General features: G+C 60.5%; 52 protein-coding genes (1 of these 52 only partly in view). 23 read left to right on the plus strand and 29 right to left on the minus strand.

Annotation, left to right across the window (positions count from 1 at the left end; all coding sequences use genetic code 11):
• Window positions 1–318: the 3' portion of a catalase HPII gene (gene katE / locus BT119_RS06660; RefSeq protein ID WP_072365151.1), read on the plus strand. 1,833 nt of this gene lie to the left of the window's left edge; 318 of the gene's 2,151 nt are visible here — the last part of the coding sequence; the start codon falls outside the window, past its left edge; the stop codon is at window positions 316–318.
• Window positions 319–469: 151 nt separating this feature from the next.
• Here the strand turns inward: katE and BT119_RS06665 are convergent, their stop codons facing one another.
• Genes BT119_RS06665 through BT119_RS06680 form a run of 4 tightly spaced genes read right to left on the minus strand, consistent with a single transcriptional unit; the run spans window position 470 to window position 3,276 of the window.
• Window positions 470–1,186 carry a PA5502 family lipoprotein gene (locus BT119_RS06665; protein WP_054081227.1) on the minus strand — a complete coding sequence of 239 codons (717 nt, stop codon included), beginning with the start codon at window positions 1,184–1,186 and terminating at the stop codon, window positions 470–472.
• Window positions 1,187–1,224: 38 nt separating this feature from the next.
• Window positions 1,225–2,013 carry a zinc ABC transporter permease subunit ZnuB gene (znuB, locus tag BT119_RS06670; protein WP_003432227.1) on the minus strand — a complete coding sequence of 263 codons (789 nt, stop codon included), beginning with the start codon at window positions 2,011–2,013 and terminating at the stop codon, window positions 1,225–1,227.
• The gene (gene znuC / locus BT119_RS06675) at window positions 2,006–2,794 is read right to left on the minus strand and encodes a zinc ABC transporter ATP-binding protein ZnuC (RefSeq protein WP_044309706.1); all 789 of its coding nucleotides are present in this window, start codon (window positions 2,792–2,794) and stop codon (window positions 2,006–2,008) included. Before znuC ends, znuB begins: the two co-directional genes overlap by 8 nt.
• A complete protein-coding gene (locus BT119_RS06680) occupies window positions 2,794–3,276 on the minus strand; it encodes a Fur family transcriptional regulator (protein ID WP_003425978.1) in 483 nt (160 codons plus the stop codon). The genes znuC and BT119_RS06680 overlap by 1 nt, the downstream gene beginning before the upstream one ends.
• Before the next feature lie 67 nt (window positions 3,277–3,343).
• Here BT119_RS06680 and znuA point away from each other — a divergent pair, with 67 nt between their 5' ends.
• Window positions 3,344–4,285 carry a zinc ABC transporter substrate-binding protein ZnuA gene (gene znuA, locus BT119_RS06685; RefSeq protein ID WP_072365153.1) on the plus strand — a complete coding sequence of 314 codons (942 nt, stop codon included), beginning with the start codon at window positions 3,344–3,346 and terminating at the stop codon, window positions 4,283–4,285.
• A gap of 239 nt (window positions 4,286–4,524) precedes the next feature.
• Here znuA and BT119_RS06690 read toward each other — a convergent pair whose 3' ends face one another.
• Window positions 4,525–5,475 (minus strand): homoserine kinase, encoded by a 951-nt coding sequence (locus BT119_RS06690; protein ID WP_003367386.1) that lies wholly within the window; start codon window positions 5,473–5,475, stop codon window positions 4,525–4,527.
• A gap of 36 nt (window positions 5,476–5,511) precedes the next feature.
• Complete coding sequence (locus tag BT119_RS06695) at window positions 5,512–5,799, minus strand: DUF2782 domain-containing protein (protein ID WP_003367388.1); 288 nt, start codon at window positions 5,797–5,799, stop codon at window positions 5,512–5,514.
• 74 nt (window positions 5,800–5,873) lie between these two features.
• On the opposite strand from BT119_RS06695, the gene polA reads away from it, so the two are divergent.
• On the plus strand, window positions 5,874–8,639 hold the full coding sequence (gene polA, locus BT119_RS06700) for a DNA polymerase I (protein WP_044309703.1): 2,766 nt from the start codon (window positions 5,874–5,876) through the stop codon (window positions 8,637–8,639).
• A gap of 241 nt (window positions 8,640–8,880) precedes the next feature.
• Here the strand turns inward: polA and yihA are convergent, their stop codons facing one another.
• Window positions 8,881–9,516 carry a ribosome biogenesis GTP-binding protein YihA/YsxC gene (yihA, locus tag BT119_RS06705; protein WP_003341625.1) on the minus strand — a complete coding sequence of 212 codons (636 nt, stop codon included), beginning with the start codon at window positions 9,514–9,516 and terminating at the stop codon, window positions 8,881–8,883.
• Between the two features lie 294 nt (window positions 9,517–9,810).
• Between yihA and BT119_RS06710 the strand changes: the two genes are divergently transcribed.
• From BT119_RS06710 to BT119_RS06725, 4 genes are all read left to right on the plus strand, one after another.
• Window positions 9,811–10,455: a thiol:disulfide interchange protein DsbA/DsbL gene (locus BT119_RS06710; RefSeq protein WP_003432225.1), complete on the plus strand. Its 645-nt coding sequence runs from the start codon at window positions 9,811–9,813 to the stop codon at window positions 10,453–10,455.
• A gap of 9 nt (window positions 10,456–10,464) precedes the next feature.
• Window positions 10,465–11,340: an endonuclease/exonuclease/phosphatase family protein gene (locus BT119_RS06715; RefSeq protein ID WP_003367393.1), complete on the plus strand. Its 876-nt coding sequence runs from the start codon at window positions 10,465–10,467 to the stop codon at window positions 11,338–11,340.
• Complete coding sequence (locus BT119_RS06720) at window positions 11,337–13,409, plus strand: GGDEF domain-containing protein (protein ID WP_072365155.1); 2,073 nt, start codon at window positions 11,337–11,339, stop codon at window positions 13,407–13,409. The genes BT119_RS06715 and BT119_RS06720 overlap by 4 nt, the downstream gene beginning before the upstream one ends.
• 95 nt (window positions 13,410–13,504) lie before the next feature.
• Window positions 13,505–14,284, plus strand: coding sequence for an N-acetylmuramoyl-L-alanine amidase (locus BT119_RS06725; RefSeq protein ID WP_003367397.1), 780 nt, complete (start codon window positions 13,505–13,507; stop codon window positions 14,282–14,284).
• A gap of 53 nt (window positions 14,285–14,337) precedes the next feature.
• Here BT119_RS06725 and BT119_RS06730 read toward each other — a convergent pair whose 3' ends face one another.
• Together BT119_RS06730 and algB are read right to left on the minus strand one after the other, a co-directional pair.
• Window positions 14,338–16,125 (minus strand): KinB sensor domain-containing domain, encoded by a 1,788-nt coding sequence (locus BT119_RS06730; protein WP_003367399.1) that lies wholly within the window; start codon window positions 16,123–16,125, stop codon window positions 14,338–14,340.
• Window positions 16,126–16,135: 10 nt separating this feature from the next.
• A complete protein-coding gene (algB, locus tag BT119_RS06735; protein ID WP_003367401.1) occupies window positions 16,136–17,482 on the minus strand; it encodes a sigma-54-dependent response regulator transcription factor AlgB in 1,347 nt (448 codons plus the stop codon).
• A 197-nt stretch (window positions 17,483–17,679) separates the two neighbouring features.
• Here algB and BT119_RS06740 point away from each other — a divergent pair, with 197 nt between their 5' ends.
• The 4 genes from BT119_RS06740 to BT119_RS06755 all read left to right on the plus strand — a co-directional run bounded on the left by BT119_RS06740 (window position 17,680) and on the right by BT119_RS06755 (window position 19,726).
• Complete coding sequence (locus BT119_RS06740) at window positions 17,680–18,519, plus strand: BON domain-containing protein (protein WP_003367404.1); 840 nt, start codon at window positions 17,680–17,682, stop codon at window positions 18,517–18,519.
• Between the two features lie 229 nt (window positions 18,520–18,748).
• The gene (locus BT119_RS06745) at window positions 18,749–19,036 is read left to right on the plus strand and encodes a hypothetical protein (RefSeq protein ID WP_057457162.1); all 288 of its coding nucleotides are present in this window, start codon (window positions 18,749–18,751) and stop codon (window positions 19,034–19,036) included.
• 55 nt (window positions 19,037–19,091) lie between these two features.
• Window positions 19,092–19,256, plus strand: coding sequence for a DUF1328 domain-containing protein (locus BT119_RS06750; protein WP_002555679.1), 165 nt, complete (start codon window positions 19,092–19,094; stop codon window positions 19,254–19,256).
• Window positions 19,257–19,258: 2 nt separating this feature from the next.
• Window positions 19,259–19,726: an inhibitor of vertebrate lysozyme family protein gene (locus tag BT119_RS06755; RefSeq protein WP_003367410.1), complete on the plus strand. Its 468-nt coding sequence runs from the start codon at window positions 19,259–19,261 to the stop codon at window positions 19,724–19,726.
• Between the two features lie 253 nt (window positions 19,727–19,979).
• On the opposite strand, the gene BT119_RS06760 is transcribed toward BT119_RS06755, so the two are convergent.
• Both BT119_RS06760 and ompR read right to left on the minus strand, forming a co-directional pair.
• The gene (locus BT119_RS06760) at window positions 19,980–21,290 is read right to left on the minus strand and encodes an ATP-binding protein (protein ID WP_003432212.1); all 1,311 of its coding nucleotides are present in this window, start codon (window positions 21,288–21,290) and stop codon (window positions 19,980–19,982) included.
• Between the two features lie 163 nt (window positions 21,291–21,453).
• Window positions 21,454–22,194 (minus strand): osmolarity response regulator transcription factor OmpR, encoded by a 741-nt coding sequence (ompR, locus tag BT119_RS06765; RefSeq protein ID WP_003318889.1) that lies wholly within the window; start codon window positions 22,192–22,194, stop codon window positions 21,454–21,456.
• A 299-nt stretch (window positions 22,195–22,493) separates the two neighbouring features.
• On the opposite strand from ompR, the gene BT119_RS06770 reads away from it, so the two are divergent.
• The 3 genes from BT119_RS06770 to gshA all read left to right on the plus strand — a co-directional run bounded on the left by BT119_RS06770 (window position 22,494) and on the right by gshA (window position 27,030).
• Window positions 22,494–24,812, plus strand: coding sequence for a Tex family protein (locus BT119_RS06770; RefSeq protein WP_003367415.1), 2,319 nt, complete (start codon window positions 22,494–22,496; stop codon window positions 24,810–24,812).
• On the plus strand, window positions 24,812–25,195 hold the full coding sequence (locus BT119_RS06775; RefSeq protein ID WP_003367417.1) for a PaaI family thioesterase: 384 nt from the start codon (window positions 24,812–24,814) through the stop codon (window positions 25,193–25,195). Before BT119_RS06770 ends, BT119_RS06775 begins: the two co-directional genes overlap by 1 nt.
• A 242-nt stretch (window positions 25,196–25,437) precedes the next feature.
• Window positions 25,438–27,030 (plus strand): glutamate--cysteine ligase, encoded by a 1,593-nt coding sequence (gene gshA / locus BT119_RS06780; RefSeq protein WP_003432210.1) that lies wholly within the window; start codon window positions 25,438–25,440, stop codon window positions 27,028–27,030.
• A gap of 330 nt (window positions 27,031–27,360) precedes the next feature.
• Here the strand turns inward: gshA and argA are convergent, their stop codons facing one another.
• Window positions 27,361–28,659, minus strand: coding sequence for an amino-acid N-acetyltransferase (gene argA, locus BT119_RS06785; protein ID WP_003367421.1), 1,299 nt, complete (start codon window positions 28,657–28,659; stop codon window positions 27,361–27,363).
• A 140-nt stretch (window positions 28,660–28,799) separates the two neighbouring features.
• A complete protein-coding gene (gene argE / locus BT119_RS06790; RefSeq protein WP_003367423.1) occupies window positions 28,800–29,948 on the minus strand; it encodes an acetylornithine deacetylase in 1,149 nt (382 codons plus the stop codon).
• Window positions 29,949–30,111: 163 nt separating this feature from the next.
• On the opposite strand from argE, the gene BT119_RS06795 reads away from it, so the two are divergent.
• Complete coding sequence (locus BT119_RS06795) at window positions 30,112–31,479, plus strand: CYTH domain-containing protein (RefSeq protein ID WP_003367425.1); 1,368 nt, start codon at window positions 30,112–30,114, stop codon at window positions 31,477–31,479.
• Window positions 31,480–31,785: 306 nt separating this feature from the next.
• Here BT119_RS06795 and BT119_RS06805 read toward each other — a convergent pair whose 3' ends face one another.
• Window positions 31,786–32,265 (minus strand): Lrp/AsnC family transcriptional regulator, encoded by a 480-nt coding sequence (locus BT119_RS06805; RefSeq protein WP_003432206.1) that lies wholly within the window; start codon window positions 32,263–32,265, stop codon window positions 31,786–31,788.
• Window positions 32,266–32,390: 125 nt separating this feature from the next.
• Here BT119_RS06805 and BT119_RS06810 point away from each other — a divergent pair, with 125 nt between their 5' ends.
• From BT119_RS06810 to BT119_RS06820, 3 genes are all read left to right on the plus strand, one after another.
• Window positions 32,391–32,738 (plus strand): hypothetical protein, encoded by a 348-nt coding sequence (locus tag BT119_RS06810; protein WP_003367427.1) that lies wholly within the window; start codon window positions 32,391–32,393, stop codon window positions 32,736–32,738.
• A 110-nt stretch (window positions 32,739–32,848) separates the two neighbouring features.
• Window positions 32,849–34,633 carry a type IV pilus assembly ATPase TfpB gene (locus tag BT119_RS06815; RefSeq protein WP_003432204.1) on the plus strand — a complete coding sequence of 595 codons (1,785 nt, stop codon included), beginning with the start codon at window positions 32,849–32,851 and terminating at the stop codon, window positions 34,631–34,633.
• 140 nt (window positions 34,634–34,773) lie between these two features.
• Window positions 34,774–35,094 (plus strand): DUF2388 domain-containing protein, encoded by a 321-nt coding sequence (locus BT119_RS06820; RefSeq protein WP_002551535.1) that lies wholly within the window; start codon window positions 34,774–34,776, stop codon window positions 35,092–35,094.
• Window positions 35,095–35,163: 69 nt separating this feature from the next.
• Here BT119_RS06820 and gcvH read toward each other — a convergent pair whose 3' ends face one another.
• The 5 genes from gcvH to BT119_RS06845 form a co-directional block, all read right to left on the minus strand.
• Complete coding sequence (gene gcvH / locus BT119_RS06825; RefSeq protein ID WP_003367432.1) at window positions 35,164–35,550, minus strand: glycine cleavage system protein GcvH; 387 nt, start codon at window positions 35,548–35,550, stop codon at window positions 35,164–35,166.
• Window positions 35,551–35,594: 44 nt separating this feature from the next.
• Window positions 35,595–36,677 (minus strand): glycine cleavage system aminomethyltransferase GcvT, encoded by a 1,083-nt coding sequence (gene gcvT, locus BT119_RS06830; RefSeq protein ID WP_003367434.1) that lies wholly within the window; start codon window positions 36,675–36,677, stop codon window positions 35,595–35,597.
• A 154-nt stretch (window positions 36,678–36,831) separates the two neighbouring features.
• Window positions 36,832–38,448, minus strand: a complete 1,617-nt coding sequence (locus BT119_RS06835) for an ABC transporter permease (protein WP_003367436.1) — start codon at window positions 38,446–38,448, stop codon at window positions 36,832–36,834.
• Between the two features lie 261 nt (window positions 38,449–38,709).
• A complete protein-coding gene (locus BT119_RS06840; protein ID WP_003432198.1) occupies window positions 38,710–39,711 on the minus strand; it encodes an extracellular solute-binding protein in 1,002 nt (333 codons plus the stop codon).
• A 116-nt stretch (window positions 39,712–39,827) separates the two neighbouring features.
• On the minus strand, window positions 39,828–40,538 hold the full coding sequence (locus BT119_RS06845) for a Crp/Fnr family transcriptional regulator (protein ID WP_072365164.1): 711 nt from the start codon (window positions 40,536–40,538) through the stop codon (window positions 39,828–39,830).
• A gap of 81 nt (window positions 40,539–40,619) precedes the next feature.
• Here BT119_RS06845 and BT119_RS06850 point away from each other — a divergent pair, with 81 nt between their 5' ends.
• Complete coding sequence (locus BT119_RS06850; RefSeq protein WP_003432196.1) at window positions 40,620–41,144, plus strand: Mpo1 family 2-hydroxy fatty acid dioxygenase; 525 nt, start codon at window positions 40,620–40,622, stop codon at window positions 41,142–41,144.
• A gap of 54 nt (window positions 41,145–41,198) precedes the next feature.
• Here BT119_RS06850 and BT119_RS06855 read toward each other — a convergent pair whose 3' ends face one another.
• From BT119_RS06855 to dadA, 6 genes are all read right to left on the minus strand, one after another.
• Complete coding sequence (locus BT119_RS06855) at window positions 41,199–43,130, minus strand: acetyl-CoA hydrolase/transferase C-terminal domain-containing protein (RefSeq protein ID WP_003432195.1); 1,932 nt, start codon at window positions 43,128–43,130, stop codon at window positions 41,199–41,201.
• Between the two features lie 301 nt (window positions 43,131–43,431).
• The gene (locus BT119_RS06860) at window positions 43,432–43,755 is read right to left on the minus strand and encodes a c-type cytochrome (protein WP_072365166.1); all 324 of its coding nucleotides are present in this window, start codon (window positions 43,753–43,755) and stop codon (window positions 43,432–43,434) included.
• Window positions 43,756–43,779: 24 nt separating this feature from the next.
• Complete coding sequence (locus BT119_RS06865) at window positions 43,780–44,328, minus strand: cupin domain-containing protein (protein ID WP_003314015.1); 549 nt, start codon at window positions 44,326–44,328, stop codon at window positions 43,780–43,782.
• A gap of 125 nt (window positions 44,329–44,453) precedes the next feature.
• A complete protein-coding gene (gene alr, locus BT119_RS06875) occupies window positions 44,454–45,527 on the minus strand; it encodes an alanine racemase (protein WP_072365171.1) in 1,074 nt (357 codons plus the stop codon).
• Window positions 45,528–45,601: 74 nt separating this feature from the next.
• Window positions 45,602–45,955, minus strand: coding sequence for a RidA family protein (locus BT119_RS06880; protein ID WP_072365173.1), 354 nt, complete (start codon window positions 45,953–45,955; stop codon window positions 45,602–45,604).
• The gene (dadA, locus tag BT119_RS06885) at window positions 45,927–47,228 is read right to left on the minus strand and encodes a D-amino acid dehydrogenase (RefSeq protein WP_072365176.1); all 1,302 of its coding nucleotides are present in this window, start codon (window positions 47,226–47,228) and stop codon (window positions 45,927–45,929) included. The genes BT119_RS06880 and dadA overlap by 29 nt, the downstream gene beginning before the upstream one ends.
• Before the next feature lie 157 nt (window positions 47,229–47,385).
• Between dadA and dadR the strand changes: the two genes are divergently transcribed.
• Window positions 47,386–47,874, plus strand: a complete 489-nt coding sequence (gene dadR, locus BT119_RS06890) for a transcriptional regulator DadR (RefSeq protein WP_003314011.1) — start codon at window positions 47,386–47,388, stop codon at window positions 47,872–47,874.
• Between the two features lie 7 nt (window positions 47,875–47,881).
• On the opposite strand, the gene BT119_RS06895 is transcribed toward dadR, so the two are convergent.
• Entirely contained in the window at window positions 47,882–48,235 is a 354-nt protein-coding gene (locus BT119_RS06895) for a YkgJ family cysteine cluster protein (protein ID WP_003314010.1), read from the minus strand.
• Window positions 48,236–48,340: 105 nt separating this feature from the next.
• On the opposite strand from BT119_RS06895, the gene BT119_RS06900 reads away from it, so the two are divergent.
• Complete coding sequence (locus BT119_RS06900) at window positions 48,341–49,654, plus strand: NAD(P)/FAD-dependent oxidoreductase (protein ID WP_024663330.1); 1,314 nt, start codon at window positions 48,341–48,343, stop codon at window positions 49,652–49,654.
• Between the two features lie 2 nt (window positions 49,655–49,656).
• Here the strand turns inward: BT119_RS06900 and BT119_RS06905 are convergent, their stop codons facing one another.
• Entirely contained in the window at window positions 49,657–49,908 is a 252-nt protein-coding gene (locus BT119_RS06905) for a DUF1127 domain-containing protein (protein ID WP_054081215.1), read from the minus strand.
• A gap of 175 nt (window positions 49,909–50,083) precedes the next feature.
• On the opposite strand from BT119_RS06905, the gene BT119_RS06910 reads away from it, so the two are divergent.
• Both BT119_RS06910 and BT119_RS06915 read left to right on the plus strand, forming a co-directional pair.
• Window positions 50,084–51,505: an aminotransferase-like domain-containing protein gene (locus BT119_RS06910; RefSeq protein WP_003367460.1), complete on the plus strand. Its 1,422-nt coding sequence runs from the start codon at window positions 50,084–50,086 to the stop codon at window positions 51,503–51,505.
• Between the two features lie 72 nt (window positions 51,506–51,577).
• Window positions 51,578–53,158, plus strand: a complete 1,581-nt coding sequence (locus BT119_RS06915) for a phospholipase D family protein (protein WP_003367462.1) — start codon at window positions 51,578–51,580, stop codon at window positions 53,156–53,158.
• Here the strand turns inward: BT119_RS06915 and BT119_RS06920 are convergent.
• Both BT119_RS06920 and BT119_RS06930 read right to left on the minus strand, forming a co-directional pair.
• Entirely contained in the window at window positions 53,155–54,303 is a 1,149-nt protein-coding gene (locus BT119_RS06920; protein ID WP_003367465.1) for an MFS transporter, read from the minus strand. The genes BT119_RS06915 and BT119_RS06920 overlap by 4 nt on opposite strands.
• 377 nt (window positions 54,304–54,680) lie before the next feature.
• On the minus strand, window positions 54,681–56,174 hold the full coding sequence (locus BT119_RS06930; RefSeq protein ID WP_003367467.1) for an aldehyde dehydrogenase: 1,494 nt from the start codon (window positions 56,172–56,174) through the stop codon (window positions 54,681–54,683).
• Window positions 56,175–56,387: the final 213 nt, after the last annotated feature.

Below are 56,387 nucleotides of genomic sequence, written 5' to 3' on the forward strand. Positions count from 1 at the left end.
AGCCTGCCAGTGGACGCATCGGCTGAAGGCCTGCCTTCGGTAGCGTTCGACGCAGTGTTCGTGCCGAGTGGCAAGGCTTCGATCGAAGCCCTGAAAGGCGACGGCGTGGCATTGCACTTCATCCTGGAAGCCTACAAGCACCTCAAGGCCATCTCCTTTGCCGGGGAAGCCAAAGAGCTGTTTAGCCTGCTACGCCTGGAAGAAGATGCCGGGCTGCTTGAAGTGTCCGATAGCAAATCGTTCAAAGCGTTCTTCAACGCGATTGCTCAGCACCGTGTGTGGGATCGTGAAGTGAAAGCCAAGGCTGTTCCGGCTTGATCTGACGCTGCTACATCGCTCCCACGCTCCGGCGTGGGAGCGCCTTTCTGAACGTTCTCGCCCCCACATAGACTCCCCAACACTTCTCGTTCCTCACGCTCCGCGTGGGAATGCAGTTCTGGACGCTCTGCGTCCGCTTTGGAGGATCGACTCAGGGCTTCGCTGGCGTCAGGATGATCTGCGCTTTTTCATTGCGCTCGATCTGGCGACGCAATTGCAGCTCGAAATCCGGATTGGCCTTGACCACCCGCTTGGTCAGCAACGTGGCCAGCCACGGATAGTCTTCGGTGCGCGGCACCACCATCAGCACTTCACAGTTGAACGCTACGGTATCCGCCGCGATATCGTCCAGTTGACGACGCAATGCACGCATATCGCCGATCTTGAGTTCAATTGTCGTGCTTTCTGCCGACGGATCGATGAGCTTGGCAACCCTTCTGGCTTCGGCCGCCTTCAAATCCTCTTCGGCTTTTTCCAGCTCGGCCTTGCGCGCATGGGCAATGGCGCCGTTGACGCCGCTGGTCAGCGCCGGTGCCTTGGGCATCAGGGCGCGTGCGCGGCTCAGCGCAGAGGCCGCCGCGTTCATGTCACCCTTCTGCAGGCTGATCTGGCTGCGGCTCAGATAGGCTTCGGCCAAACGACGCTGAAAAGGCTCAAGACGGATGTCGGCAGGATTGGCAGCCTGCAACGCCGCCAATTGGTCCTCAGCCGTTGCCAGCTCATTACCGGCGATGTTCTGCTCAAGCTGAGCGAACGCGTCAGGCTGGGCCTCGGAGGCAGGCGTCTCGACAGTGGGCGCACTCTGGCAGGCACCCAGCAGGATGGAAAATGCGACAAGCAGCAGATAGCGTGGGGCGAACGGCTTCATTCCTGCGATTCTCTAGTTTGCGCAAAAAACGAGCAAGTCTACACCGCTCGCCTGGGTAGAACAAAGCTGAGCAAGAACAACGCTGCAGCGCAAACCACTATAGACGGTCCGGCAGGGGTGTCCTTGAACCACGACAATGATAGCCCGGCACACACGGCTATCACGCCCAACAGGCTTGCGCCCAGCGCCATTTGCTCCGGCGAACGGGCGTGACGCTGTGCCGCAGCCGCCGGGATGATCAACAGCGAGGTAATCAGCAGAACACCGACGATTTTCATCGCCACCGCGATCACCACGGCGATCAGCAGCATCAAGGTCATGCGCAGTGTAGCAACCGGCAGGCCCTCGACCCGCGCCAGTTCTTCGTGCACGGTCATTGCCAGCAGCGGGCGCCACAGCGCGACGATCAGCACCAAAACCAACGTGCTGCCGCCCAGAATCCAGCCCAGATCAGCCGGGCTGATAGCCAGCAGATCGCCGAACAGGTAGGCCATCAGGTCGATGCGCACTTCGTGCATGAAACTGAGCACCACCAGCCCCAGCGACAAGGTGCTTGGTGCCAGAATCCCCAACAGCGTGTCCGAGGCCAGCGGTTGGCGCTGTTGCAACGTGACCAGCAACACCGCCAGCAGCAGGCAGCCGAACGTCACCGCGATGGTCGGGCTGATATCCAGCAGGAAGCCCAACGCGACGCCGAGCAGCGCGGCGTGGGACAGTGTGTCGCCGAAATAAGCCATGCGCCGCCAGACCACGAATGATCCCAGCGGGCCAGCAACCACGGCCAGCGCAACGCCTGCGAGCAAGGCATACAGTAGAAAATCAGCCATGCTTGCAGCTGTCTCCGTGAACATGAGTATGAGGGAGGGACGCAGCGTCATTCACCACCGCGCCATGCAGATCATGGGCGTGGTCGTGATGGTGGTGATAAATCGCCAGGCTCTGCGCATTGTTGCCGAACAGCTCGACAAAGGCGGGGTCATGGCTGACCTGCTCGGGATGCCCGGAGCAGCAGACGTGACGGTTCAGACACACCACCTGATCGGTGGTGCTCATGACCAGATGCAGATCATGGGAAACCATCAACACGCCGCACTGGTGGCGGTCGCGCAGCCGGGTAATAAGGCTGTACAGCTCGGCCTGTCCGGCCACATCGACACCCTGCACCGGTTCGTCGAGGACCAGCAACTCAGGCTTGCGCAACAACGCGCGCGCCAGCAGAACACGCTGCATCTCGCCACCGGAAATGCCTTGAATCGGGCTGTCGATGACTTTCCCGGCGCCGACTTCTTCCAGCGCCGACGCTGCGGCCGTGCGATCCACACCGGGCACCAGACGCAGGAAACGCAGCACCGACAGCGGCAGCGTCTGGTCCACATGCAGCTTTTGCGGCATGTAGCCGACACGCAGCTTCGGCTTGCGCCAGACGCTACCGGCGTCGGGCTTGAGCAGCCCGAGCACCGCACGCACCAGCGTGGTCTTGCCTGCACCGTTGGGGCCGATCAAAGTGACGATCTCGCCGGGCTTGACGCTCAACTGGATGTCATCCAGGACATTTTGCCCGGAAAGCGTAACGGCGACCTTGTCCAGACGTATCAATGCATCCGACATCAAGCGGCCTTGCAGCCAGCGCACACGCCGACGATCTCGACCGTCTGGCCTTCGACCGCGAAGCCGACGCCTGCGGCGGCATCGACCACGGCATTGCTGATGGCCGGGTGCTGCAGCTCGATCGCCGCATGACACAGGCGGCAAATCAGGAACTGGCCCTGATGCGCGTGGGTGGGGTGGTTGCAGCCCGTGAAGGCATTGAGCGAGGCAATACGGTGCACCAGCCCGTTTTCCAGGAGGAAATCCAGCGCACGGTAAACGGTTGGCGGGGCCGCACGGCGACCGTCTTCATCACTCAGCACTGCAAGGATGTCGTAGGCACCCAGCGGCTTGTGGCTTTGCCAGACCAGTTCCAGCACGCGACGGCGCAAGGTGGTCAGGCGCAGACCCTGTTTGGCGCACAGCGCATCGGCTTCGGCGAGGGCCGAATGCACGCAGTGAGAGTGGTCATGGGGGCGACTGGCCAGGGGAGTATTGGGCATGAGCAGCGACGATATTGGCTAGAGACGTTATTATGTTACCCGTTCCTGGCTGATATGAGTGATTCGAGTGCGCCGTCTTTTAAATCTTGCTGCTGTTTTCTGGGTCAGCCTGCTGATCATCGCCCCTGCTCAGGCCGAAGTCCGAGTGCTGACCAGCATCAAGCCTCTGCAACTGATTGCAGCGGCTGTGCAGGATGGCGTCGGAACACCGGAAGTGCTTCTGCCACCGGGTGCATCACCGCATAACTATGCGCTGCGCCCATCCGACGTACGGCGCGTACAGGAAGTCGAGTTGCTCTACTGGATCGGCCCGGACATGGAAACCTTCCTGCCGCGCGTCCTTCAGGGCCGCAAACTGCCTGCAGTTGCCGTGCAGACGCTGCCGGGCATGCACTTGCGTCACTTTGGCGAAGACAATGCCTCGCATGATGACCACGAGCATGATCACGACAACGACGCAGACGAACATGACCACGACCACCGGCCCGGCAGTCTCGATTCGCACCTGTGGCTGTCGACCGTCAACGCGCGGGTGATCGCCGCAAAAATGGCCACTGACCTGAGCGCTGCCGACCCTTCCAATGCAGCACGCTACGCCAGCAACGCCGAGGCCTTCAGCAAACGCCTCGATACGCTGGACGGCCGTATCAAGCAGCGTGTCAGCGCAGTGGCAGGCAAGCCCTACTTCGTGTTCCACGAGGCCTTCGATTATTTCGAAGAGGCTTATGGGCTCAAGCATGCCGGGGTATTCGCCATCGCCGCCGAGATCCAGCCCGGCGCCCAGCACGTTGCCGCCATGCGCGAACGCCTGAAAGCTGCCGGCAAGACCTGCGTATTCAGCGAACCACCCCTGCGCCCGCGCCTGGCCGAAACCCTGAGCGCCGGCCTGCCGGTCAAACTGGCCGAACTGGATGGACTGGGCGGCTACACCCCGGCCACCGCGCAGGGTTACGAGCAAGTCCTGCAAAAGCTGGCGGATGATTTGGCAGGTTGCCTGAGCAGTCTCTGACCACATTGCAGCACTGCTGTGTGACGCGGAGCGTCACGAGCTGCATTCCCACGCTGGAGCGTGAGGAACGATAGTCGTCAGGGATAACACTATCGTGCCCATGCTCCGCGTGGGCATGCCGGTCTGGACGCTTCGCGTCCTCTTGCGACGCAGAGCGTCACGCACTGCATTCCCACGCGGAGCATGGGAACGAGAGTCAACCGTCCGACTGGTTCAGACGCGCGGAGACAGGTCTGGTCTCAGAGCGCAAACGGCAACGCAATGTGCGCTTCCTGGCGCTCGGCCAGGCGGCGCTCGAACTCCGCAGGGTCATGAATCAGCACGTCCTGACCGGCGAAGGTTTCGGCGGCGATCAAACGTGACAGCCAGAAACGCACGCAAGCGATACGCAACATTGTCGCCCAGAGCTTCGATTCCGCCGCCGTGAACGGTCGCAAGCCCGCATAGGCACCCAGCAAGGCACGGGCGCGGACAGCATCGAGCTGACCGTTTTCGCGGGAACACCAATCGTTGAGAGCAATCGCCAGGTCATACAGCATCGGCCCCGAACAGGCATTGTAGAAATCGATCAACCCGGTCAGGTGCGTCCCTTCGAACAGTACGTTGTCACGAAACAGGTCGGCATGCAGATTGGCACGCGGCAGCGCCATGATCTGTGGTTTGAACGCCTCGATCTCCTGAAGGCTGTTTTCAAGCAGCGCTCGCTGGGTCTCGCCCAGGTGCGACAGAAAATTGCGCCCCTCGCTCAACATCCAGTCCAGGCCGCGATCAGTCTTGCGCTCGACGATCTGCCCACGGGTCGCCAGATGCAGGTTGGCCAGCAACTCGCCAATCTGCACGCAATGCTGGGTGTTCGGCTCGCTGATGTGCTTGCCCGGCAGACGCGGCTGCAAAAGCGCCGGTTTGTCTGCCAGCTCGCGCAGCGCCTGACCATCGGTGGTGCGCAGCGCATAAGGCACCGGCAGATCGGCTTCATGCAGCACGTCGAGCAGTTCGATGAAGAACGGCATCTCCTGAACCGGGCCGCGCTCGACCAGCGTCAGCACGAACTCGCCCTGCTCCAGGCTGATGAAGTAATTGGTGTTTTCACTACCGGCAGCGATGCCCTGATAGTCAAGCAGACGGCCGAGCCCGTAAGGGGCGAGAAATGTTTCCAGCTCGGGCCGAGCCAGGGGGGTAAAAACGGACATATCAGGACTGCCAACGATTGAAGTGAATGTAGGGTGCTACCAGCTGAATATTTCCCACTGCGGGATCAGCATGTCCGGTTGGTCCGAACGAATGAAATTGGGGCTTGTACCATCGGCGCGCACCAGAAAATAGGGTTTGCCGTGTTTCGGGGTGATTTTAACCGCATACAGAAAGCCGTTCTGGCGATATTCCTGAATGGTTCTGTCACCGTCGGTGCGAATAGTAACGTCCGGCGCCGCTGAAGGTGGATCTTCTGCTGCAATAGCGAACAAAGGGCAAAAGGCCAACAGTCCGGTCAATATCAGTCGATTTACCTTGCACATGATAACCTTGTCCCTTTGTCGTCAATGGTTCGCGCATTCTAGCGCCGACCCCGCCGAAAAGGTTGATTCTGCTCATGACCCAAGCGCCACTCGTCCTGGTAGACGGTTCCTCTTACCTCTACCGCGCCTTCCACGCACTGCCACCACTGGCCACCTCCAAAGGATTGCCGACCGGTGCCGTCAAGGGCGTGCTCAACATGCTCAAAAGCCTGCGGCGCCAGTATCCGGAAAGCCCGCTCGCGGTGGTGTTCGACGCCAAGGGCGGGACGTTCCGTGATGCGCTGTACAACGACTACAAAGCCAACCGGCCGAGCATGCCGGACGATCTGCGTGTGCAGGTCGACCTGCTGCATGCCTGCGTCAAAGGCATGGGCTACCCGTTTCTGTGCGTCGAAGGCGTCGAAGCCGATGACGTGATCGGCACGCTGGCACGCAGCAGCGCGGCGGCCGATCGTCCAGTGGTGATTTCCACCGGCGACAAGGACATGGCGCAACTGGTCGACGGCCATATCACTCTGGTCAACACCATGACCGGCAGCGTGCTGGATGTCGCGGGCGTGAAAGAGAAATTCGGCGTCGGTCCGGAGCACATCATCGATTACCTGGCCCTGATGGGCGACAAGGTCGACAACATTCCCGGCGTGCCCGGCGTTGGCGAGAAGACCGCGGTCGGTTTGCTGGTCGGCATTGGCGGTGGCATCAAGGAGCTTTACGAGAACCTCGACAAGGTCGCCTCCCTGCCGATCCGTGGCGCCAAGACCCTGGCCGCCAAACTCGAAGAACATCGTGAGATGGCCTTTCTGTCTTACGAACTGGCGACCATCAAGATCGACGTCCCGCTGGACATCGAACTGGATCAGTTGCATTGCGGCGAGCCCGACCGCGACACGTTGATGGAGCTGTACGCCGAGCTGGAATTCAAGAGCTGGATCGAAGACCTGCAACGCGACGCCAAACGTGCCGGCCAGGAGCTGACCGTCGAAGAGCCGACCGTTGAGGCCAGAGAAGCGGCTTATGAAGTCATTCTTGAACAGGGCCAGTTCGATGCCTGGCTGAAGAAGCTGCAGGCCGCGCCACTGTTTGCCTTCGTCACCCAGAGCAACGGCACCGATGCCCAGCGTGCGCAACTGGTCGGCCTGTCCTTCGCCATTCAGACCCACGAAGCCGCTTACATTCCGCTGACCCATTCATACATGGGCGTGCCGCAGCAGCTGGACCGCGACACCGTGCTCAAGGCGCTCAAGCCGCTGCTGGAAGACCCGGACAAAATCAAGGTCGGCCAGCACGCCAAGTTCGCCATCAACCTGCTTGCCAATTGCGCGATCGACGGCGATCAGGCTCAAGGCATCGACCTGCAGGGCGTGCGCTTCGACACCATTCTGGAATCCTATGTACTGGACTCCACCGCCACCCGCCACGACCGCGACAGCCTGGTGGCCAAGTACCTGACGCACACGCCGATCAATTTCCAGGAGATTGCCGGCAAAGGCGCCAAACAACTGAGCTTTGACCAGATTGCCCTGGAGCAGGCGGGCAATTACGCCGCCGAAGAAGCGGACCTGACCCTGCGCCTGCATGAAGTCTTCGACGCACGGCTGGCCGCGATTCCGACCCTGCAGCCGGTATTGAACGATATCGAGATGCCGCTGGTGCCTGTGCTGGCACGTATCGAGCGCCAGGGCGCGCTGGTCGATGCCAACCTGCTGGGCATCCAGAGCGTCGAACTGGGCGACAAGATGACCGCGCTGGAACGCGAGGCCTTCGCCATTGCCGGCGAAGAGTTCAACCTCGGCTCGCCCAAGCAACTGGGCGTGATTCTCTACGAAAAACTTGGTATGCCGGTTCTCAGCAAGACCGCCACCGGTCAGGCATCGACTGCCGAGGCCGTGCTTGCCGAACTCGCGGAGCAGGATTTCCCGCTGCCCAAGGTGCTGATGCAATACCGCTCGATGAGCAAGCTCAAGAGCACCTACACCGACCGCCTGCCGGAGCAGATCAACCCGCGTACCGGGCGTATTCACACCTCCTATCATCAGGCGGTGGCGGTCACCGGGCGTTTGTCCTCCAGCGATCCGAACCTGCAGAACATCCCGATTCGTACTGCTGAAGGCCGGCGCATCCGTCAGGCGTTCGTGGCTCCGAAGGGCTACAAGCTGCTGGCCGCCGACTATTCGCAGATCGAACTGCGGATCATGGCGCATCTGGCCCAGGACGAAGGCTTGCTGCACGCATTCCGCAATGACCTGGACGTTCACCGTGCGACGGCTGCGGAGGTGTTTGGCGTCGAGTTGGAAAACGTCACCACTGACATGCGTCGCAGCGCCAAGGCGATCAACTTCGGCCTGATCTACGGCATGAGCGCGTTCGGCCTGGCCAAGCAGATTGGCGTCGATCGCAAGCAGTCACAGGCGTATGTCGACCGCTACTTCGCCCGCTACCCTGGCGTGCTGAACTACATGGAGCGCACCCGCGCCCAGGCTGCCGAGCAAGGTTTTGTCGAAACCATCTTCGGCCGCCGCCTGTACCTGCCGGACATCAACGCCAAAAACCAGTCCCTGCGCAAAGGCGCGGAACGCATGGCGATCAACGCGCCGATGCAGGGCACCGCTGCGGACATCATCAAGAAAGCCATGGTGGCGGTGAATGGCTGGCTGGACGAGTCCGGTCTGGATGCTCGGGTCATCCTGCAGGTTCACGACGAACTGGTGCTTGAAGTGCGCGAGGACCTGGTCGATCAGATCAGTGAACAGATCCGTCCACACATGAGCGGCGCAGCGGAACTGGCCGTGCCGTTGCTGGTGGAAGTGGGGGTTGGCAACAATTGGGACGAGGCTCACTGAGCCTGAAGAGGCGAACCTGTGCGCAGGTTCGTCAAATATTGTAGGAAATGTGAACTTTTCTTCACTGCTGGAACTTAACCGTTTGGACAGGAGTCAGACGTGTCGATTGGTTGAAAAATCGATCGTGCTCCTAGTTGTGTTAAGTGTTGGCAGTTATCCAGATCCCACCCTAAGGTCTGGACCTTAAGCCCCGGAACTTCCCCCTCCCCATGCGAAGTCCGGGGTCTTTTTTGCCTGCGATTTACTCCGCAGGCGCCTTGTCTTCCAGTTCCATCCAGTCGGCCAGCACGGTGTAAGCCTCTTCCAGCCCCATGCGCTTGGGAGCCGAGAACAACTGGATGCTCACTGCATCGCCCCAGCCTTTGCGAATCTCGGCCTGAACCTTGAGCAGCGTGTTCTTGGCCGCGCCGTAGGTCAGCTTGTCGGCCTTGGTCAACAGAATGTGCATCGGCATGTTGCTGGCGATGGCCCAGTCCAGCATCAGCACGTCGAAGTCGGTCATTGGATGACGGATATCCATCATCAGGATCAGACCCTTCAGGCTTTCGCGGCTGCCCAGGTAGGCTTCCAGGTGACGCTGCCAGTGCAGTTTGAGCGGGATGGGCACTTTGGCGTAGCCGTAACCAGGCAGGTCGACCAGACGGCGATCTTCGTCCAGGCCGAAAAAATTCAGCAACTGGGTACGCCCCGGGGTCTTGGATGTGCGCGCCAGGCTGGCGTGGGTCAGGGTGTTCAGCGCACTCGATTTGCCCGCGTTGGAGCGACCGGCAAATGCGACCTCAAAACCTTCGTCGTCGGGGCATTGGTCGACCTTGGCGGCGCTGAGCATGAACGTGGCCTGTTGGCACAGACCGAGAATGGGGTTTTTGAGTTGCATGTGATTTCCGGTGAAGACCTGCCTGCAAGGGGTGCGGCAAGAGGTGTCGGTTTCGTTTGGATGCGTGCGCATATAATGACACACCTGTCCCCCGGCCCACACTCACACCGTATCGCGCCGCTCTGACCGGTGTGCTGGAACATTCAGACATGACCTGCTTCACTCCTTATGCAAAAAGGCCGTCCGCGGTCGCCCATTTTTACAACCTCAGCGTTACACTAACGAACTCAGGCTTTCGCGTCCGGTCGAAACCACCGTCGCTTGAAGGCGATTCAATCTGCTCAGGAGTAAAGCATGCGTAATCTGATCATCAGCGCCGCTCTGGTTGCCGCCAGTCTGTTCGGTATGTCCGCCCAGGCCGCCACGCCCATCGAGGCAGGCAAGCAATACGTCGAGCTGGCGAGCGCTGTGCCTGTTGCCGAGCCAGGCAAGATCGAAGTCGTCGAGCTGTTCTGGTATGGCTGCCCGCACTGCTACGCGTTCGAGCCAACGATCAATCCGTGGATTGAAAAACTGCCGTCCGACGTCAAGTTCGTACGCATCCCTGCCATGTTCGGCGGCCCGTGGGATGCACACGGCCAGCTGTTCATCACCCTCGACACCATGGGCGTCGAGCACAAGGTTCACGCCGCCGTATTCGAAGCCATCCAGAAAGGCGGCAAGCGTCTGACCGACAAGAATGACATGGCTGACTTCGTCGCCACACAGGGCGTGAACAAGGAAGACTTCCTGAAAACGTTCGACTCTTTCGCAGTCAAGGGCAAGATCGCCCAGTACAAGGAACTGGCCAAGAAGTACGAAGTGACTGGCGTTCCGACCATGATCGTCAATGGCAAGTACCGCTTTGACCTGGGTTCTGCCGGTGGTCCGGAAAAGACCCTGGAAGTTGCCGATCAACTGATTGCCAAAGAGCGAGCGGCTAGCACAGCCGCCAAGTAAGCGCACATCATGCGCCGCTGGGGCAAAGGCAGTACCCGTATCGTTGGCCTGCATGATCCGCAGGTCAACGAACATCATCTGCTGCAAAACGGCTTGCCGGAAGACGGCAGGCTGCGTTTGCTCAGTTTCAATATCCAGGTGGGTATCAGTACCCAGCGCTACCATCATTACCTGACGCGCAGCTGGCAGCATTTGCTGCCGCATGGCGGTCGAGCTGGCAACCTGCAGAAGATCGGCGATCTGATCAATGAATTCGATCTGGTGGCACTGCAGGAAGTCGACGGCGGCAGCATGCGCTCCGGCTTCATCAACCAGGTCGAGCACCTTGCCCAGCTGGGTGGTTTTCCGTACTGGTATCAACAACTCAATCGCAACCTCGGGCGCCTGGCGCAGCACAGCAATGGTGTGTTGAGCCGTCTGCGCCCGACCAAGATCGAGGATCATCCGCTGCCGGGTCCTGCCGGGCGCGGCGCAATTCTCGTGCGTTTCGGCGAGGGCGAAGATGCCCTTGTCGTGGTCATGATGCACCTGGCGCTGGGGACCCGAACCCGAACCCGGCAGCTCGCCTACATTCGCGAACTGATCGGCGGTTACCGCCATCAAGTGCTGATGGGCGACATGAACACCCATGCCAACGACCTGCTGGAACACTCGCCGCTACGGGACCTGGGGCTTTTGGCTCCGCAGATAGAAGCAACCTTCCCCAGTTGGCGACCACAACGTTGCCTCGATCACATTTTGCTCAGCCCGACACTGACGCTCGAACGTGTGCAGGTGCTGGCACAGCCCATTTCCGATCATCTGCCTGTCGCTGTCGAGATTCGCCTGCCTGACTCACTGCGTGGGGACTCACTGCCTGTGCCCTCTGGTGGAAGCCTTGCATGAGCGACGACGCGGAGCGTTGGAAAGAGAAATACCTTAAAGGGATCGAGCAACAGGACAAGCTCGAAAAGCGCTGGGATGCGCGGCTCGATTTGTTGCGACGCGGTCTGGTACGCAGCAGTCTGGCGGCAGAGGGCTCTGACCGCGCCGTCGACGAATGCATGAAGGAGATGCGCGAAATTGTCCGCAAGGATGATATGGACGCGGGCCTGGCAGCCCTGATCCCGCGCCTCGAAAAGGCCGTACTGGACTCTGAACAACGCCGCGAAGTACGGGCCGCGCAAATCAGCTCGGCACTGACCGCACTGGTTGCGCAGCTGCAGTCATTGCCGCTGCCACGCGACGTACGCAAGCCACTCAAGCGCTTTGCCAAGGAGCTTGAAGAGCGTGCCTCACAAGCCCGTGAGCTGCCCCTGCTGCTCGGCGAGTTGAGCAATTTGCAGGGCCAGGCCCTGACCCAGGTTGAAAAACCCGAGGAAGGTCCGCGCCAGGGATTGCTGCAACGCCTGTTCGGTTCGCGCGAAGGCCAAGGCAACGATACTCATCCCGAGGCTGCTCACCCCGAAGACCCCACCTCGGCACCGGACACGCATGAGCCCGATGCAGAGCCGCAGGCAGCAAGCACTCACGCCCCGGCAGACATCTCTCATGGCGAAGCCGAGGTCGATGACTCACCTGCCACCGTAGCCACCTCGGCCACAGACAGCACACCGCCCACGCCTGCCCCGGAAACCGATACGCCTGCCGTCGTGACACCCGCCGCTGCAACGCCTGAAGAACCTGCACCATCGGTCACGGCTGCGGATGTTGCTCCAGCACCGGCAGAGTCCTTCGCCGAACCTGCACCTGTCACTGTCGAACCCATCGATTTCGCGGATCTCCTGGCGCCTGTTCCGTCAGTGCCCTATCAACAACGGCCCGCGCCAATCGACGCGACAGTTGAAGAACCCGACGCAGAGGCCGAGCAGCAGCCCGAGACGGCAGAAGGCGAAGAAGGCTACGCGCTACCCTCATCACCCGAGCCCAGCTACAGCTCGGTGGCTGCGCATATTGAACAAACCCTGCTGGGCCTGCTGGACGACCTGACCCTCTCCGAGCACTTTCGCCCGCAGGTCGAGGATATGCAGTTACGCTTGAAACATGGGCTTAACTGGTACGAATTGCTGCCGATCCTCGACGATATGGCGGTGCTGATGCTGGCGATCAACAACGGCGGTCAACAGGAGTTCGGCACCTACCTCAAGCAGCTCAATGAACGGCTCGAATCGTTTCAGAGCCACTTGCAGGCGGCCAGTGAAGATCACGCCGAGGATCAGTCCACCGCGCGTGACCTCAACGACCAGTTGCGCGAACAAGTGGGCGGCCTGCAAAGCAGTGTCCAGGACGCCTCCGATCTGCCCAGCCTCAAGCGGGTGCTCGACAATCGGCTTGAAGCCCTGCTCGGCACCATGGATCACTACCAGCTCAAGCGCGATGCCCGCGAGCGCGAAGTGGCCTCGCGACTGCAAGGTCTGGCAGCCCGCGTCGCGAGTATGGAACAGGAAGCCCTGGGTTTCAGGACGCACCTGGAAGAACAGCGTCAAAAGGCCCTGATTGACCCGCTCACCGGACTGCCCAATCGAGCAGCCTGGGGCGAGCGCCTCGAACAAGAAATGGCCCGGTGGCAGGAAGAAAAAAACAGTCTGTTGGTCTGCATTCTGGACCTGGACCATTTCAAACGCATCAACGATGGTTACGGGCATCTGGCTGGCGACAAGGTATTGAAGATTGTCGCCAATGTGTTCAGCAAACGCCTGCGCGCCAACGACTTCCTCGCACGCTTTGGCGGCGAAGAATTTGTCATGCTGCTGCCTGCAACACCTCCTGCCACGGGGCTGACGCTGCTCGACGAACTGCGCGCCGCCGTAGAGTCATGCCCCTTCCACTTCAAGGGTGAGCGAGTCACCATCACCGTGTCCATTGGCCTGACGGCTTTTCGCCCCGGAGAACGGAGCGACACCGCTATCAAACGTGCCGACCAGGCGCTTTACAAGGCCAAGGAGAACGGCCGGAACCGCATCGAACAAGGCTGACTGAAACATTTTGACCTGAACAAATAGTCGGCGGCCCATGCTATTTGTACACATTTTGTTATGATGTTTCATTTCCTGCCGACGCTGCCGACCTCATGAAGCTGTATTTCTCCGCCTTTATCATGCTCATCCTCACTGCCTGCGCCAGCGGCCCCAGGCTGGACACCAGCCACCCCTCGGTAAATTTCGATGGCCGTGCCCAGTATGTGGTGATGCACTACACCTCGGCGTCACTGGAACGCTCGCTGCAATTACTGACCCATGGCGAGGTCAGCGCCCACTACCTGATCGGTGACGACAGCAAGGCCACCATCTACAAGCTGGTCGATGAAAACGCACGTGCCTGGCATGCCGGCGAAAGCGAGTGGGAAGGCCGCACCTGGCTCAACTCCAGTTCGATCGGCATCGAGATCGTCAACCCGGGCTTCAAGGAAACGCCGACAGGTCGCCTGTGGTATCCGTACACCGAAGCGCAGACCCAGTCGATCATTGTCCTGCTCAAGGACATCGTCAAACGTAACAAAATCGACCCCAAACACATCATCGGTCACAGCGACATCGCCCCGTTGCGCAAGCAGGATCCGGGGCCGTTGTTCCCGTGGAAACGCCTCGCTGCCGAAGGTCTGGGGAACTGGCCGGACGAACGCCAGGTTGCCCAGCGTCAGGCATTGCTGGCAGCCAACCTGCCGAGCATCACCTGGTTCCAGCAGCAATTGGCACGCCTGGGCTACAGCACTCCGCAAACCGGTGAGCTGGACGTCGCTACGCGCCAGGTACTGGCCGCGTTTCAGATGCACTATCGCCCGGCACGCTTCGACGGCGAGCCCGACGCACAGAGCGCGGCCATCCTGCAGGTGCTCAATCACTCGAATTGAAGCGCATGGGGGCTGGCGCTCAGTCAGCCGATAAGGGCCTGGCGATCAAGCCCTCAGAGCGGTAAAGCCATATAGAACTGCGTGCCCTGCCCTGGCCTTGAGTACACGCCCATGCGTCCGCCGTGCAGTTGGACGATCTCCTTGCACAGCGCCAGCCCGAGCCCGGCGCCGCCTTTCTTGCGACCCACCTGGACGAAGGGTTCGAAGATCCGCCCCTGCTGTCCGTAGGCAATGCCTTCACCGTTGTCCTCGACACTGATGATCGCCCGCTCGCCGTGACGCCTGGCCTGCAGGCGGATCAGGCCGTTCGGCGGCGTGTGACGCAATGCATTGTCCAGCAGATTATCCAGCACCCGCTCCAGTTGGGACTGATCGGCATGCAGACGCGGCATGGGCTCCTGCATATCCAGCATCAGCACAATATCCTGCTCCTGGGCCTGATCCTCGAAGCGCGCCTTGGCTTCCTGCAGCAAGGTCTCGACGGAGCAAGGTGCAAGTTTCAGCTTCTGCAGACCGTTCTGGTAACGCGAGAAATTCAGCAGGTCGTTGATGAGCTGCATGAGGCGCTGCATCTCTTCGGTGACTGTATTGAGCAGATCGGCCTCACGGGACTCGGGAGCGAAATGCAGACGCTCCTGAAGAAGGCCGAACGCCATGTGCATACCCGTGACCGGCGTGCGCAACTCATGCGAGGCGCGCAGGACGAACTCGCTGCGTACCCGCTCGAAAGCACGCTGTTCGGTCACGTCGTGCAGCACCATCACAGCACCCAGGATGTGGCCCTTGGTGTGACTGACCGGTGTCATGCTGTAGGTCAGCAATCGAGACTCGCCGTCGATTTCGATGGCCAGATCTTCCGGCGCGCGCTCCAGCGTTCCGCCCCGCAGCACCAGATGCAGTTGCTCATCCAGTTCTGGACGGCTCAATGCCTCGCCGAGACTTTGCCCAAGGCGACTCTCGTCCCATCCGAGCTGGCGCTGCGCAACAGGGTTCAGGTGCTCCAGGTGACCCTGGCGATCGATCATCAACAGGCCGTCGTCGATACTGTCGAGGACCGCTTGCAGGCGCTGCTGGCCCGCCAGAAGCTCATCGACGTTGGTCGCCTGATGCTGACGCAGGGCTTCGGCCATGATGCCGAAGCGCCGGGTCAGCAGGTTCATTTCTGCGGCCGAGGAAATGGGCAGCGTGACCTCGTAATCACCTTCCCCAATGCGATCGGCAGCCTTGGCCAGCGCCTCGATCGGTGCACCGAAACGGCGGGCGATGCCGTGCGCGGTCACAAAGCCGATGCACAGCACCGCCAGCCCGACCAGCCCCAACAAGCCGGCGATCCACAATGCACGGTCCCTGGAATTGATCTCGGCGGTGCTGATGTTCTCCAGTGCCTTGCGATGCACACTCAGCAGACCGTTGCGCAGAGCGTCGAAACTCTCGCTCAGTTGCGGGTTGCCCCGCATGCCTCGCGGATCATCGCCATATTGCTTCCAGGTGGCAATGAATCGCTGATAATCGCCCCGAGTCTTCTCAAAACCGTTACGCACATTTTGCTGGGTGTCCTGCGCCGACCCTTCCTCCAGCAGTTCTTCGAACTGCTGCTGGATTCTGTCCAGCTCAGCCTCATTGCGATTGGCACCGGTCATCAACGCCAGTTGATCACCCATGTTCTGGCGCAACTTCAAACCCAGATCGAGGATGGCGAAGTTATGCTGAATCAGTGATTCCTGAGTACGGGCCATCTGCATGACACTGACGAGCCCCAGCAGCAGCCCGAGCAACGCGACCGTGATAAGCGCCGAGATACTCAGGAAGAGGCGAGTGCGCAACTTCATGGCCAGCTTCATTTGAGGTATTTCATAGGTTGTACTGTTTTCGTTTGCGGTAAAGCGTCGAAGCATCGATACCCAGCGTCTTGGCGGCCTGATCAAGGGTTTCACTGGTTGCCAGTACGGCCCCGATGTGTGCCTTTTCAAGCTCGTCCAGACTCAAGGCCGCGCCCACACGTGGTGCATTGTTGGTCGGTTGCTCAGCCATGCCCAGATGACTGACCTCTACGCGATCCTGTGGACAGATGATGCTGGCACGCTCGATCACGTTGCGCAGCTCACGAATGTTGCCTGGCCAGCGGTAATTGAGCAGCGCGGCACGGGCTTCTTCGCTGAAGCCTCGGGCCGGACGCGCGTATTCCTTGACGAAACGCGCCAGAAAGCGGTCCGCGAGGGTCAGAATGTCTTCGCTGCGCTCACGCAGGGCCGGCAGATTCAGGGTGATCACGTTCAGGCGGTACAGCAGATCCTCACGGAAACGCCCGCTGCGCACCATGTCTTCAAGGTTGAGGTTGGTGGCCGCCAGGATGCGCACGTCGGCACGGCGGGTCACCGGGTCACCGACGCGCTCGTATTCCTTGTCCTGAATGAAGCGCAGCAATTTGGGCTGCAGCGTCAGCGGGAAGTCACCGATTTCGTCGAGGAACAGGGTGCCGCCATCGGCCTGATTGACGCGGCCCAGCGTGCTTTCGCTGGCACCGGTAAAGGCGCCACGACTGTGGCCGAACAGTTCGCTTTCCATCAATTCTGCGGTCAGCGACGGGCAGTTGATGGTGACGCAGGACTTCTTGGCCCGTTTGCTCCAGCCATGAATCGCCCTGGCCAGCTCGCCCTTACCGGTACCCGATTCGCCCAGAATCAGGATGTTGGCATCGGTCACGGCAACCTGACGGGCCGTTTCCAGTATCGCCATCATCGAAGGGCTGTGGGAATCCAGACCATCCTTGGGCTTGCGAACCTCGCCTTCCAGTGCTTCGAGACGGGCAGACAGTTGCCTGACTTCAAGCTGCTTGGCCGTTGCAAGACGCAACTGGTCAGGACTGCACGGCTTGACCAGGTAATCGGCTGCGCCCGCCTGAATGGCATCGACAGCGGTATCCACCGCCGAATGGGCAGTCACGATCACCACACGCATCCACGGCGCCTGAATCCGCATCTGCGCCAGCACGTCCAGGCCGTTGTCTTCGCCCAGACGCAAATCGAGAAAGCACAGATCGAATACTTGACGCTGCATGAGCGTGTCGGCTTGGGCTGCGCTGTTGGCAGTGGCGACACTGTAGCCTTCGTCTTCCAGACAGTACCGGAAAGTGCGGAGGATGGCGGACTCATCGTCCACAAGCAGAATACGGCCCTGATTCTCAGTGGCTGCTTCCATTTTTCCTACGCTCCTTAATGAATTGTCTCAGTTAGTCTCGGAATCATCGGGCAAGTTGCATGGTCAATTCTGATTGATTCTTCGGCATGCATGGTAGCTTTCTGATCAGCTAATGGCGAACAGCCTGATTAATCCGCGTTTATGCCGTTAAAACCGTCCATTCGGAGACGAGATCTCACCGCAAAAGGAACGCTCCTATGTTTTCACTGAAAAAGATTGCTCTGATCACGGCCGCCGCTGCGCTGCTGGGCAGCGGCCCGGTGCTCGCCCAGCCAGACCTGCCCACTCAACTCGCCGAGGCGCGTCAGGAAGGTTCGATCTGGACAGCTTTCGCGCTGAACAAGCATCTGAGCCCGTTCAAGATCGATGTGGGTGTCGAACAAGGCACCGCGACGCTCAAGGGCAAGGTTGAAAACGAAGTGGACCGCGAGTTGGCCGAACGCATCGCGCTGGATACCAAAGGCATTGAAAAGGTCGACAACCAGCTGGAGGTAGATCCTTCTGTTGCCAGCGAGCCCGGCACACGGACCAACATGGCTCAGCGCTTCGAGGATGCGACGCTGGTCGCGACGGTGAAATCCAAACTGCTGTGGAGCAGCGTGACCGAAGCGCTGACCATCGATGTTGACAGCAAGGACGGCGTGATCACCCTCAAGGGCCGCGCGCAAAGCCCTGAAGCGAAGGAACTGGCGGGCAGCCTGGCGAGTAACACCGATGGCGTGGTCAGCGTCAACAACCTGATCAGCCTCAGCGCGGCCGACTCGATTGCGGCCAAGACCCAGCCACAGTCGCTGACCCCGACCGAGGAAATGAGTGACGCCTGGATCACCAGCAAGGTCAAGGCGAGCCTGATCTACAGCCGGACGCTGGATGGGCTGAATATCAAAGTAGACACCAAGGCAGGTGTGGTCAGCCTGAATGGCGTGGTTGCCAACTTCGCCGAGAAGGAACTGGCCGTGGAAATCGCGCGAAATATTCGTGGCGTAAAAGGCGTCAACGGCGACGCACTGAAGGTCATGGCGCGCAGCGCAGGCTGACAGTTCAGGGCCGGCGTGTCGAACGCTTCGTGCAGAACGCACGATTACAAAGGGGTAATCGTGCAGCTTGCTGGTAGGACGCTCTCGGCAAACTTAATAAGCTGTTGATTTTAAAGGATTTTAATCCACTCAAAAAACTGGCATGCAGTCTGCAATAACCTATTCAACAAAGGTCGATACACAACGACCCATCAGATTGAATGCCCACTCAGGCCAGGGGAGTTTGCAGATGAACAGCCAGCGTATTGCACAATTGCGTATCTCTCCCCTGCACATCCAGCAAGGTCTTTTTCTACTCCTTGCCCTGCTCGTCACTCTGATCGCCATTCAGCAGTTCCAGCGTTGGAATCAAGCCAACGAGGCAACTCAACCAAAACAGCAATTCATCCAGACCAGCAGCATCTCCTATCGCGGCGTCAGCGCTCCAGCGGTCAAGGACATGTCCTCAAGCCTGCGCAACGTTGACGGCCTGGTTTCTGTAGATGAAGTCGCTCCACAGCAAAAATGGGTTTTCTGACCCGACCTTAAAAGCTGCACCTCTTATTAAAACGGCATCAAAAAGGAGTATCACCATGTTGAGTTGGGCAATCACGTTTCTGATCATCGCTATCGTCGCTGCAGTACTGGGCTTCGGTGGTATCGCGGGCACGGCTACTGGTATCGCCAAGATCCTGTTCGTCGTCTTCCTGGTGATGTTCGTTGTGTCGTTCTTCTTCGGTCGTCGCGGTCGAGGCTGATAATGCACACGTCATTTCGCACACTGGCCGCCGCCCTGTTGATGGGTGGCAGTGTCATGGCCATGGCAGCCAATGATGGACAGTCTCGGGTCAATGAGCTTCTGAGCTCCGCCCCCGAGTACCGCACCACCTGGGCGAAAGTCGTCAAGAAGGAAGAGCGTTTGCCGGATTGGGTGATCAACCTGTCCGGTGCTTCCGAGCAGCAGATGACGGCGGCCACTGAAGATGGCGACAACTACCTGGTTGGGCCGCTTTGCGAAACGGCCGATACGTGCAAAAGCAAGCGCCTGATCGTGGCTTTCAGCCTCGACAAGGAAGATGCTTACGCTATGTTGGTTGAAGTGCCTGCCGGTCTTCCCGCAGACAAATCGCCAACACGTCACGCGACTTACCGTTATCTGGGTAAGCCTGACGAGGGTATGCAAAAGCTCTTGAATGAAGAGCTGCGCAAAGACCCTAACTGGTATTGATTCAGAAGAAAGGTGTCGACTCCAGTAGTCGCACCTTTCGGCTTTGTGCGGCCTGAGGAAGGTACGCGCATGACCAGGGGGCCGGGACGCGTTGATCAAGTGGATCGGCGTGACCTAGGGGTACAGGGAGTACCTCCGCCAAGGGCCGGGTCAGGCAAGCCGCCGTGCAAGTCCACGAGAATGCGTCGACCTTTCGAACGCCTCCAGTGACCTTGCACGGCGCTTTATATTTCCTTCCTGCTTCGATCCCGTCTTAAATTGCATCCCTCGGCAACATCAGCCCCAGTGGCAACCTGACGCGTGCTTCAAGACCACCTCCCGAACGATTCCTCAACTCGACGTTACCCCCGTGCATGGCAGCAATACGCTTGACGATGGCCAGGCCGAGGCCGGTGCCCTTGCCACTGCGTGCGCGATCACCGCGAATGAACGGGTTGAAAATGGTGTCCAGTTCGGACGGATCGATGCCCGCCCCCCTGTCCAGCACACTCAACACTACGTAGGGCGCGTTTCGGTCACCGGATACATAGGCAGCGACTTCGATACCGTTGCCGGCATGGTGCTTGGCATTGCCAATCAGGTTGGTCAGCAGGCGCTTCATCGACACCCGACGCAGCGGGAAGGGCGGAATAGGCTCCAGACACAGACGGATGCTGTCTTCATCGTCATTGAAGGGTGCAACCACATCGCGCACCAGATGCCCCAGATCGACCTCTTCGATCTCCTCGTCACGGCCATCGCGGATGAACGCCAGGAACTGATCGAGAATGGCGTCCATGTCCTCGATATCGCGCACCATGCCTTCGGAGAACTCATTGTCGTTCATCAGCTCCAGAGACAGGCGCAGGCGCGTCAGCGGTGTGCGCAGGTCGTGGGAAACCCCGGCCAGCATCAGCTCGCGTTCCTGCCCGGCCTGCTCGACGTCTTCGGCCATCTGATTGAAGGCCCGATAGACTTCGGTCATCTCGCTCGGTGTGTCACTCACCGGCAGCCGCACGCTGCGCCCCTGCCCCAACTGGCGCGCCGCAAACACCAGACGCTTGAGCGGCTGACTCAGTTGACGCACGAAAATCCAGGCTGATGCCGTGGAAAGCAACCCGATGGCCAGGAACCAGCCCAGCACGTTCCAGATTTTCTGACCGCGCAACGGGTGCGGATAAAGCGGCACTTTCAGCCAGCCGTCACCCAGGCTCGGCGCTCGCACCCACAGCGCGGGGGGCGCGTGTACCCGCAGACGCACTTCCGTATCGGCACCCAGCTCCGCCTGCATCTGCCGCTGATAGATCTCACTGTAAGGCCAGTGCTGCTCACCTTCCGGCACGCCACCGCCCACCACCCGAATCAGACCTGCCGCCTCGGCAATCGCATCGCGGTCGCTTTCACCGGCAGCCCAATAAGCACGCAGTGTCAGAGCAACGCCGTGGCTGTATTGCCTGTCGACCAGCACGTCTTCGTTCATCAGCAGATAAACCAGCGTCAGGGCCTTGGAAAACAGCACGACGATGAGCACCAGCCAGAGCGTGCGGGAGAAAAAGCTTTGCGGGAACCAGAGCGGAGTCTTCATAACTGCAGCCATACACTTTGCAGGGCGAGCGAGGCTCGCAGGTTTGCCGAACGCGGGCCGGACCCGATGGACGAACGCAAAAAACCAGTACGTCGATAAGCCTGTGAAAGATTATCGACGTAACTGGCAGCAATGACGGATGTCTGTGCCGACAACCGGGTTATCAGCGACTTCCGGCACCGTCCGGAACGAATACATAACCTACGCCCCAGACCGTCTGGATATAACGGGGCTTGGACGGGTCAGGCTCGATCAGGCGACGCAGACGGGAAATCTGTACGTCGATGGATCGCTCCAGCGCATCCCACTCCCGGCCACGCGCCAGGTTCATCAGTTTGTCGCGGGTCAGCGGCTCGCGAGCGTGCATGACCAGCGCTTTCAGTACCGCGAATTCACCGGTGGTGAGCATGTGCACTTCTTCACCGCGCTTGAGCTCGCGGGTTGCCAGAGACAGCACGTAGTCACCGAAACTGACCGACTCGTCTTCGCTGCCAGGGGCGCCGGGCACCGGTGCCGCCTGACGACGCAACACCGCCTTGACCCGCGCCATCAGCTCGTCCGGGTTGAACGGCTTGGCCAGATAATCGTCAGCACCCAGTTCGAGCCCCTTGATGCGGCTCAGCTCATCGCCCTTGGCGGTCAGCATGATAATCGGCACCTGATTGTTCGCGGCACGCAGACGACGACAGGCCGAAAGGCCGTCTTCGCCGGGCAGCATCAGGTCCAGCACCACAAGGTTGAAAACCTCACGGGCCAGCAGTCGGTCCATTTGTTCCACATTTGCCACGGCGCGGGCACGGTAGCCCTTGCTGGTGAAAAAACGTTCCAGGAGACTGCTCAGCCCCGGATCGTCATCGACAATAAGGATTTTTTCGCCTTCGGCATTTTGTGCGGTGCTGCTCATCGGATGCTCCTCTGATCTCGGGGCGCATTATGGCGTAGCTGCGGTGATGCGCACCTTGTGCATTGTTAGCAGATTTTACTGGAGGCGACACTTGTGCCTGCGTTTTCGCCGAAAAAACACCCCATTTGTCGGCCGATCCCCTAATCCGGCTTCGCTGGGTATAATGCGCCGCCCTCGAAGTCAGGCAACGCCGGACTCATGGCGGTTCGCCAGCCCTGAAAATAAATGCTGGCGCACGATACCCAGGCAAGGCAATTCGTACATAGCCCAGTTTTTTGCTCACAACTCCAGGTGGTTTTATGGACAGCATCAACAGCCGCATCGCCGAAGAACTCGGCGTACGCCCACAACAGGTCGCAGCGGCCGTAGCACTACTGGATGAAGGCTCGACTGTGCCCTTCATTTCCCGCTACCGCAAGGAAGTGACCGGCAGTCTTGATGACACGCAACTGCGCCATCTGGAAGAGCGCCTGCGTTATCTGCGTGAACTGGACGAACGGCGCGTCAGCATTCTTGCCAGCATCGAAGAGCAAGGCAAGCTGACCCCGGAGCTGGCGCGCGACATCAAGCTGGCCGATACCAAGACCCGCCTCGAAGACTTGTACCTGCCTTATAAGCAGAAACGCCGCACCAAGGGCCAGATCGCCCTTGAAGCCGGGTTGGGCGAACTGGCCGATGGCCTGTTCAACGACCCGAGCCTGGCCCCTGAAGCAGAAGCAGCCCGCTTCGTCGACGCGGAAAAAGGCGTAGCCGATGTAAAGGCCGCGCTGGAAGGCGCCAAGTACATTCTGATGGAGCGCTTTGCCGAGGATGCCTCGCTGCTGGACAAGCTGCGCAGCTTCCTCAAGCAGGAAGCGGTGATCAGCGCACGCGTGGTACCGGGCAAGGAAGAGGAAGGCGCCAAGTTCCGCGACTACTTCGAACACGACGAACCGCTCAAAAGCATGCCGTCGCACCGTGCGCTGGCGATTTTTCGTGGTCGCAATGAAGGCTTTTTGAGCTCCGCACTGAAAGTCGGTGAAGAATTGCCGGGCGCCATGCACCCGTGCGAGCTGATGATCGGTGAGCGCTTCGGCATCCAGAACCAGAACCGCCCGGCAGACAAATGGCTGGCCGAAGTGGTGCGCTGGACCTGGAAGGTCAAGCTGTACAGCCACCTTGAAACCGATCTGCTGGGTGAGCTGCGTGACGGCGCGGAAACCGAAGCGATCAATGTGTTCGCCCACAATCTGCACGACCTGTTGCTGGCCGCGCCGGCCGGTCAGCGTGCCACGCTGGGCCTCGACCCAGGTCTGCGCACCGGCTGCAAGGTCGCCGTGGTCGACGCCACCGGCAAACTGCTCGACTACGCCACCGTCTATCCGCACGTACCGAAAAACCAGTGGGACCAGACCATCGCCGTACTGGCCGCACTGTGCGCCAAGCATTCGGTCGACCTGATCGCCATCGGCAACGGCACCGCCAGCCGCGAAACCGACAAGCTGGCTGCCGACCTGATCAAAAAATACCCGGGTCTGAAGATGACCAAGGTCATGGTCTCCGAAGCAGGCGCTTCGGTGTACTCGGCATCGGAACTGGCCGCCAAGGAGTTCCCGGACCTCGACGTGTCGATCCGTGGCGCGGTATCCATTGCCCGTCGCTTGCAGGACCCGCTCGCCGAACTGGTGAAAATCGACCCGAAATCCATCGGGGTCGGCCAGTACCAGCACGACGTGTCGCAGCTCAAGCTGGCGCGCGGCCTGGATGCGGTGGTGGAAGACTGCGTGAACGCCGTGGGCGTGGACGTGAACACGGCCTCCGTGGCGCTGCTGGCACGCATTTCCGGCCTCAACACCACGCTGGCGCAGAACATCGTTGCGCATCGTGATGAAAACGGCGCGTTCAAGACCCGCGCGGCGCTGAAGAAAGTCAGCCGCCTGGGCGAAAAAACCTTTGAACAGGCCGCCGGTTTCCTGCGCGTCATGACCGGTGACAACCCGCTGGACGCCTCCGCCGTTCACCCGGAAGCCTACCCGCTGGTGCAGCGCATTGCGGCTGAAACCGACCGGGACATTCGCTCGCTGATCGGCGACGCCAGCTTTCTCAAGCGCCTGGACCCGAAGAAATTCACCGACGAGACCTTTGGTCTGCCGACCGTGACCGATATCCTTCAGGAACTCGAAAAACCGGGCCGTGATCCGCGTCCGGAGTTCAAGACTGCCGAGTTCCAGGACGGGGTCGAAGACCTCAAGGACCTGCAACTGGGGATGATCCTCGAAGGCGTGGTCACCAACGTCACCAACTTCGGTGCGTTCGTCGATATCGGCGTGCATCAGGACGGTCTGGTACACATCTCGGCGTTGTCCGAGAAGTTCATCAAGGACCCGCGTGAAGCGGTCAAGGCCGGTGATGTGGTGAAAGTGAAGGTCATGGAAGTCGATATCCCGCGCAAACGCGTCGGCCTGTCGATGCGCATGAGCGACACGCCCGGCGAGAAAATCGATGGCGCACGCGGTGCCCGTCCAGGTTCTTCGCCTCGTCAGAACAACGCTCCGCGCAAGGAAACCACTGCGCCAGCGCCCGCCAACAATGCGATGGCGTCGCTGTTCGCCAATGCCAAGCAACTGAAGAAGCGCTGATGGATATTCCTGAAGATCTGACCCACAGCGCCTATTTCAAGATGCTCGGCTGCGAGCTGCGGCGTCTGGACGAGGGCGTTGCCGAAGTTGCGTTGCCGCTGGAGGCGCACCTGCGCAATCGCGGCAACGTGATGCACGGCGGTGCAATCTTCAGCCTGGTCGATATCGCCATGGGCCTGGCCTGTTCCAGCGCTCACGGTTTCGACCAGCGCAGCGTGACCATCGAGTGCAAGATCAACTACGTGCGTGGCGTCTCCGAGGGCGAAGTCCTGTGCATCGCCAAGGTGCTGCACGCGGGTCGCCGCACGCTGGTGGTCGAGGCTGAAGTCGTTCAGGGCGACAAGCTCGTCGCCAAGGCCCAGGGCACATTTGCGGTGATCTAGACTTGATCAAGGGCTGATGAAAAGCATCCCTGCGAACTGAACCTAGCCGTACCGACATCATTTGGGTTAATTTCGGCACCATTAGCGTGGTGCCGAGTCCATTTGGGTAGTACGACAAAGAGCAGTGATTGTGAACAGGCGCTACCGACCCACCAGGCGACTACGCCAGTTCCTTTCTTCACCCTTGTAGACCGTCAAGTCCACCCCCATATCGGGGCGACCGATGCGTGAAGGATTACACCTTGAGCGAACTTTTAAACCGTCGTCTTGCATTGCTCGGCGAGCGTAACAACCTCTCTCTGCTGGAGCAGTGCCTGCACGGTATCGAGCGTGAGTGCCTGCGCGTTACCGCAACGGCAGAACTGGCCCGGACGCCCCACCCGCAAGCTCTGGGTGCCGCCCTGACCAATGGTCAGGTGACGACCGATTATTCCGAATCGCTGCTGGAGTTCATCACGCCAGCCTTGAAGAACCCGGCCGAGACCATCGACAACCTGGACCGGATCCATCGCTTCGTTTACAGCAAGCTGGACAACGAACTGCTGTGGAGTCCGTCGATGCCTTGCCCGTTGCCGGACGAAGAGCACATACCGATTGCCTATTACGGCACGTCGAACATCGGCAAGCTCAAGTACGTGTACCGCAAGGGCCTGGCGCTGCGTTACGGCAAGACCATGCAGTGCATTGCCGGCATTCACTACAACTTCTCGTTGCCGGAAGACGCGTGGGCGCTGCTCAAGCAGACCGAAGACTTTGCCGGCGATGCCCGCGACTACCAGTCGCATTCCTACATCGCGCTGATTCGTAACTTCCGCCGCTACAGCTGGCTGTTGATGTACCTGTTCGGCGCTTCACCGGCACTCGACGCGGGGTTCCTGCGCGGCCGCAAGCATCAGCTGGAGCAACACTTCGACGCCGACACCCTGTATCTGCCGTACGCCACCAGTCTGCGAATGAGCGACCTGGGTTATCAGAGTGACGCCCAGGCCGACCTGACCCCTTGCTACAACGATCTGGTCAGCTACACCGATAGCCTGCGCAAGGCTGTGGCCACGCCTTACAAGCCTTACGTCGAGGTCGGCACTCATGACCAGAACGGCGAGTGGGTACAGCTCAATACCAACGTGTTGCAGATCGAGAACGAGTACTACTCCAACATTCGTCCCAAGCGTGTGACTTATAGCGGCGAACGCCCTATTCAGGCGCTGGTGGCCCGTGGTGTGCAGTACGTCGAAGTACGCTGCCTGGACATCAACCCGTTCCTGCCGACCGGCATCAGCCTGGAGCAGTCGCGCTTCATCGATGCCTTCGTGCTGTATTGCGCCCTCGAGGAAAGCCAGCAACTGGCCAGCCACGAATGCTCCAACGCAAGCTCGAACTTCCTGTCAGTGGTCAAGGAAGGGCGTCGCCCGGGCCTGAGCCTGATGCGTGACAACCGCCCTGTCGATCTCAAGACCTGGGCAACCGAGTTGGTGGAGAAGATAACGCCGATTGCCCGCCTGCTCGATCAGGCTCAGGGCACCGATGAGCACCTCAAATCGATTGCCGTGCAACAGGCCAAGATCGACGATACCGCGCTCACACCGTCTGCTCAGGTGCTGGCCAGCATGGAAGCGCATAACGAGGGCTTTACCGCGTTCTCCCTGCGCCAGAGTCAGGTCCATGCAGAATACTTCCGCACTCACCCGCTGAGCGCTCAGGAACAGGCAGACTTCGAAGCCCAGGCCAAAACCTCGATCGAAGAACAGGCCGAACTGGAAGCGACCGAGGAAGTGGTGGATTTCGACACGTTCGTGGGGTCGTATCAGGCGAGCATTCTGTCGATCAGCAACTGATCGTGCAATTAATGTGGGGAGCTTGCTCTCGAAGGTGCCGGTGCAGGCGCGACTATCGTGCGGCGCTCTGCGTCGCATGCCTTTCTGGACGCTCCGCGTCCTCTTGACGACGCAGAGCGTCGAGAACTGCATTCCCACGCTGGAGCGTGAGGAACGATCATCTCAACTATCGTGCCCAATGCTCTGCGCTTCTGCCCGAAGGGCGTGGGTGAGCCTGCTCACGAAAGGGACGGTTCAAACGTCCCTTTCCGGCGGCTTGTACCAGCCTCTTCGTGAGCAAGCTCACTCCCACAAAATATAGCCAAGAGTGCTCTGCGTCCGCCCCCAGGCTTATATCGCCTTTTCGAAGATCTTCGAATTACGCTGGTAGTTGTACAGCGAGGCGCGGGCGCTTGGCAGACGGTCGACGCTGCTGGGTTCGAAACCGCGTTCGCGGAACCAGTGTGCGGTGCGGGTGGTGAGGACGAACAGGGTCTTGATACCCAGGGCCCGGGCGCGGTTTTCAATACGCTCCAGAAGCTCGTCACCACGGCCGCCGTGCCGGTATTCCGGATTGACCGCCAGACACGCCAGCTCGCCCGACTCCGAATCGGCAATCGGATACAGCGCAGCACAGGCGATGATCAGCCCTTCGCGCTCAACCACGCTGAACTGCGTGATCTCGCGTTCCAGCACTTCGCGGGAACGACGCACCAGAATGCCCTGCTCTTCCAGCGGCGTGATCAGGTCCATCAGACCGCCGACATCCTCGATGGCCGCTTCGCGCACCAGTTCGAACTGCTCCTGCGCGACCAGCGTGCCGCCGCCATCGCGGGTAAACAGTTCGGTGAGCAGCGCGCCGTTCTCGGCATAACTGACGATATGGCTGCGCGCGACACCGCCACGGCAGGCCTCGGCCGCGGCGTCCAGCAGTTCCGCCTGATAGTTGGCACCCAGGCGCTGCAGGTGCGCGGGCACCTGTTGCGGACGCAGTTCGCGCACCAACCGGCCCTGCTCGTCCAGCAAGCCGGTTTCGGCGCCGAACAGCAGCAGTTTGTCGGCGGCCAGATCGATGGCCGCGCGGGTGGCGACGTCTTCACAGGCCAGATTAAAAATCTCGCCGGTCGGTGAATAACCCAGTGGCGACAACAGCACGATATGACGCTCGTCCAGCAGGCGATTGATGCCCTTGCGGTCGACCCGGCGCACTTCGCCGGTGTGCTGATAATCGACACCCTCAAGCACACCGATAGGCCGTGCGGTGACGACGTTGCCGCTGGTCACTCGCAACCGCGAGCCCTGCATGGGCGAGGCGGCCATGTCCATCGACAGACGCGCCTCGATCGAAATGCGCAGCTGACCCACGGCATCGATCACGCACTCCAGCGTTTCGGTATCGGTGATACGCATGTCGCGGTGGAAGCGCGGGGTGATACCGCGCTGAGCCAGACGGCTTTCAATCTGCGGGCGGGAACCGTGAACCAGCACCAGGCGCACGCCCAGGCTGTGCAGCAGCACCAGGTCGTGGACGATGTTGCCGAAATTGGGGTGCGCAACGCCGTCGCCGGGCAGCATGACGACGAAGGTGCAATCGCGGTGAGCATTGATGTACGGAGACGCGTGGCGAAGCCAGTTGACGTATTCGGGCATGACAACAAGAGCCTGTAGAAAAAATGGACGAAAAAAAGAAGCACGCACAACGGTGTGGTGATTATCGTCGGAACAGGCTTGGCAGCACGCGCAGTCTCCTTTTACTCAAGATGCTTTCATTAACACAGGTTATGCCTGACTCACTGGGGCGTCAGGCAGTAATGTTCGATCAATTGACGTAACAGACGCACTGTAGGGTCAAGACGTGACATTTCGAGGTATTCCCCCGGCTGATGCGCACAGGCGATGTCGCCTGGGCCGAGCACCAGTGTCTCGCAGCCAAGGCGCTGAAGATAAGGCGCTTCGGTGCCGAATGCTACTGCTGCGGCCGTATGACCGGTCAGACGTTCAGCGACACGCACGAGTTCAGCGTCAGCGACCTGCTCGAACGGCGCGCATTCGGGGAACAGCGGCGCATAGTCGATCTGTACCTGATGCAGCTCGGCCAGCGGCTGCAGCTTCTGCCGAATGGCCGAACGCAGCACTTCCGGGTCCATGCCCGGCAGCGGACGCAGGTCGAATTCCAGCGAGCACTGGCCACAAATCCGGTTCGGGTTGTCGCCGCCATGAATACAGCCCAGGTTCAGCGTCGGCTGCGGCACCGTGAATTGCGGGTTGCGGTACTTCGCTTGCCACTGCGTGCGCAGGCCCTTGAGTTCGCTGATGGCGTCGTGCATGGCTTCGAGTGCGCTGTGCCCAAGGCTCGGATCGGAGGAATGGCCGCTGCGCCCGAGAATATCGATGCGCTCCATCATCACGCCCTTGTGCAGGCGGATCGGCTTGAGCCCGGTCGGCTCGCCAATCACCGCCGCACGACCCAGCGGGCGGCCGGCCTCGGCCAGCGCACGGGCACCGGCCATCGAGCTTTCCTCGTCGCAAGTGGCGAGGATCAGCAGCGGCTGCTTGAACGGCTGGTCAAGAAGGCCACGCACCGCTTCGATGACCAGCGCAAAAAAGCCCTTCATGTCGCAACTGCCCAGCCCGACCCAGCGGCCATCCACCTCGGTCAGCTTCAAGGGGTCGGTCTTCCACAGCGCCTCGTCGAACGGCACGGTATCGCTGTGCCCCGCCAGTACCAGACCGCCTGGGCCTGTTCCATAGGTCGCCAGCAGATTGAACTTGCCGGGGGACACTTGCTGGATGTCGCAGGCAAACCCCAGATCGCCGAGCCATCCGGCCAGCAGATCGATGACGGGGCGGTTGCTCTGGTCCAGAGAAGGCTGAGTGCAGCTCACCGAGGGTACGGCGATCAGGGCGGCGAACTGGTCTTTCATGGACGGCAACGGCATGGACGCTTCCTGTAATCGGGACGGAACACGGCCCATCATAGGGCCATAGCAACCCAGGAATAAACCGTTTCGGGCCATGTCCTGTACACTGACGGCCTCAGCAGCCGTTCAATCATGGGCTGCGCTCCCGTTTATCCGTATCAGCGTTTGGATTCCCCCGGCCATGCAAAAAGAAACAGAAATCAAACTCCGCGTCAGCCGCGAGACCCTCGCTGCACTGCGTGAACACCCGTTGCTCAAGAAGCGCAACAAGAGTGGCTGGGAGCGCCTTGAACTGTCGAACCAGTATTTCGATACCCCGCAAGGTGAGCTGGCGCAGGCCAAAGTCGCCCTGCGCATCCGCCGCGACGGCGATCAGATCATCCAGACCATGAAGACTCGCGGGCAAAGCGTGGCCGGCCTGTCCGAGCGCAATGAATACAACTGGGACCTGAGCAAGGCCAAGCTGGACCTGAAGAAGCTCGAAGGCGATTGCTGGCCCGAGCAACTGGCCGATCTGGACAAGAAAACCATCAAACCGCTGTTCACCACCGATTTCGTGCGTGAGAAAGCCGAGATCGCCTGGGGCCGTGGCAAGGCCAAAGTGGTGATCGAAGCCGCACTGGACCTGGGCCAGGTGGTGGCGGGCAAGCAGAAGGAAGAAATCTGCGAGCTGGAACTCGAGCTGCGTGAAGGCGAACCTGCCGCGCTGCTGGAGCTGGCCGCCGAATTGGCTGCAACGCTGCCGCTGATGCCGTGCGATATCAGCAAGGCCGAACGCGGCTATCGTCTGCTCGATGCCAGCAGCTACTCGCTGAGCCTGCACGCTCCCGCTCTGCACGCAGAAACGCCGCTGGACGACGCTTATTCCGCGCTGGCCTGGCATCTGCTGGGCAGCAGCCAGCGTCTGGCCGAGCAATACCGTTTCAACGGCCACTGGCGTCTGCTGCAGGACTGGGTCGAGATGCTCGCCGAACTGCGCGCCCTGACCAGCAGCCTCGGCCAGGCCGCGCCACGCACCTCGACCGCACAACTGCGTACTGCGCTGGACGCCTTGCTGGAAGACTGGCGACCGCTGGTTCAGGCCGGGCAGGACGATGCCGATGTACGCGGTGCCGCCCACGAGCAATTCCTGGAAGAATTGCAGGACACGCGCTGGGGCGAGTTCTCGCTGAATACCTCACGCTGGTTGCTGGCCCGCAGCTGGACCACCGAACGCAACACCCGCGGCAATCGTCAGGGCGCCGCACTGTTGAGCAGTTGGCTGCCACGCCTGCTGGGCGAAGAAGCCACGTCCCTGCAATTAAGTCGTTATCAGCAGCAGCCGGAAGACCTGGCAGAGCAACTGCCCCGCATCGAGCGCATCCAGTCATGGCTGCACTGGGCACGCGGCGCGCTGGACCTGCCGGAACTGGATCGCCTGTATGGCGAACTGCGCAAGCTGGAAGAACTGGCGCATCTGGACATCAGCGACGAAGTCCTCGATGCCCGCGTGCAACAGGCAATCACCGTATTCCAGAGCCGCGCGTGGAAAACCCTGCTGCGCTTGTAAGGGCTGGATTCGTGGCATTGGTCCCCACGCTCCGCGTCCGATCTTGAACATGTGGTGCGGCGCAAATTTGTGACGCAGAGCGTCACGAACTGCATGCCAACGCGGAGCATTGGCACGATAGTCATCTTGATGCGTAGGTTAACTATCGTCCCCACGCTCCGCGTGGGGACGCCGTTCTGGACGCTCTGCGTCCGATCTTGAGTGTGCGGCGCGGCGCAAACTTGTGACGCAGAGCGTCACGAACTGCATGCCAACGCGGAGCATTGGCACGATAGTCAAAAGCGCACCTCGGCATCCGGTATGAGTTCAGCCTCCCTGGCGCAGCAGCGGCAGGCTGGTGGTGGATTTGATCTCTGACAGCGCTACTGTCGAGTTCACTTCCTGGATGCCGGGCACCAGCGAAAGCTTTTCAAAGAAGAACCGCTCGTACGCCTCGATATCCGGGGTCACGATGCGCAGCAGAAAATCCACCGACCCCATCAGCACATAGCACTCCAGCACCTCCGGAAAACCACGAATCGCATCGGTGAACTCGGTGAAGTTGGAGCGCCCGTGGGCATTGAGTTTTACCTCGGCGAATATCTGTGTGTTCAGACCGATTTTCTTGCGGTCCAGCAACGCCACCTGACGGCGAATCACGCCTTCATCCTTGAGCCGTTGGATGCGGCGCCAGCAGGGTGATTGCGACAGACCGACCTGCTCGGCGATCTGCGCACTGGAAAGCGAAGCGTCTTCCTGCAGCAGCGCCAGAATCCTGCGATCGTAACTGTCCAGCTCGATTTGCATAATTAATTTTCTCAAACAGTCTGTGGCGCATTAACAAGTCTTATAAAGACTAATCCACCCAATGATGGACCAGAAATTTCTTTTCACGCATGCAAAGATTTCCAGCATCCTTCTGGAGTACCAGCATGCCCAATCTCGAAGCCGTCACCCCCCCTTCGCAGCGTCCAGATAGCTGGTCGTCGAGCAATGCGCAGTGCTGCGCACGCTACCGTGTCTGCGCCGAAGCCGAGCCTGCCTTGCTCTGTCAGGTGTTGAACCTGTTTGCCATGCAGTACCTGATTCCCGACCAATTGAGTGCCGTGCAGCAAGAGAACCTGCTGCTCATCGATCTTCAGGTCTCCAGATTGAGCTGGCATCGGGCACAAGTGATTGGTGAAAAAATGCGCAACCTGATCGACGTCTGCTCAGTGGAGGTCGAGCAAGTCGACGCCCGCAATACCGCGCAATCCCGTGTCGCCCTGGCGACGGGCTGAATCAATTCGCCTGCTCCGGCAATTCCCGGTCGCATAGAACGAACAACGCTGTCACGCTTGGCGTCTACTCTTGTTCATCGTCCAATGACGAATTGCCTCAAGGAGCGCACATGGCAGCCCTGGCCCCCTCTTCACAGGATCGCTGGCTCGATCTGAATGATGTGTTGCGTGATCTGGTTGCCGAAGGCTATCTCGGCCAGGACGACGCGGAAACGGCACTCACCCAACGTCGCAGCGCGGTGAACATCCAGCTGCATCCCCTCGAGTTTCTCGCTTCGCTGCAGTTTGACGACCTCAAGCGGCCGGGCAAGAAGCTGGACGTGGAAACCCTGACCGCCTGGCTGGCCAAAACCTGTGGCCAGCCTTACATGCGTATCGATCCGCTGAAGATCAACGTCGCGGCGGTCACACCACTGATGTCCTACGCCTTTGCCCAGCGCCACAAGATTCTGGCCGTGGCGGTCGATCGCGAATCGGTGACCATCGCCAGCGCGCAGCCTTATGTGCGCTCATGGGAAGCCGACCTGGCGCATGTGCTCAAGCTGCAGATCAAACGCGTGGTCGCCAACCCGTCAGACATCCAGCGCATGGCGATGGAGTTTTTCAGGCTGGCCAAGTCGGTCAGCGGTGCCAGCGCCTCTGAGCAAAAAATGAGCAACATGGGCAACTTCGAACAGTTGCTCAAGCTCGGCGCCAGCGATCAGGAGCCTGACGCCAACGACGCGCACATCGTCAATATCGTCGACTGGCTGTTCCAGTACGCCTTCCAGCAACGCGCCAGCGATATTCACATCGAGCCGCGCCGCGAACAGGGCACCGTACGCTTTCGAATCGACGGGGTGCTGCATAACGTTTACCAGTTTCCGGCGCAGGTGATCATGGCGATTGTCAGCCGCCTGAAAAGCCTGGGGCGGATGAACGTCGCCGAAAAACGCAAACCACAGGACGGGCGGGTCAAGACCACCACGCCTGAAAATCGTGAAGTGGAGTTGCGCCTGTCGACCCTGCCGACCGCGTTCGGCGAAAAAATGGTCATGCGGATCTTCGACCCCGAGGTTTTGCTCAAGGACTTCGACCAACTGGGCTTCTCCAGTGACGACCTGCGGCGCTGGCAGGAAATGACCCGCCAGCCCAACGGCATCATTCTGGTCACCGGCCCGACCGGTTCGGGCAAGACCACCACGCTGTACACCACCCTCAAGAAACTGGCGACCTCCGAGGTCAACCTGTGCACCATCGAAGACCCCATCGAGATGGTCGAGCCGGCCTTCAACCAGATGCAGGTGCAGCACAACATCGAACTGAGCTTTGCCGCCGGCGTGCGCGCGCTGATGCGACAGGACCCGGATATCATCATGATCGGCGAGATTCGCGACCTGGAGACCGCTGAAATGGCGATTCAGGCGGCGCTTACCGGTCACCTGGTGCTGTCGACGCTGCACACCAACGACGCACCCAGCGCCATCAGCCGGATGCTCGAACTGGGTGTGCCGCACTACCTGCTCAAGGCGACCATCCTCGGCGTCATGGCCCAGCGTCTGGTGCGTACCCTTTGCCCGCACTGCAAGGCCCCGATCAACCTGAACGAAACCGACTGGCAAACCCTGACGCGCCCCTGGCAGGCACCGGTGCCACCCGGCGCGCATCAGGCAGTCGGTTGTGTGGAATGCCGAGATACCGGCTATCGGGGCCGGGCGGGTGTCTACGAGATCATGGTCATGTCCGACAACATCAAGGCATTGATCTCGGCGGACCTCGACCTGACCGCCATGCGTCGTCAGGCCTTCAAGGAAGGTACGCGCAGCCTGCGTCTGTCCGGCGCGCAGAAAGTCTCGGCAGGCCTGACTACACTCGAGGAAGTGTTGAGGGTGACACCGCAGAGCGAACAACGTTGATCAGGGTGAAAGCGTTGTTCCAGAAGGCCGCGCGGCATGGCGAGCCCGCTAAAGTGAACTACGCGGTACACCTTGATTGAACTAGTTCGTAGCTTTGGCTATCCAACCCCTCAGAACAACCACAGCTGGAGTAATTCATCATGCGTCTCAAGTTCGCTGTCGCCACCGTAGCCTTGCTTTCCATCCCAATGGGTTCAGCGATGGCTGACACCTTCTGGCGTAATGTGCTGTCTTCCGGTGCAACCACCGGCTCGACTTACCTGACCTTCAAGGATCACAAGCTGATCGTTGCCGCCCAGGACGACGCAGGCAGCTTCGTCGCCAGCGACGGTGGCATCCGCGGTCCGTTCCTGGAAGCGGCCATCGAGCAGGTGCGCAAAGACAATCCAGGCCTGAAAGCCACCGACATGGAGCTGGCCAACGCGATCCTGGATAAGAATCTGGTCGCTGAAAACCAGTAAGTCTTGCCGATTAGCTTCGCGCATAAAAAATGCCGCTCCATGAGCGGCATTTTTGTGAGCGGCAATCGGTTATTCGCCGATGGCGCTCTTGTACCCGGCTGCATCCAGCAGCTTGGCCAGATCGCCGCTGGCGTCGCTTGGCTTGAGCTTGAAGATCCAGGCGTCGTACGGATCACTGTTGAGCGACTCGGGCGAATCGCCCAGCGCTGCGTTGACTTCGATCACCTCGCCCGCAACCGGCGAGTAGATATCCGAAGCAGCCTTGACCGACTCCACAACACCGGCGGTGTCAGCGGCAGCGAACACTTTGCCGATTTCCGGCAGTTCGACGAAGACCACATCGCCCAGTGCTTCCTGTGCATGGTCCGAGATGCCAACGGTCACGGTGCCGTCTGACTCCAGACGTGCCCACTCATGACTTTCGGCGAAACGCAGCTCGGCGGGAATATTGCTCATTTAGTCATCCTCAACATCGGGTCAGCGGAAAACCCGCCATTAGGTTAGATCAAGGTTTTGCCGTGGCGCACGAACGCAGGCTGCACCACGCGCACCGGGTACCATTTGCCGCGGATTTCCACCTCGGCCCGGTCAGCGGTCGCCATCGGAACGCGAGCCAGTGCAATGGATTTGCTCAACGTAGGAGAGAAACTACCACTGGTGATCTCTCCTTCGCCAATTTCTGCGACACGTACCACCTGATGCGCCCGTAAAACGCCGCGCTCTTCGAGCACCAATCCCACGAGTTTGAAGGCGGTTCCTTCAGCGCGTTCGCTCTCAAGTGCCTTGCGACCGATAAAATCACGGTCGGCAGGCTCCCAGGCGATGCTCCAGGCCATATTCGAGGCCAAGGGCGAAACATGTTCACCGATGTCCTGGCCATACAGGTTCATGCCCGCCTCAAGACGCAGCGTGTCGCGAGCGCCCAGGCCGATCGGCGAAATACCCGCGCCAACCAATTCATTGAAAAAGCTTTGAGCCTCTTCGGCAGGCAGCATGATCTCCAGGCCGTCCTCGCCGGTGTAGCCGGTGCGCGCGATAAACCAGTCACCGTCATCAAGCCCTTCGAACGGCTTGAGCTGGTGGATCAGTTCGGCGCGGGCGCTTGAAACCAGCTCGGCGATACGGGTTCTGGCCTTGGGGCCTTGAATGGCGAGCATTGCCATTTCACTGCGCTCGACCAGTTGCACGTCGAAGTCGCCCAGTTGCGCCTGCATCCAGGCAAGATCCTTGACGCCGGTCGCCGCGTTGACGACCAGCCGATAACCTTCAGGCGTGAGGTAGACGATCATGTCATCGATCACCCCGCCGCTCTCGTCCAGCATGGCGCTGTACAAGGCACGACCGGGGGTTTTGAGCTTGTCTACATCATTGGCCAGCAGACGACGCAGCCAGACCCGGGCCTGACGGCCGAGCACATCGATCACGTTCATGTGAGAGACATCGAAGACCCCACAGTCGCGACGCACCTGATGGTGTTCCTCGACCTGCGATCCGTAATGCAACGGCATGTCCCAGCCACCAAAATCGACCATTTTCGCGCCAAGGGCGAGGTGCAGGTCGAACAGGGGGGTACGCTGTCCCATGGGTTTCTCCTTCCGGGCGTGGCGAAGGTGCGGGCAGACGAGATCGGCAAGCCCCCCAATAAACCGGAGTTTGCAGCACGTAACAGCTGACCGAATTGTCTGACAGACCGCACCAATTGCGGCGCATTGTAGCCGCAAGGTGAGAACCCCGCACCTAGCCAGTCTGACGGGCAGAGCGGCGAATCAGCCCAATGACGGGTAATAGTCCTACAAGCACCAGCGACAAAGCTGGCAACGCAGCCCGTGCCCACTCGCCCTCGCTGGTCATTTCGAAGATGCGTACCGCCAGCGTATCCCAGCCAAACGGGCGCATCAGCAGGGTTGCCGGCATTTCCTTGAGCACATCGACGAACACCAGCAACGCCGCGCTCAGCGCCCCTGGCACCAGCAACGGCAGATACACGTTGAGAAACAACTTTGGTCCGCTGACCCCCAGACTGCGCGCCGCTTCAGGCAATGACGGGCGGATACGCGACAGGCTGTGCTCCAACGGACCGAAGGCGACGGCGATGAAGCGCACCAGATAAGCCAGCAGCAAGGCCGAGAGGCTGCCCAGCAGCAAAGGCTTGCCTGCGCCGCCCAGCCAGCCGGACAGCGGAATGACCAGTTCGCGGTCCAGGTAACTGAACGCCAGCATGATTGAAACCGCCAGTACCGAGCCAGGCAATGCGTAGCCCAAATTGGCGAGGCTGACGCCGGAGCGGATCGCAGGCGTGGGCGCCATACGTCGGGCAAACGCCAGAATCAGCGCCACACTGACGGTGATCAACGCCGCCATGCCACCCAGATAGAGCGTGTGCAGAATCAGCCCTGTGTAGCGCTCATCCAGATCGAAGCGGCCACGCTGCCAGACCCAGACGATCAGTTGCAGCATCGGCACCACGAAAGCACAGAGAAACACCAGCCCACACCAGAAGCTCGCGGCCAATGCCTTGAGGCCGCGCAACCGGTAAAGCGCAGCGCCACGCGGACGCTCGTTGGCCGGTCGGCTTGCACCCCGGGCGCGGCGTTCGCCGTACAGCAGCACCAGCACGGCCAACAGCAGCAGGCTGGCCAGTTGCGCAGCGCTGGACAGGCTGAAGAAGCCGTACCAGGTCTTGTAGATGGCAGTGGTGAACGTGTCGAAGTTGAACACCGACACCGCACCAAAATCGGCCAGGGTTTCCATCAGGGCCAGCGCCACCCCTGCGCCGATGGCCGGACGCGCCATTGGCAGCGCCACGCGCCAGAACGCCTGCAGGGGTGTGTTGCCCAGCACTCGCGCAGCTTCCATCAAGCCCTTGCCCTGCGCCAGAAACGCCGTGCGCGCCAACAGGTAGACATAAGGATAGAAAACCAGCACCAGGACGATGATCACCCCACCGGTGGAGCGCACCCGAGGCAGGCGCAGACCGGAGCCGAACCATTCGCGCAACAGGGTCTGCACCGGACCGGAAAAATCCAGCAGCCCGACGAATACGAACGCCAGCACATAGGCGGGGATCGCGAAAGGCAGCATCAGCGCCCAGTCCAGCCAGCGGCGACCGGGGAATTCACACAGGCTGGTGAGCCACGCCAGGCTCACCCCCAGCAACGTCACGCCCACGCCGACACCCAGCACCAGGATCAGCGTATTGCCCAGCAGACGCGCCATCTGGGTTTCAAGCAGGTGCGACCATATCTGCTGGTCAACCGTCTCCCACGACAGCAGCAAAACGCTCAGCGGCAGCACGACCAGCGCTGCGATGGCGAAAACCAGGGGGTACCAGCGGCGTTGGGCAGGATGGGCCACGGTGTTCTCGAAATCGGGATGGATGAGTGAGTGACAAGTCTCTGCGTCATTCGTCTAGGGCGCTGGAGCGCCCACCGTTACACACCCGGAAAATGGGGGGGATGAACCGTAGTATCAGGCCGGACATACACCTTTGTGGGAGTGAGCTTGCTCACGAAAGCAACAGTCCAAACACATCATTTACGGGGCTGTGCCGGCCTCTTCGCGAGCAAGCTCGCTCCCACGAGTCTTATGTATAACGATAAGGCACTGGGTATTAAATCAATTCCAGCCTGCGCGATCCATCATGCGTATCGCTTCTGCCTGACGCTTGCCTGCCACTTCGACCGGGAGGGTGTCGGCCTTGAACTGCCCCCAGCTCGCCACTTCTTCTGAAGGCGCCACGTTCGGGTTGGCCGGGAACTCCTGATTGACGCTGGAGAAAATCTTCTGCGCCTCAGGGCCGGTCATCCACTCGACCAGTGCCTTGGCCGCTTCAGGGTGCGGAGCGTATTGGGTCAGACCGATACCCGACAGGTTGACGTGCACACCGCGATCCGCCTGGTTCGGCCAGAACAGCTTCACCGCCAGGTCCGGTTTTTCCTTGTGCAGGCGGCCGTAGTAATAGGAATTGACGATGCCCACGTCGCATTGCCCGGCATTGATCGCCTCAAGCACTGCGATGTCATCGGAGAACACGTCGGTGGACAGGTTGTTGACCCAGCCCTTGAGGATTTTCTCCGACGCTTCGGCGCCGTGGGTTTCGATCAGCGTAGCGGTCAGCGACTGGTTATAGACCTTCTTCGCGGTACGCAGGCACAGGCGGCCTTCCCAATTCTTGTCGGCCAGCGCCTCGTAGGTACTCAGCTCGGCAGGCTTCACGCGGTCGGTGGAATAGGCGATGGTGCGCGCGCGAAGGCTCAGACCGGTCCAGCCGTGCGTCGATGAGCGATACTGCGGCGGAATGTTGGCTTCGATCACCGGCGAGGTGAACGGCTGCAGGATACCCATCTGCTCGGCCTGCCAGAGGTTGCCCGCATCGACCGTCAGCAACAGGTCGGCGGTCGCATTCTGGCCCTCGGCCTTGATGCGCTGCATCAGCGGCGCTTCCTTGTCGGTGATGAATTTGATCTTCACCCCGGTACTGGCTGTGTACGCATCGAATACCGGCTTGATCAGCTCGTCGATCCGGGATGAATACACCACCACTTCATCGGCAGCCTGAGCGGTGCTGCCCAGTAAAGTCAGTGTCAGAGCAGCCAGAAGACGCTTGCTTGCCTGCATCGGGGTATCTCGCGTTCGCAAAGGAGGCGAAATGGTAGTGAATCCCATTTGCTATCTCAATCGAAGCGGCAGCGGAGCCGTTACCGGATGTGTCCAGGCTCGATCATGACCGGTGCTCAGCACACAGCTCTGGCCCTGGAAAAGTTCGCGACCCGGCGCAGCTTGTCCACATCGAACACCTCCAGGTGCCACTCTCCCAAGCGCACGATCCTGCGCTCATGCAGGTCCTGGAGCACTTCCAGCAAGGCCGGCGAGGCAAGCGCGAGACGCTGCGCGGCCTGAATGTCGTCCAGCGCAATCAGGCGTCTTGCCTGGCTCAACGGGCCATACCCCTCGCTGAGCATCAACAGGCGCCAGGCAACCCGCGCCCGCGGCGGCAGGCGACGCATTTTCTCGGGGCTCTGCAGTGGCAAGCCGACCTTCTGGCTGAGCAGTGCGGCAAACCAGCGCCAGTACTCGGGGTGCCTGTCGAGCAGCCGGGCCAGGAATGGCTGCGGGATGTGCAGGAAGATGCTCTGTTCCAGCGAGCAGACTTCGAAACGGCGCGGCAGCCCGTCAAACAGCGAGACTTCGCCAAACCAGCACGGCGCGCTTGCAGGTTCCACGTGCCTCAGCAGCCGCTGCTCGTGGGTACCGCCGATCCGCACGCGGCCCTCCAGCAGCACATAAATACCGCAGGGCAGATCGCCCTTGTCGAACAGCCGCTGGCCGGGCGTCTTGCGGCGCTGGCGGGCAGCCTCCAGCAGGCTATCCTGCAGATCGGCAGGCAGATGGGAAAACCAGTAATCGGATAGCAATCGTGACCGCCACGACACTCCATTTGTCATTTTTGCTCCCTTCTCTTTCAGCCATGCATGTTGTACAAGAAATCAGGCTCACGCCGGCCATCGTCTCAGGCAGGAATAATAATGAAAAACCTTGTCGATCATCTCAGCCAATACGCGGCTTATCACCGTGATTCGCGCAATATCGTGACGCACTTCGTGGGTATCCCACTGATCGTGCTGGCCGTGGCGGTGCTTCTCTCACGACCGGGATGGAATATAAGCGGGCTGTGGCTTTCACCGGCGGCGCTTCTGGCCCTGGGCTCGACGGTCTTTTACCTGCGACTTGACCGCGCTCTGGGCATCGTCATGGCGATATTACTGGCGCTGTGCATCTGGGCCGGGGCCGACCTTGCGCAGCAGCCAACCATGGTCTGGCTGAGTGCGGGCGTCGGGCTCTTTGTGATTGGCTGGATCATCCAGTTCGTCGGCCATTACTACGAGGGGCGCAAACCGGCCTTCATCGATGACCTGACCGGGCTGATCATCGGCCCGCTGTTTGTGGTCGCGGAGCTGGCGTTCCTGATGGGCCAGCGCAAACCGCTGCAGCACGCCATCGAAGAGCGCGTCGGCCCGGTCGGGCGTGCGACCCGCAAGGCGACGACCTAGGCGCCAAGCGCCGGGCACCGATCGTCACCAGCAACAACGATCAGTGCCCGCCTCTTAGCCGGCAAGCCCGGTGCTGTTCTGCAACCCGGCCAGCAACAGCCGCTGATACAACTCTTCGCGCAAGCCCTGCGGTTGGTCGAGCTGCATGCGTTGCAAGTGCGCAAGGAAGGCTTCGGGGTCCGGAGCATCGAGGGTCGCCTTGCCCAGCTCGAGGATTTCAGTGAGCTTGAGCTTGCTCTTCAGCCAGTTCAGGGCTCTCAGCAGATCGCGCTCCTCGGCGGTAAAGTCGCACCCCAGCGGGTACTCGGTAAACAGCGACGGATAGCGTGATGCGGTGTCCTTGAGGCGCTCGGGGGTGTTGTCAGTGAAGCGCGGATCGAGACGGAAGTCCTTGGGTAGCTTGCCAGCCTTTTGCGCCTGTTCGATCAGGCCCGATTGAAACCGTGAGTCGGTGATGTTCAGAATCCGCTCGATCACCGTCGCATCGGTCTGCCCACGCAGATCGGCGATGCCGTATTCGGTCACGACAATGTCGCGCAAGTGTCGGGGAATGGTGGTGTGGCCGTACTGCCAAACGATGTTGGAGCTGACCTCGCCGCCCGACTCACGCCAGCTGCGCAGCATCAGAATCGAACGGGCGCCTTCCAGTGCATGGGCCTGCGCCACGAAGTTGTACTGACCGCCCACGCCACTGAGCACCCGGCCGTCTTCCAGCTGATCAGCCACTGCCGCACCCATCAGGGTGACGGTAAACGCGCTGTTGATGAAGCGCGCATCGCGGCGTTGCAGGCGCTTGAGTTCTTCCTGGCCGTAAAGCTCGTTGATGTAGCTGATGGCGGTCATGTTGAACTGCGCCAGCCGCTCGGCGGGCAGCTCGCGCAGCCGCGCGTAAAAACTGCGCGGGCCGAGGAAAAAGCCGCCATGCACGACTACGCCACCAGGATGGGCATCCTCATCCAGCGTGCCCATGTTGGCCAGCCGTTGCAGCTCTGCATCGGCATACACCTTGCGCCGCACGATGCCGGCATCGGCGAGTACCAGCAGGCCGTTGACGAACATTTCGCTGCAACCGTAAAGGCCGCTGGCGAACGGCTGAACGCCGCCCTCCCGATCTATCAGGGTCTGCCAGTTACTCATGTTCAACTCGGCCAGCAGGCCGCGCCAGGTTTCGTTATCGGCCTGACGGGCCAGCAGCGCGCCGGTCAGTGCATCGCCCATCGAGCCGATGCCGATCTGTAACGTGCCGCCGTCACGCACCAGCGTGCTGGCGTGCAGGCCGATCAGGTGGTCCTGATAGCCGACTGGCATATTGGGGGTGGAAAACAGCGTACTGCGCTCGTCTTCGTCGATCAGCACATCGAAGGCGTCGACATCCAGTTCCGAGTCGCCCGGCATGTACGGCAGGTCGGCGTGCACCTGGCCGAGCATCAGAATGGTCTCCCCGGCGGCCCGGCGCTTGGCGATCATGGGCAACAGGTCGAGGGTCACGTCCGGGTTGCAGCTCAGGCTCAACGTGCCTGGACGCTGCTCGTCACGGGCCACCAGTTGCGCGACCAGATTCAGGCCGTTGGCGTTGATGTCGCGGGCGGCGTGGCTGTAATTGCTGCTGACGTAGTCTTGCTGGGCTGACTGGCTGTTGAGCAAACTGCCTGGCTGCATGAAGAATTGCTGCACATGGATATTGGCAGGGAGTTTGTCGCGGCGCAGTGCAGCGAGGAAATCGAGCTCCGGATAGTCAGCGAAGACACGCTCCAGAAACGGTTCGAGAAACCGCGCCTGCAAACCCTCCCCCGGCGTCGGCCGCCCGAGTGTCAGCGCGGTGTAGATCGTCAGCCGTCGTTCGGGCAACTCGCTGATGCGCTGGTATAACGCGTTGACGAAGCGGTTGGGCTTTCCCAGCCCCAGCGGCATGCCGAGGTGGATATGCTCGGGTAGCTGCGCAAGAACGTGATCGACGGCATGCTCAATGGAACAGGAATACGGCATCCCAGCTCTCCTGAATTGTTATTGGGTGCAGGTTGGACCGACGACAACGTCAAAGTGCTGCATGCTCTGCCGCGCAGAGCATCATCGTTATACACAAGTCCTGGAACGCCCGGAACAAAAGGCTCCCAGGCTTCTGCCCGAAGGGCGCAGGAGCGAACTTGTTCGCGAAAGGGCGTGGACTATCGCCAAAAAAGCGTCGATCTAAACATCATCTTCGCCAGCGAGCGAAGCGTCGCCCGGCTCGCTCTCACAAAACGCATGTACAGCGCCAGGCGCTCCAGCGTATGAACGAGAGCTCACCTCACTTCAGCCCGGACATGCTCTGGATGGCACTCTTCAGTTCGTCGTTTGTGCAATCGCCGCAGCTGCCTTTCGCGGGCATGATGCCGAGGCCTTTGATGGTGCTGGCCAGCAGTCCATCAAGGCCGCCTTTTTGCTGGGCCCGCTGTTCCCAGGCCGCTGTGTCACCGATCTTCGGCGCGTTGAGCAGGCCGACGCTGTGACAGGCGACGCAATGGGCCGCGATGATGTCGTCAGGCGCTCGGGCGGTATCGGCGGCTTGCGCATTGAACGCCCACAACGCCAGAACGCCTGCGCTGCTCAGAATCTTCCGGGTCAGTTTCACGCATCACTCATCGCAAGGGGCGGGTCAGAAATTGGCCGGGGTGGCCGCACTGATCAATCGTGCCGGGACGTCGAACGGGTTACGAAAGCGATGCGGCCGGGTGCTTTCGAAATAGTAGCTGTCACCCGCTTCGAGCACATAGGTATCCAGCCCGACCACCAGTTCCAGCCGACCCTCGACGAGGATGCCGGTCTCTTCGCCTTCGTGAACGAGCATCTCTTCGCCGGTGTCGGCACCCGGTGGGTAGGTCTCGGTGAGAAAGGCGATGGCGCGGCCCTGATGCGATTTGCCGACCAGCTTCATGGTCACTGCACCGTCCGAGATATCAATCAGCTCGCTGGCCTTGTACACCACTTGAGCTGCGTTCTCGGGCACGGATTCTTCCGAGAAAAATTCGACCATGGACATGGGGATGCCGCCGAGCACCTTGCGCAGCGAACTGATCGAAGGGCTGACGCTGTTTTTTTCGATCATGGAGATGGTGCTGTTGGTCACACCTGCGCGCTTGGCGAGTTCACGCTGGGACAGGCCCTTGAGCTTGCGAATCGATTGCAGTCGTTCACCCACGTCCAATGCGATATTCCCCCAGGTTTTGTCAGGTCTAGTCGGTATGAACGCCATCATGGCAACAGCGTTCGATATTTACAACACTTCGACAGACACCTGACCCACTGCGGCCTGGGGCACAGAGAGATGAATCAGTCTTCGGAATAGATGCGCGGAACGCGACGCAGGTTGCAGAAGATTTCGTAGGGAATGGTTTCTGCACGCTGGGCCACTTCACTGGCGAGCACCTGCTTGCCCCACAGCTCGACACGGCTGCCGAGCCCGGCCTGCGGCACATCGGTGAGGTCGACGCAGAGCATGTCCATGGACACCCGTCCGAGCAGTCTGGACGGCTGGCCGTCGATCTGCACGGGCGTGCCGGTCGGCGCGTGACGCGGATAGCCGTCGGCGTAGCCCATCGCTACTACGCCGATACGCGAAGGCCGGTCACAGACAAACGTCGCGCCATAGCCCACGGGCTCACCAACGGGCAGTTCACGCACGCTGATGATCTTCGATTCCAGGGTCATCACCGGTTGCAGGCGATCCGCCAGCGGGTGCACCTGATCAAACGGCGTAGCACCGTAGAGCATGATGCCCGGACGCGACCAGTCGCTCGGGATCTGTGGCCAGCCCAGCACCGCCGGGGAGTTTTTCAGGCTGGTTTCCGCTGCCAGCCCCTTGCGAAAGGTCTCGAATACGGCGAGCTGCTCATCACTGCAGGCGCTGTTCAGCTCATCGGCGCGGGAGAAGTGGCTCATCAGCACGATTCTGGCCACTTTGCCGGTTGCCAGCAGACGCTGATAAGCCGCCTGGTACTCGTGAGGATGCAGGCCAACCCGGTGCATGCCGGTGTCGAGCTTGAGCCAGACGGTTATCGGCTTGCCCAGGCGCGCCTGCTCGATGGCTTCCAGTTGCCAGACCGCGTGCACAACAGTCCACAAGTCATGCTCGACAATCAGCGCCAGCTCGTCGGCCTCGAAAAAGCCTTCAAGCAGCAGGACCGGCGCACGAATGCCTGCCGCACGCAGCTCCAGAGCTTCTTCAATGCAAGCCACTGCAAAACCGTCGGCCTGTGATTCCAGTGCCTGCGCGACGCGCACCGCGCCGTGACCATAGGCATCGGCCTTGACGACGGCGAGCGCTTTGCCGCCGCTGTTTTCACGGGCCAATTGGTAGTTGTGACGCAGTGCCTGAAGATCGATAAAGGCGCGGGCTGGACGCATGATGACGTTACTTGCCTGAAAGGATGGAAAGGGAGAGGACGAACCCGACGCAGGGACGCGCCGGGCAAAAAGGCTCAAGGCAGCGCGGCGACCACCGACAGTTCAACAAGCATTTCGGGCTGGCACAGCTTGGCCTCGACCGTTGCGCGTGCAGGCGCGAACCCCTTGGGCAGCCATTTGTCCCAGACGCTGTTCATGCCGGCGAAGTGGGCATTGATGTCTTTCAGGTAAATGGTGACCGACAGGATACGCGTCTTGTCGATGCCGGCCAGGTCAAGCAGGCGCTCGATGCTGTTCAGTACCTCTCGGGTCTGCTGCTCGACATCCGCAGTCATGTCATTGCCGACCTGGCCCGACAGATAGACGGTGCCATTGTGGACAACGACCTGACTCATGCGCTCATTGGTGAGCTGGCGCTGGATTGACATGCTGTGCATTCTCCTGAGTGTTGCCGTAACGAGAGATATCAAGGCCTTCAGCACTGATACGGGGTGTCTTGCGGGCAATGAGGTCTGCCAGCAAGCGCCCGGAACCACACGCCATCGTCCAGCCCAGAGTGCCATGGCCGGTATTGAGGAACAGGTTACGGAACGGTGTTGCACCCACAATCGGTGTGCCGTCGGGCGTGGTAGGACGCAACCCGGTCCAGAAATCGGCCTGGGTCAGGTCGCCGCCCTGAGGATAGAGGTCACCGACGATCATCTCCAGTGTTTCGCGTCGACGCGGATTGAGCGACAGGTCAAAACCGGCTATTTCCGCCATGCCACCGACGCGGATCCGGTTGTCGAAACGGGTGATCGCGACTTTATAGGTTTCATCGAGAATGGTCGAAGTCGGTGCCATGTCCGGGTTGCTGATCGGCACGGTCAGCGAGTAGCCCTTCAGCGGATAGACCGGCGCCTTGATGCCCAGCGGTTTGAGCAACTGCGGCGAGTAACTGCCCAGCGCCAGCACGTAACGATCGGCGGTTTCGAGCTTGCCGTCGATCCACACGCCATTGATGCGGTCGCCAGCGTGATCAAGGCGTTCGATGTTTTGCCCGTAGCGGAACTCGACACCCAGCGCCACGGCCATTTCCGCCAGGCGCGTGGTGAACAACTGACAGTCACCCGTCTGGTCATTGGGCAGGCGCAATGCACCGCTGAGGATGCCGGTCACACCGGCCAGCGCAGGCTCGACACGGGCGATGCCTTCGCGATCCAGCAGTTCGTAAGGAACACCGGACTGCTCGAGCACAGCGATGTCCTTGGCGGCGTTGTCCAGCTGGGCCTGGGTCCGGAACAACTGCGTGGTGCCCAGGCTGCGCCCTTCGTAGGCGATGCCGGTCTCGAGGCGCAGTTCATCCAGGCAATCGCGACTGTATTCGGACAGGCGTACCATGCGTTCTTTATTGACGGCATAACGGCTGGCCGTGCAGTTGCGCAGCATTTGCGCCATCCACAGGTACTGATCGATATCCGCCGTCGCCTTGATCGCCAATGGCGCATGGCGCTGCAGCAGCCATTTGAGCGCTTTGAGCGGAACACCCGGCGCAGCCCATGGCGAGGCATAGCCCGGAGAAACCTGGCCGGCATTGGCAAAACTGGTTTCCATGGCGGCAGCAGGCTGACGGTCAACGACGGTCACCTGGAAACCGGCACGCGCCAGATAATAAGCACTGGTTGTACCGATAACGCCACTACCCAGGACCAGAACGCGCATGTCGATGACCTCATCGCGGATATCCGCTGATAATTCGAAGTTTTAAGCAAGGATGTGCGCAGTATATTGAGCAATGGGCAGTGCTTCTCACTGTATAAAGATCTATATTTAGTGTTTATTCGCGGCGATAAACGCTTTGCTAGAGGGGAAATGACCCGTGCGCACTCAACACCAGTCAAATCGTGAGCTGGACAAGATCGATCGCAATATTCTGCGCATCCTGCAGGCCGACGGGCGCATCTCGTTCACCGAGCTTGGCGAGCGGGTCGGCCTGTCAACTACGCCCTGTACAGAGCGGGTGCGCAGGCTGGAACGCGAGGGGATCATCATGGGCTACACCGCCCGGCTGAATCCGCAAAGCCTCAAGGCCAGCCTGCTGGTATTCGTCGAGATCAGCCTGGACTACAAGTCTGGCGACACCTTTGAAGAATTCCGCCGTGCCGTGCTGAAGCTTCCCCATGTGCTGGAGTGCCATCTGGTGTCCGGCGACTTCGACTACCTGGTCAAGGCGCGGATTTCCGAAATGGCGTCCTACCGCAAACTGCTGGGCGATATCCTGCTCAAACTGCCGCACGTGCGTGAGTCCAAGAGCTACATCGTCATGGAGGAAGTCAAAGAGAGCCTGAATCTGCCGATTCCCGACTGATTGCCTGCTATACGAGTACCTGGCGAGTCGAGGCCATGTACTCATGAATCTGCTTTTCGACCCGTGGATGGATCAACTCGACCGGCCGACGGCCATTCGGGCAGGGCAGGCTTGCGGTGGTGCCGAACAGGCGGCAGATCAGCGGGCGTTCGTCATACACGGTGCAGCCTTGCGGACCAAGGTGTACGCAATTGAGTTCGTCCAGCGCAGCGTCCTGTTCGGCGGCCGTCTTGCGCGGCAGACGCGACATTTCTTCGGGCGACGTGGTCACCGGCCCACAGCAGTCGTGGCAGCCGGGCACACACTCGAACGAAGGAATCTGGCGACGCAGATCCGCTATTTTCTGACGGTTGCAGCTCATTGACTCGACCACTCATACATAAGGCCGCAAGTTTGCCTCAGTTGGCAGGCTCATGACAGCGGCTTATCCTCCCGACACGCCATCCGCCACCAACAGGACACGCTCATGAACGCCCGCGTTCAGCACCCGACTCGTCACGATCAGCACGCTGCTTCCTACTACGCCGCCAGCAGTCATGCGCAAGCGGATCATCCTGCGCTGCAAGGTGAGGTGAAGGTGGATGTGTGCGTGGTAGGCGGTGGATTCTCCGGACTCAACACTGCCATCGAACTGGCCGAGCGCGGGTTCAGCGTGGCGCTGCTCGAAGCGCGCAAGATCGGTTGGGGGGCCAGCGGGCGCAATGGCGGTCAGTTGATTCGCGGGGTCGGTCATGGCGTCGAACAGTTCGCCAATGTCATCGGCAGCGAAGGCGTGCGGCAGCTCAAGCTGCTGGGCATCGAGGCCGTCGAGATCGTACGTCAGCGCATCGAACGGCATGCTATCGATTGCGACCTGAAATGGGGTTATTGCGATCTGGCCAACAAACCGCGCGACCTGCACAGCCTTGCCGAAGATGCAGAAGAGTTGCGCAGCCTGGGTTATCGCCATGCACTGCAGTTGCTGCAACCCGAAGAGATGCACAGCGTGGTGGGCTCCTCACGCTATGTCGGTGGCCTGATCGACATGGGCTCGGGGCATTTGCATCCGTTGAACCTTGCCTTGGGCGAAGCGGCTGTGGCGCAGTCGCTCGGCGTCCAGTTGTACGAACACTCAGCGGTGACGAACATCGATTATGGCCCGCAGGTCCGGGTGCATACAGCGGGCGGTTCGGTGCAGGCGCAGACCCTGGTGCTGGGTTGCAACGCCTACCTCAATGACTTGAATCCGGAAATCAGCGGCAAGGTGTTGCCTGCCGGCAGCTACATCATCGCCACCGAGCCATTGAGCGACGCGCAGGCCCGTGAAGTGTTGCCGCAGGACATGGCGGTCTGCGATCAGCGCGTGACAGTGGATTACTACAGGCTGTCTGCTGACCGCCGTTTGCTGTTCGGCGGCGCCTGCCATTACTCGGGGCGTGACCCTCAGGATATCGCCGCGTACATGCGACCGAAGATGCTCGATGTGTTTCCACAGCTGGCCTCAGTGAAGATCGATTACCAGTGGGGCGGAATGATCGGCATCGGCGCCAATCGCCTGCCGCAAATTGGCCGGCTCAAGCAGCACCCCAACGTATTTTATGCTCAGGCCTACTCGGGCCACGGTCTGAATGCCACGCATCTGGCAGGCCGACTGCTGGCCGAAGCCATCGCCGGGCAACACAGCGATGGCTTCGAGTTGTTCGCCAAAGTGCCGCACATGACCTTTCCCGGCGGCAAGCACTTGCGCTCGCCTCTGCTGGCATTGGGCATGCTCTGGCACCGCCTTAAAGAGCTGCGCTAGGCTCAGGGCCTCCAGAACGGCTTCATCGCCTCGACCCGCGCCTGGCGGAAATCCAGTCCGATGTCGCGCAACTGGTCGTCCGTCAGTGTCAGCAAGGTACGGCGTGACAACCAGCGATGGCGATACAGTGCCCAGCGCCCCATGCCTGCCAACAGATCGGCCTTGTTCGAGCGGACCGTTTTGACCGCCGCTGGCCGATACTCATTCAATTCATGGCTGTGAAGCGCAAGGCGCACATCGCTGAACCCGTTCATGTCCTGCTCCCTCATCCTGGGTGGGTGTGAGTTCATGATGCAGCGAACAGCAAAACCAATACAGATTCAAAAGTCCTTTATATTTTCCATACAGAAGATTCAAAAACGCCACTGAATGCTATATTTTCGGCCAATCTGTATTGCTTTAACGCGTTCGAATTTCTGAGAGTACGCCATGACGCTCTACGTCAACCTCGCCGAACTGCTCGGCTCGCGCATCGAAAACGGCTTCTATCGCCCCGGCGACCGCCTGCCCTCAGTGCGCGCGTTGAGCGTCGAACATGGCGTCAGCCTGAGTACCGTGCAGCAGGCGTACCGGGTGCTGGAAGACAATGGCCTGGCCGCGCCGAAACCCAAGTCCGGCTATTACGTCTCGGTCAGCCGAAAAGCCCCTGCGCTGCCAGCGGTCGGCAGGCCAGTGCAGCGGCCTGTGGATATCTCTCAATGGGATCAGGTACTGGACCTGATTCGCGTGGCACCTCTTGAAGCCGTCACGCAACTGGGGCGCGGCATGCCCGATGTCACCAGCCCGACCCTGAAACCGCTGATGCGCGCGCTGAGTCAGTTGAGTCGCCATCAGGACATGCCGGGCCTGTATTACGACAACATCTACGGCGTGCGCAGGCTGCGCGAGCAGATTGCCAGGCTGATGCTCGACTCGGGCTGCAACCTGACCGCCAATGACCTGATCGTCACCAATGGCTGTCATGAAGCGCTGTCAGCGAGTGTCCGGGCCATCTGCTCGCCGGGGGACATCGTGGCGGTGGACTCGCCAAGCTTCTTCGGCGCCATGCAAACGCTCAAGGGCGTGGGCATGAAAGCCATGGAAATCCCTACCGACCCGTTGACCGGCATCAGCCTCGAAGCACTGGAACTGGCGCTGGAACAATGGCCGATCAAGGTCATTCAGCTGACGCCCAACTGCAACAACCCGCTGGGTTATGTCATGCCTGAAGCACGCAAGCGGGCACTGCTGACCCTGGCGCAGCGCTTCGACGTGGCGATCATCGAAGATGATGTGTATGGAGACCTGGCCTACAACTACCCTCGCCCGCGCACCATCAAATCCTTCGACGAGGACGGTCGCGTGCTGTTGTGCAGTTCGTTTTCCAAGACCCTGGCGCCCGGGCTGCGAATCGGCTGGGTAGCGCCGGGCCGCTATCTGGAGCAGGTGCTGCACATGAAATACATCGGCACCGGCTCGACCGCCCCGCAGCCACAATTGGCCATCGCCGACTTCATCGAAGGCGGCCATTACGAGCCACATGTGCGGCGCATGCGTAGCCAATATCAGCGCAGTCGCGACCAGATGATCGACTGGGTGATGCGCTACTTCCCTGAAGGCACCCGCGCCAGCCGGCCACAAGGCGGCTTCATGCTGTGGGTGGAACTGGCCGAAGGCTTCGACACCCTGCGCCTGAACCGCGCCTTGCTGGGCAAGGGTGTGCAGATCGCTGTGGGCAGTATCTTTTCGGCATCGGGCAAGTACCGCAACTGCATGCGCATGAACTTCGCGACCAAACCCAACCGCGAAATCGAGAGCGCTGTGCGTATCGTGGGCGAGACAATTGCACTACTGAATGCGCAAACTGACTGATGCGGGCAAATCTTTCCCGGTTTTGCGGGTCATATCGCCAAGTCGAGCCATGTCCAGACGCGGAAGATCAATTTGAATAACTCATGGGCCTTGCCCTTTTGCTTGCTGGTTGCGTTATGCGTCAGCGGTTGCGCGCATCAACAGGTCGCCAGTGAGCCAAGCCAGGCCATGCCGTCTTCAGGCTCCGCGTTCGGCCGTTCGATCCAGGCCATGGCCATGCCCCACGAGGGACGTTCTGGCTTTCGTCTGTTGCCTGACAGCAGTGACGCTTTCAAGGCTCGCGCCGAACTGATCCGCAATGCAAAAAGCAGCCTTGATCTGCAGTATTACATCGTCCACGACGGCCTGAGCACGCGCGCCCTGATCGATGAACTGCTCAAGGCGGCAGACCGTGGCGTACGCGTGCGTATCCTGCTGGACGACACCACCAGCGACGGTCTGGATCAGGCCATCGCCACCCTGGCCGCTCACCCGAACATTCAGATTCGCCTGTTCAACCCGCAAAACCTGGGGCGCGAGACCGGCATCACCCGCAGCCTCGGGCGCCTGATGAACCTGTCGCGCCAGCACCGGCGCATGCACAACAAGCTATGGCTGGCCGACAGCAGCGTGGCCATCGTCGGCGGGCGCAACCTGGGCGATGAATACTTCGATGCCGAGCCGAACCTGAATTTCACCGATATCGACATGCTCAGCGTGGGGCCGGTGGCCGAGCAGCTCGGCCACAGCTTCGACCAGTACTGGAACAGTACACTCAGCAAGCCTATCGATGAGTTCATCTATTTCCGGCCAGACGGAGAGGATCTGGCCGCGGCCCGGCGCAAGCTGGACGATTCTCTGGAGCAGGCGCACCAGCAGCACAAGGCGCTGTATGAGCGATTGATGGCCTACAAGACCCAGCCGCGCATGAAAACCTGGCTCAACGAGCTGGTCTGGGCGTACAACCAGGCGCTGTGGGATGCACCGACCAAGGTACTGGCGCAGGGCGAGCCTGATCCGCACCTGCTGCTGACCACGCAACTGGCGCCTGAACTGCTGAACACGCACAAGGAACTGATGCTGATCTCGGCCTACTTTGTGCCGGGCCAGGAAGGCTTGCTGTACCTGACCGGCCGGGCCGATGCCGGTGTCAATGTCAGCCTGCTGACCAACTCCCTGGAAGCCACCGACGTGCCTGCCGTGCATGGCGGCTATGCGCCGTACCGCAAGGCACTGCTGGAGCATGGCGTGAAGCTCTTCGAGCTGCGCCGACAGCCTGGCGATACCGAGACGATGCGCGGCAGCGGTCCGCATCTGTTCAAGAAAAGCCATTCTCTGGTCAGCTCCGAATCGAGCCTGCACAGCAAGGCGATGATCTTTGATCGGCAGAAGGTCTTTGTCGGCTCATTCAACTTCGATCCGCGCTCTGTGCTGTGGAATACCGAAGTGGGCGTATTGGTCGACAGCCCGCAACTGGCCGAACAACTGCGCGAACTGACCTTGCAGGGCATGGCCCCGTCGCTCACCTACGAAGCGCGGCTGGAGGACGGCAAAGTGGTGTGGGTGACCGAAGACAACGGGCAGATCCACACACTGCATACCGAACCGGGCGACTGGTGGCGGCGTTTCAATGCGTGGATGAGCCGCGCCATCGGCCTGGAAAGAATGCTTTAAGCGGGCGCAGCCTGCGCATCGCCGAACGCGCCGCGTCGCCGGATCAGTATCAGCAGGCCCAAGGCACCTGCAGCCATCATCAGCGGCAAGGCCTCACCGCTGACCCACTGGCTGCCCGCGCCGGCTATCAACGGGCCGAGCAGGCAGCCGATGCCCCACAGTTGAGCGACATGCGCGTTGGCGCGGACCAGCGAATCATCGCGATAGCGTTCGCCGATCAGAATCAGCGACAGGGTAAACAGCCCACCGGCACTGGCACCGAAGACGGTCCACAGCGGCCAGATCAGAACAGTGTCGATCAGCAATGGCACCAGCAGACTGGACGCCAGCAGCAAGGCGGCACAGCCGGTGAACATCGCGCGACGTGAAATGCGGTCGGCGAGCATGCCGATCGGCAGTTGCAGCAGCGCGTCACCGACCACCACCACGCTGACCATGATCAGGGCGATTTCCGGGGTGAAGCCGTGGCGTATGCAGTAAAGCGGCAACAGGGTGAGGATCAGCGCTTCGAACGCAGCAAACAGGGCGACCGCCCAGGCGATGGCAGGCATGCCGCGACAGAAGCCGGACAGATCGGCAAACGTCACGTTGCAGGATTCGGTCGACGGCGCGCCGGTGCGCCCCAGCAGCAGAAACGGTGAGCCGACCAGCAGCGCCACGCCAATCCAGAAACCATAGTCGGCTTCGGTGCCGATCACGCCGAGCAGCAGCGGCCCCGCCAGTTGGCTCAATGCGTAGGTGCTGCCATACAGCGCCACCAGACGCCCGCGCAGGCGCTCGATGACCAGCTGATTGATCCAGCTTTCACCCAGCACGAAGACGATGGTCAGAATGACCCCGAGGGTCAGGCGCAAGACCAGCCAGATCCAGTAATACGGTAGCAGCGCCAGCGCGCCGACCGAAAACGCCCCGGCCCACAGACACAGGCGCATCAGATTGGCCGTGCCGAAGCGCGCCGCCAGACGACTGGCCAGCGCCGCGCCGAGCAGCACGCCCACCGCAGGCATCGCCGCCATGATGCCAATGGCGAACGAGCCATAGCCCCAGCCTGCCAGCCGCAATGAAACCAGCGGCATGCTGACGCCCATTGCCAGACCAACGCCCAGCACGGACGCCAGCACAGCAAAATAAGTACCCCAACGCATTTTCAAGCTCCTGCCTGCCCTCACTGCACAATCAAGACCGGACGCAGAGCGTCCAGAACGGCATGCGACGCGGAGCGTCGCACGATAGTTAAGGTTATCGTTCCTCACGCTCCAGCGTGGGAATGCCTTGCGTGACGCTCTGCGTCACAAATCTGCGCCGCGCCGCAAACGCAAGCCAGGACGCGGAGCGTCCAGAACGGCATGCGACGCAGAGCGTCGCACGATAGTTAAGGTTATCGTTCCTCACGCTCCAGCGTGGGAATGCCGTGCGTGACGCTCCGCGTCACAAATCTGCGCCACGCCGCAAACGCGAGACCGGACGCGGAGCGTCCCAGAACTACACGCCCACGCAGAGCCTGGGAGCAATAGGCAAATGACTACAACTTGATCCAGGTCGCCTTCAGTTCGGTGTATTTGTCGAACGCATGCAGCGACTTGTCACGACCGTTGCCCGACTGCTTGAAGCCGCCGAACGGTGCGGTCATGTCGCCGCCGTCGTACTGGTTGACCCATACACTGCCTGCGCGCAAAGCCTTGGCGGTCAGGTGTGCCTTGGAGATGTTCGAGGTCCATACGGCAGCCGCCAGGCCATACTGCGTGTCGTTGGCGATCTGAATCGCCTCTTCGGCAGAATCGAACGTCAGCACCGAAAGCACCGGGCCGAAGATTTCTTCCTGAGCGATTTTCATCGCGTTGTTCACACCGTCGAAAATGGTCGGCTCGACATAGGTGCCGCCGGTCTCCTGCAGAATGCGCTTGCCGCCCGCAACCAGCTTGGCACCATCGGAGTGCCCCGCCTCGATGTAGGACAACACAGTATTCATCTGCTGGGTATCGACCAGCGCGCCCACGGTGGTCGCAGGGTCGAGCGGGTTGCCGGGCTTCCAGGCGCTCAGCGCCTCGATCACCATCGGCAGGAAGCGATCCTTGATGGAGCGCTCGACCAGCAAGCGTGAACCGGCGGTGCAGACTTCGCCCTGGTTGAAGGCAATCGCGCTGGCGGCGGCGCTGGCGGCGGCCTGCAGATCAGGCGCGTCGGCGAAGACGATATTCGGGCTCTTGCCGCCGGCTTCCAGCCACACGCGCTTCATGTTCGATTCGCCCGCATAGATCATCAGCTGCTTGGCGATTTTGGTCGAGCCGGTGAAGACCACGGTGTCCACGTCCATATGCAGGGCAAGCGCCTTGCCGACGGTGTGGCCATAGCCAGGCAGCACGTTGAGTACGCCCGCAGGAATACCCGCCTCAATGGCCAGTTGTGCGATACGAATGGCCGTCAGCGGAGATTTTTCCGATGGCTTGAGGATGACCGAGTTGCCAGTGGACAGCGCAGGGCCCAGCTTCCAGCAGGCCATCATCAGCGGAAAATTCCACGGCACGATGGCGGCCACGACACCCACCGGCTCGCGCGTTACCAGGCCCAGTTGGTCATGAGGCGTTGCCGCGACTTCGTCATACAGTTTATCGATGGCCTCGCCGCTCCAGCTCAGGGCTCTGGCGGCACCGGGAATGTCGACGCCGAACGAGTCGCCAATCGGCTTGCCCATGTCCAGGGTTTCAAGCAAAGCCAGTTCTTCGGCATTGTGCTTGAGCAGCTCGGCGAAACGGATCATCGTTTCCTTGCGCTTGGCCGGAGCCAGTCGCGACCAGGCACCGGAGTTGAAGGCGCTGCGCGCACTGTCGACCGCGCGTTGTGCGTCAGCGGTATCGCAGCTGGCAACCTTGGCAAGCATCCGGCCATCGACCGGGCTGATGCAGTCAAACGTCTCGCCGGAGGAGGCTGCGGTGTATTCACCTTGAATGAAGGCACGGCCTTCGATCTTCAAATTCTGGGCGCGTTGCTCCCAGTCATCACGAGTCAGGGTGGTCATTTGCATGTCCTCCTCTTGTTGAATGTGGGTGTGTCATGGTTGATTAAAGACACAATCTGAAATTTTTCAGGACGGCCGTTACCCTAAACCAGCGGCCCGACAAAACCAATATATTTGACATAAATAGCCGCTACGGTGCCTTTATGTTGATTTTATTAAACAGCTCAGCACGCGCGCCGAGGCACTAACGCACTGCACGCACGTCAAACCTTC

Origin of the sequence: Pseudomonas sp. NFACC10-1 (assembly GCF_900119195.1) — a bacterium.
Taxonomy (GTDB): domain Bacteria; phylum Pseudomonadota; class Gammaproteobacteria; order Pseudomonadales; family Pseudomonadaceae; genus Aquipseudomonas; species Aquipseudomonas cerasi.

Coding starts and splice junctions, on each gene's coding strand:
- BT119_RS06665 (WP_054081227.1), bottom strand. CDS start 1,186: ATGAAGCCGTTCGCCCCACGCTATCTGCTGCTTGTCGCATTTTCCATC.
- znuB (WP_003432227.1), bottom strand. CDS start 2,013: ATGGCTGATTTTCTACTGTATGCCTTGCTCGCAGGCGTTGCGCTGGCC.
- znuC (WP_044309706.1), bottom strand. CDS start 2,794: ATGTCGGATGCATTGATACGTCTGGACAAGGTCGCCGTTACGCTTTCC.
- BT119_RS06680 (WP_003425978.1), bottom strand. CDS start 3,276: ATGCCCAATACTCCCCTGGCCAGTCGCCCCCATGACCACTCTCACTGC.
- BT119_RS06690 (WP_003367386.1), bottom strand. CDS start 5,475: ATGTCCGTTTTTACCCCCCTGGCTCGGCCCGAGCTGGAAACATTTCTC.
- BT119_RS06695 (WP_003367388.1), bottom strand. CDS start 5,799: ATGTGCAAGGTAAATCGACTGATATTGACCGGACTGTTGGCCTTTTGC.
- polA (WP_044309703.1), top strand. CDS start 5,874: ATGACCCAAGCGCCACTCGTCCTGGTAGACGGTTCCTCTTACCTCTAC.
- yihA (WP_003341625.1), bottom strand. CDS start 9,516: ATGCAACTCAAAAACCCCATTCTCGGTCTGTGCCAACAGGCCACGTTC.
- BT119_RS06710 (WP_003432225.1), top strand. CDS start 9,811: ATGCGTAATCTGATCATCAGCGCCGCTCTGGTTGCCGCCAGTCTGTTC.
- BT119_RS06715 (WP_003367393.1), top strand. CDS start 10,465: ATGCGCCGCTGGGGCAAAGGCAGTACCCGTATCGTTGGCCTGCATGAT.
- BT119_RS06720 (WP_072365155.1), top strand. CDS start 11,337: ATGAGCGACGACGCGGAGCGTTGGAAAGAGAAATACCTTAAAGGGATC.
- BT119_RS06725 (WP_003367397.1), top strand. CDS start 13,505: ATGAAGCTGTATTTCTCCGCCTTTATCATGCTCATCCTCACTGCCTGC.
- BT119_RS06730 (WP_003367399.1), bottom strand. CDS start 16,125: ATGAAGCTGGCCATGAAGTTGCGCACTCGCCTCTTCCTGAGTATCTCG.
- algB (WP_003367401.1), bottom strand. CDS start 17,482: ATGGAAGCAGCCACTGAGAATCAGGGCCGTATTCTGCTTGTGGACGAT.
- BT119_RS06740 (WP_003367404.1), top strand. CDS start 17,680: ATGTTTTCACTGAAAAAGATTGCTCTGATCACGGCCGCCGCTGCGCTG.
- BT119_RS06745 (WP_057457162.1), top strand. CDS start 18,749: ATGAACAGCCAGCGTATTGCACAATTGCGTATCTCTCCCCTGCACATC.
- BT119_RS06750 (WP_002555679.1), top strand. CDS start 19,092: ATGTTGAGTTGGGCAATCACGTTTCTGATCATCGCTATCGTCGCTGCA.
- BT119_RS06755 (WP_003367410.1), top strand. CDS start 19,259: ATGCACACGTCATTTCGCACACTGGCCGCCGCCCTGTTGATGGGTGGC.
- BT119_RS06760 (WP_003432212.1), bottom strand. CDS start 21,290: ATGAAGACTCCGCTCTGGTTCCCGCAAAGCTTTTTCTCCCGCACGCTC.
- ompR (WP_003318889.1), bottom strand. CDS start 22,194: ATGAGCAGCACCGCACAAAATGCCGAAGGCGAAAAAATCCTTATTGTC.
- BT119_RS06770 (WP_003367415.1), top strand. CDS start 22,494: ATGGACAGCATCAACAGCCGCATCGCCGAAGAACTCGGCGTACGCCCA.
- BT119_RS06775 (WP_003367417.1), top strand. CDS start 24,812: ATGGATATTCCTGAAGATCTGACCCACAGCGCCTATTTCAAGATGCTC.
- argA (WP_003367421.1), bottom strand. CDS start 28,659: ATGCCCGAATACGTCAACTGGCTTCGCCACGCGTCTCCGTACATCAAT.
- argE (WP_003367423.1), bottom strand. CDS start 29,948: ATGCCGTTGCCGTCCATGAAAGACCAGTTCGCCGCCCTGATCGCCGTA.
- BT119_RS06795 (WP_003367425.1), top strand. CDS start 30,112: ATGCAAAAAGAAACAGAAATCAAACTCCGCGTCAGCCGCGAGACCCTC.
- BT119_RS06805 (WP_003432206.1), bottom strand. CDS start 32,265: ATGCAAATCGAGCTGGACAGTTACGATCGCAGGATTCTGGCGCTGCTG.
- BT119_RS06810 (WP_003367427.1), top strand. CDS start 32,391: ATGCCCAATCTCGAAGCCGTCACCCCCCCTTCGCAGCGTCCAGATAGC.
- BT119_RS06815 (WP_003432204.1), top strand. CDS start 32,849: ATGGCAGCCCTGGCCCCCTCTTCACAGGATCGCTGGCTCGATCTGAAT.
- BT119_RS06820 (WP_002551535.1), top strand. CDS start 34,774: ATGCGTCTCAAGTTCGCTGTCGCCACCGTAGCCTTGCTTTCCATCCCA.
- gcvH (WP_003367432.1), bottom strand. CDS start 35,550: ATGAGCAATATTCCCGCCGAGCTGCGTTTCGCCGAAAGTCATGAGTGG.
- gcvT (WP_003367434.1), bottom strand. CDS start 36,677: ATGGGACAGCGTACCCCCCTGTTCGACCTGCACCTCGCCCTTGGCGCG.
- BT119_RS06840 (WP_003432198.1), bottom strand. CDS start 39,711: ATGCAGGCAAGCAAGCGTCTTCTGGCTGCTCTGACACTGACTTTACTG.
- BT119_RS06845 (WP_072365164.1), bottom strand. CDS start 40,538: ATGACAAATGGAGTGTCGTGGCGGTCACGATTGCTATCCGATTACTGG.
- BT119_RS06850 (WP_003432196.1), top strand. CDS start 40,620: ATGAAAAACCTTGTCGATCATCTCAGCCAATACGCGGCTTATCACCGT.
- BT119_RS06855 (WP_003432195.1), bottom strand. CDS start 43,130: ATGCCGTATTCCTGTTCCATTGAGCATGCCGTCGATCACGTTCTTGCG.
- alr (WP_072365171.1), bottom strand. CDS start 45,527: ATGCGTCCAGCCCGCGCCTTTATCGATCTTCAGGCACTGCGTCACAAC.
- BT119_RS06880 (WP_072365173.1), bottom strand. CDS start 45,955: ATGTCAATCCAGCGCCAGCTCACCAATGAGCGCATGAGTCAGGTCGTT.
- dadA (WP_072365176.1), bottom strand. CDS start 47,228: ATGCGCGTTCTGGTCCTGGGTAGTGGCGTTATCGGTACAACCAGTGCT.
- BT119_RS06895 (WP_003314010.1), bottom strand. CDS start 48,235: ATGAGCTGCAACCGTCAGAAAATAGCGGATCTGCGTCGCCAGATTCCT.
- BT119_RS06900 (WP_024663330.1), top strand. CDS start 48,341: ATGAACGCCCGCGTTCAGCACCCGACTCGTCACGATCAGCACGCTGCT.
- BT119_RS06905 (WP_054081215.1), bottom strand. CDS start 49,908: ATGAACGGGTTCAGCGATGTGCGCCTTGCGCTTCACAGCCATGAATTG.
- BT119_RS06910 (WP_003367460.1), top strand. CDS start 50,084: ATGACGCTCTACGTCAACCTCGCCGAACTGCTCGGCTCGCGCATCGAA.
- BT119_RS06920 (WP_003367465.1), bottom strand. CDS start 54,303: ATGCGTTGGGGTACTTATTTTGCTGTGCTGGCGTCCGTGCTGGGCGTT.
- BT119_RS06930 (WP_003367467.1), bottom strand. CDS start 56,174: ATGACCACCCTGACTCGTGATGACTGGGAGCAACGCGCCCAGAATTTG.